Genomic DNA, 55193 nt, shown 5'->3' on the forward strand with positions numbered 1-55193 from the left:
CTCGGTCTACATCGCGCTCATCGCCCGCATCACCCGGGCGACCATGCTCGAGGTGCTGCAGCAGGACTATGTCCGCACCGCCAGCGCCAAGGGCGTCGAGCAGCGTAATGTGCTCTTCGTCCATGCGCTGAAAAACGCGGCGGTGCCGATCGTCACGGTCATCGGCATCGGTGTCGCGCTCCTGATCGGCGGCGCCGTCGTCACCGAGAGCGTCTTCGCCATCCCGGGGCTGGGACGGCTCACCCTCGATGCGATCCTTCGCCGCGACTACCCGGTGATCCAGGGCGTCGTGCTGATCTTTTCCTTCGTCTACGTGCTCGTGAACTTGGCTGTGGATCTCATCTACACGCTGGTCGATCCGAGGATCCGGTATTGACAGTCCAGTCCACCCCCTCCGCCGGCCCGCTGGCCGTCACCGAGCCTGCGGCTCCGCTGCGCAAGCGCTCCTATTTTCGCAAACATCCGGCTGTCGCCATCGGCGGCATCTTGATGATGCTGATGATCCTGGTCGCGCTGTTTGCGCCTTGGCTCGGCACGGTCGATCCCACCTCGATCTCGCCGGCCCGGCGCACCCTCATGCCGTCGGAGCTGTACTGGTTCGGCACCGACATGCTCGGTCGCGACATTTACTCGCGCGTTGTCTACGGCACACGGGTCTCGCTGATCGTCGGCTTCAGCGTAGCGGTTATCGCTTCGGGTCTCGGGCTCGCGATTGGGCTCTTCGCCGGCTTCGTGCGCTGGGCCGATGGCGTCATCATGCGCGTCATCGACGGCATGATGTCGATCCCGCCAATCCTGCTCGCTATCGCCCTGATGGCGCTGACGCGGGCCTCAGTCGGTAACGTTATTATCGCGATCACCATTGCCGAGATCCCACGTGTGGCACGTCTCGTGCGTGGCGTCGTGCTCTCGCTGCGCGAGCAGCCCTATGTCGAGGCGGCTGTGGCTTGTGGCGCGCGCGCACCGCGCATCATTGTCCGGCACATCCTGCCCAACACTATCGCGCCAATGACCGTGCAGGCGACCTATATCTGCGCGTCGGCCATGATCATCGAGGCGGTGCTGTCCTTCATCGGCGCAGGCGTGCCGCCGGCCATCCCATCCTGGGGCAACATCATGGCGGAGGGGCGGGCGCTCTGGCAGATCAGGCCGCACATCATCCTCTTCCCGGCGCTGTTCCTCTCGATCACCATTCTCGCAGTCAATCTCCTCGGCGACGGCATGCGCGACGCGCTGGATCCGAGATTCGCAAAGACACTTTGAGTTCGTCATTCATCTTGTTGGGTTAGAGTGCCTTCTATGATCGTTCCAATTCTCTCGGTCTCGGATCTGGTGACATCGTTCCGGGTCGAGGGGCAGTGGAGGCCTGTAGTTAAGGGCGTCTCCTTCAGCATCGCGCCGAAGGAAACGGTGGCCGTGGTCGGCGAGTCCGGGTCGGGCAAGAGCGTGACCGCGCTGTCGATCATGCGCCTGACGCCTTCGGGCAACAGCAAGGCCGAGGGCTCGGTCAAGCTGGCCGGCAAGGAACTCCTGACCTTGCCGGACTCCGATATGCGTCGCATCCGCGGCAACGACATGGCGATGATCTTCCAGGAGCCGATGACGTCGCTGAACCCGGTGCTGACGATCGGCTTCCAGATCTCGGAATCGCTGATCCTGCACCGCGGCATGTCGCGCTCGGAGGCCGAGGCCGAAACCGTGCGCCTGCTCGAGAAGGTGCGCATCCCGGCTGCGAAGTCGCGCTTCAACGAATATCCGCACCGCTTCTCGGGCGGCATGCGCCAGCGCGTGATGATCGCGATGGCGCTAGCCTGCAAGCCTAAGCTTCTGATCGCCGACGAGCCGACGACCGCTCTCGACGTGACGATCCAGGCCCAGATCCTGCAACTGATTAAGATGTTGCAGGAGGAGGAAGGCATGTCCGTCCTCTTTATCACCCATGACATGGGCGTCGTCGCCGAAATCGCCGACCGCACTGTCGTGATGTATAATGGCGAGGCGGTGGAGACCGGCGGCACCGAGGACATTTTCGCGCGCGCCAAACATCCCTATACGCGTTCGCTGTTGTCGGCCGTGCCGAAGCTCGGCTCGATGGAAGGCCATTCGCGCCCGATGCGCTTCCCCGTCGTCGACCGCCTGACCGGCGAATCCGACGCGCCGAGCGAGACCCCCGACACCGTCGAGGTCCGCGAGCAGCCGGTGCTCGAGGTCAGCAAGCTGACGACACGCTTCGACATCCGCTCCGGCATTCTGGGCCGCGTCAGCGGCCGCGTTCACGCGGTCGAGAACGTCTCCTTCAGCGTGCAGGCCGGCGAGACGTTGGCCCTGGTCGGTGAGTCCGGCTGCGGCAAGTCGACCACCGGACGTTCCGTGATGCGCCTGATCGAACCAAAAACCGGCTCGGTTCTGCTCGATGGCGTCGATGTGCTGCAGCTCAGCCAGGCTGACCTGCGCGAGCAGCGCAAGCGCATGCAGATGATCTTCCAGGATCCCTTCGCATCGCTGAACCCACGCATGAATGTCGGCGCCGCGATCGCCGAGCCGCTCCTGACCTACACCAAGCGCCTTCTCGCCGCCGTGCCGATCGCCGATCCGACCCGCCGTCACGAGAAGACCCCGCCCTCCAACGACGAGATCAAGAGCCCGGTGCGCGCCGCCGATTTCGTGCCGCCGGAGCGCATCTTCCGCGAGGTCTCGCCAGGCCACGCCGTGATGATCTGAGGTCCGGAATAGAGAAAGAGGTGATCGAGGCGGTCGCCGCCTGAGCCGACACTCCTGCGTGTTCGCTAGCGTAGCGAGCAACGTTGCAAGGCACCGCGTCGGCTGGATTGCTTCGCAATAACCGCGAGTTGGCTCAAACCGGCCCGGGCGACAGGTGCATTCAGGCCGCCATGCCCGGCCGCGCGATCCGAAACGCCCTCTGTCCCCGCAACCGCGTAGCCCGTCGGAAGCGAAACGTCTTCGAGCGGATGGTCCCAGAACTCAAAATCTGGAAACGCCTCGCCGCTGGCTACGACAGACCCGCCGTAAGCTTCAGCAATCGCTTTCGTCGCTCTTGCCGCGCGATCGCTCGGAGGAGCTTCCTGCCTGAGGTTGTCTCGGAGTTCGCACGATATGAACCATTTGGTTCTCTTGATTTTAGTCTGATCATATGGTTCATCAAGTTGATTAATGAGCTGAATGGAGGGGTTCAATGGCTGATCATCGTAACCGGACGTGGAGTCCTCCTTTTCGGGCGGATCGCCGTTCATTTGTCGCTGGAGCGCTCGCCTCGGCGCTACCTATGCCCGCGCTCGCTCAATCGGCGCGATCGCAGACGTTACGCTTTGTTCCCCAGGCGGCGTTAGCAGTTCTCGACCCGTCCTTCAGCACTGCCGCCGTGACCAGCCAGCACGGCTTTCACGTTTTCGATACGCTGTACGGCCTGGATGATCATATGCAGCCTCAGCCGCAGATGGCCGAAGGTCACAGCGTCTCAGACGATGGGCTGACCTGGGCGATACGCCTGCGGGAGGGCTTGCTGTTCCACGACGGGGAACCCGTCCTCGCCAGGGATTGTGTCGCCAGCATCAAGCGATGGATGGTGAAAGACCTGTTCGGCAAAGATTTGAGCAGATTTGTAAACTCTATCGAAACTGCAGATGATCGGACATTCCGTTTTCGTCTCAAGCGTCGCTTTCCGCTGTTGCCATTGGCGTTGGCTAAGATGTCGCCGTTCGTTCCGTTCATTTTCCCGGAACGTCTTGCCGCGATAGATCCTTCGAAGCCGATCACAGAGATGATCGGCTCTGGGCCTTATCGGTTCATTGCCAGAGAGCATGTACCCGGTAGTCGAGTCGTTTATCAAAAATTCGAGCAGTACAGGCCTCGGCAGGAGGCGCCACAAGGCACTTCCGGAGGTAAGGTCGTCCATCTGCCGCGTGTAGAATGGACCGTTCTTCCCGATGCGGCTACTGCGGCAGCCGCGCTTCAGGCGGGCGAAGTTGACTGGTGGGATCAGGTCCATCCTGACCTGTCGGAGCTCGTAAGGCGAGACAAGAATATCACGGTATCGCGCCTCGACCCTTTTGGTTCCATTCCCTTCATGCGGTTTAATTCGACAATTCCTCCGTTCAATAATCCCGCGCTGCGGCGCATCATATTGAAGGCCGTCAAACAGACTGATTACCTGATCGCCATCACTGGGGGAGATAAGAATAGGTATGGTGAATGTGAATCGTTTTTCCCGTGCGGAAAGGGATACGAATATCTGTCGGGCGGACCGCAGGCGCAAAATAGAATTGATACTCGTGCAGCCAAGGCCGAACTCGCGACAGAAGGGTACAATGGTGAAAAAATCGTCATCGTCAATCCGGCTGATTTTCCGACCATCGCGCCACTCGGTCACATTACGTACGAGTTGCTCAAGAGCATGGATATGAATGTCGAGTTGATCGACACCGATTGGGGAAGCACTCTAGCTAGGGTTCAGAACCGAGGGCCTGCCGACAAGGGCGGATGGAACGTCTACCATACGTGGTGGGGTGGCTTGTCTATAATGATTCCGCCGACGAACAATACGCTACGGGGTCTAGGAGCGAACGGTTGGACAGGGTGGTATGAAAGCAAAGACGTCGAAGACCTCAACGATAGATGGCTAACCAGCGACAGTGAGGATGAGAGAAAAAACATTGTTCAGAAGATGCAATCTATCGCCTTTCGCGATTCTCCATCCATACCTCTTGGGCAATTTTTCATTGACACCGCATATCGCAGAAACTTAACCGGGATTCTTAGGCCACGTCCCGTTTCTTGGAATATTCGGCGTGTTTGAGTGTCGTCATCGGGTTAGGACTTATTGAATACTCGGTGGAGAATTGCTTGGTTCGGGGCGATGGATTTCGCGATCCATCGCGTCGCTTGAGGGCGAGTCAGCGGCGGGTACCGTGCAAGGCCGCCGAAGTCCGTTCGTAGCGCCTGGTGGTCTAATGGCGCAGCGCCTGCCTCTTCGGAGGCTTGTCTAGCAGGCTGTTGAAGAAGGCTGCCGTTTGGCCTTGAGGATTGCCTTGTCGCCATTGTGATACGTGAAGGTGATCTCGATCGCGCCGTCGTCGAGCAGTTCGGCGGAGCCATCGCCGGTGATCTCGTCCATCTCGTCGAAGCCGGCCCATGTGAAGAAGACCATGGAGGGGCTGTAGGAGAGGTCGAGGTTGGCCTGCATCGCCCCGAATCTCGCCACGGTTGTCGGCGGCGATGACGACAGCGGCAGGCGCGACCAGGTCGAGATAGCCGCGATCCCACAGATCGGCGTCGACGATCCGCCAACGGCCGATCAACTGGCAGTGCGCTGGCACACTCATCTCGACGCGGCCATGAGCTTCGGCAATCGCACCAGATTGTAGGCGGCGGCGCTGAAGGTGAAGGCCCGTCCGACGCGGTCGCGGCCTCGGAATTTCGTCTTGTCCTGCCCGGCGGCTACCGCGACCAGTCTCGTAGGCGCTTCCCGACGGTCTTCGCGATTAAGGCAGAGGACCCTGAAATGAAGCATTTTCAAGCGCTTTTATGGCGCCGTCGCTATCCCTATCCACTGCCCTGCAAGCCATTCTTCCTTGGTGATGCGGCTGATGTGCTCGGTCCGATAGTCGTCCATAAACTGGTTGAACTTTTTTTCCTCAGTGTGGTGGTGCCTGAAGCCGCATTTGGCCTGAACCTTGAGTGATTTTTCATTGTCGGCAGAGTAACCACACCACAAGGCGTGGACGTTCAGGTTTTCAAAGGCATGCCGCATCACCTCCTTGACGGCTTCTGGGATCAATCCCTGCCCCCAGAAAGGCACGCCGATCCAGTAAGCAACCTCAGCCTCATCGTCGGCGATGTCGAAATTGCTGTTTTTGCCGATTAGCAGCCCGACCAAGCCTATGGCGATGTTGTCCTCTTTCAGCGCCACGGCATAGACCTCCGGGTGCGAGAAGACCTTATCGATGACCTCGAGACTATGCGCGACGCTGGTATGGGCGGGCCAGCCCGCAATGGGACCGACTCGTTCGTCGCTCGCATACTTATAAAGACTCGACGCGCCATTGGCTTGCCAAGGCCGTAACACGAGGCGTTCGGTGCTTAACATGCTTTCTCATTCCTCTGTCGATTACAATCAGGGCAGCTGTAGAAATCTTGAGAACGCTTGACAACGCATGAATCGTAGCACGGGTTGCCGGAGCCTTCCTTGCGCGTCAGTGTGGTGATCGGTCCCGCGGCATGCGGCGAGAGAGTTGCGTACCCTACGTCGTACTGTCTCCACTCTCCCGTCTTGGGAATATACTTGTACGACAGCATGCCGGCGTGTCGGGGATCGCGTGATGGAGCCGAATGGTCGATGAGATCGCTGAGGCTGACGTCCAGGAACGGCGTGGACAACCAGCTCATTGTCGCCATGAAATTCCCGTCGAGCGTTCTCATCTCAGGAATTTCGCAATAGATCTTGTTGTGCCCCAGCTCTTCTCGGCCCGAGACAATGGGATCGGCGAGGTTTTCCCACCGGGCAAGGACAAGAGTCCCGTAAATTGGTTCGCCTTTCCCCTCATAAACTGCTTCGAATCTCACATCGCACATGTTGTACCCGCGGCCGGCTAACCATCCGATATCAGTCATGTAACCAATCTCAATGGTGACGACGGGCTCGCTCCAAACTCTGAAACCCTTCGGAGGCAGCGCCTGCAGCTGCTTGGCGTTACTCAGGAAGCGAACGCCGGCCACCTTGCGCCTAGGCGTCTGCGAGAAATCGAATGTCCGCCCACTTAGGCCGCTGGCGGGGGCCTCGGAACGGACCAAAAAACACCGGCATGCGGTAAAATTGCCCGGGACGGAGATCAAACGCCATAAGATGTCGCCTTTCGCTTTCAACGCAGACAAGTTCGCCTAAATCGTGATCACATATCGCATAATAGAAAAGCGATCATTCTGACCGGCGACATGGTGATCAGCAAACTCGTGAGAGCCCAGATCGCCTTCTGCTTGTTCTTCGCTGGCCACCTCGCAGAGGTCATCCGCGGCGGGCTGCAGGCAATCCCCCGAGGGCAACTTGATGCGGCAAAGGCCCTCGGGCTCAGCCATCGGCAGGCCTTGGGCCTCGTCCTCCTGCCACGGGCGGTGACACTAACGATACCCTCGCAGGTCAATATTCTCATCAGTGCCTTCAAGGATACGTCGCTTGTTGCCGTGATTGGCATGGCTGCACGGCACAGCTCTCTCGGTCGAAGCTGGAAGGGTGTTGTCAATCTTTGAAATATGTGATCACATATCTAAATCGAATGAGGTATTAAGGGGATGGTATCATGAAGGGGTCAAAGCACGTCCTTCTGGCATTCGCATTGTCTGCCCTTGCGACGGGGCCGGCAAAAGCGGGAACGCCGAAGGACACGTTCGTCGTCGCTTGGAACAACGAGGGTTGGAAAACCTTCGACCCTGCGGAAACCATTGAAATCTATACGATGGATGCTCTCCGTAGCATCTGCGACACGCTCTACGCGCCGAAGCCGGGAAATCCCGGTCAGGTCGTGCCGGTGCTTGCCGAGGCCGCCACTCTGTCGGACGATAAAAAGGCCTTATCCATCCGCCTGCGAAGAGGGGTTTCCTTTACCAGCGGAAATCCCCTGACCGCCCGGGACGTCGAATGGTCACTGCGTCGACTGGTCAAGTCAAACGGCCCGTATGCGACGCTTTGGCGCCAGTGGGGCATCGACGCCGGCACCGTCGATGCCGCAGTCAAGGCCTCTGGTGATCACGAGATTGTGATCACATTTCCTCAACCGGGGGCACAGGCTTTGATGGAGGCTGTGCTCTCCCACGTCTCGGCGGGCATCCTCGACAGCGTGGAGCTCAGCAAGCGCGCCGTCAATGGCGACAACGGCAACGCTTGGCTACGCAACCAAACCGCTTGCTCGGGGCCATACAAGCTGCGGAGCTTCGCCCCCAAGGAGCAGATCGTTCTGGACCGCAATGACTCATATTGGGGCAGCAAGCCCGCTATGAAGCGGGTCATTCTCCGCAATGTGATAGAACCAGGCGCGCAGCGCCTGTTGGTCGAAAAGGGCGATGTCGATATGGCCCGCAATATTTCGGCGCCGGATTTGCGGGCGATGGGAGGGAACAAGTCCGTCCGCATCGTGTCGGCCGTGCAGAACCGTGTGCACTACTTCGTCCTCAATCAAAAAGATCCCGATCTCAGCAATCCGAAGGTCGTCGAGGCGTTCAAGTACCTGGTCGATTACAAGACCCTGGAGCAGACGGTGCTCAAGGGCATCGTGAAGACCAGCCAGAGCGTCGTACCGCCAGGCGCCTCCGACGCCTTGTCGGAAGCCGAACAGCCCTACGCTCTCGATCTCGATCGCGCCAGAACGCTTCTGGCGGAGGCAGGCAAGTCCAACCTCCGCAAGCAGATGCACGTCGCCAACTACTCTCCATTTATCGATGTCGCCCAGAGTGTTCAGGCGAATGCGGCCAAGATTGGCTTCCAGATCGAGCTCGTGCCGATGACGGATTCACGGTTGTTCGACCTGATGCAGTCGCGCGCATACGAGATCTCGACGGGGCGCTACCTGATGGGCGCACCGACCGCCGACAATAACCTGATGATGGCGATGAACCGGGACAACAGCGACGAAGCCAAGAATTTCGCGTCGTTACCCTGGCGCGCCGCCTGGCCGACTCCAAAGGCGTTTAACGATCTTGTGCTGGAGGCCAGAGTCGAGGCGGACGCGTCCAAACGATCGAACCTGTATGCTCAGGCGCAGAGGATCTACAGGGATGCCTCGCCGGTGGTGAATATGTTCGCCAGCATCGACAACGTGGTTGTCAGCGCAAGCGTGACGAGCGTGACGCTGGACGGCATGGCCCTCTATTTCGCTAGCGTGGGCAAGTAGGCCGATGGCGACAGGTAATCAGTTCTCGCCGGGTACGCCCTCCCGCAGATCAACCGCCATGCGAATCCTGCCGTTGCTCGGCCGCGAACTCGCCGCCGCGCTCGCGACGCTTCTCGGACTCGCCATCCTGGTGTTTTTCTTGGTGCGTCTGGTTCCGTCTGATCCGGCGCGCGCTATTGTGGGGGATCAGGCAGACCGAGCCACCTACGAGATGGTGCGCGCCAGGCTGGGCCTCGACAAGCCGCTGCCAGAACAGTTCGTGATTTACCTCGGCCAGGTCGCGCAAGGGGATTTCGGCAAGTCTGTCGTTACAGGCAATTCGGTCTCGAGCGATATCCTTCGGGTCTTCCCGGCGACCATTGAACTCGCGGTCTTCGCCATCGTCATCGCCATGGTCATCGGAGTAGGGCTGGGTGTCGTCGCTGCGGCCAATCGGGGAGGCTGGATCGACAACGTCGCGCGGGTCGTTGGCCTGTTGGGGTATTCGGTACCGACCTTCTGGCTCGGCTTGATGGCACTGATCCTGTTCTATGCGAAGCTCGGCTGGCTGCCGGGACCTGGGCGGCTCTCGATCGCTAATGTCGGATTGGTCGATCCCATAACGGGAGCGGTGGTCTTGGATGCACTCATCGCGGGGGAGTGGGACGTGGCGCGCGATGGCATGCTTCATCTGGTCATGCCTGCGAGCGTGCTGGGCTTGTCATCGGGAGCGTTCATCGCCCGGATGACCCGCAATTTCATGATCGAACAACTTAGTCAGGAATATATCGTCGCCGTCAGAGCCAAGGGGGCCTCGTTGCGCGTAGCGATCTGGCGTCATGCTTTTCGCAATACGCTCGTTCCATTGATCACGGTCGTGGCTCTGAGCTTCGGGTTTCTGCTGGAAGGGGCGGTCCTGACTGAAACCGTCTTCGCTCTATCTGGCTTCGGCCGCTACCTGACGACGGGGCTTCTGTCGGGGGACGTCAATGCGGTCGTCGCCTGCACGCTGCTGGCCGGCGCCGTATTCATCGGGATCAATCGCATGTCTGACTTCCTCTACCATATTATGGACCCCCGTCTCAGGAGCCGATCGTGAGCTTGCTGGCGTCGCCGACCGTTCCGGGGGCTCCTCGGTCCCTGGCTGTTGCTTACAGGGCGAGCGCGCTGCGGTTCTGCGGCAAGCTCTCCCGCAACGGCCTGGGCTTGATCGGGCTGTCCTTCATTCTCCTGCTTGGCACCATGGCCATCGCTGCCCCGCTGATCGCTCCTTACGACCCGCTTGCCCAAGATCTCACAAGGCGCCTCATGCCTCCGAGCTGGCCCCATCTCTGCGGTACCGACGAACTCGGACGCGACATTTTCAGCCGCATCGTCTGGGGCGCGCGAGTCACTTTCCGGATCATATTTCTGGTTTCCATCATCGCGCTTCCCGTCGGTTTATTCGTGGGAACCGTAGCCGGCTACCTCGGCGGCTTGGTCGACATCGTGCTGATGCGACTCTGCGACGTCTTCTTGGCCGTACCCGGTCTCGTGCTGGCCCTGACTCTGGTTTCGATGCTCGGTCCCAGCCTAGAAAATGCCGTGATTGCGATCGCCGCGACGCTCTGGCCGCAGATCGCTCGTCTGGCTCGTGCCGAAACGCTGATCGTTCGCCAAGCGGACTATGTGTCCGTCATTCGTATCCAGGGAGCGCGTTGGCACCGCATCGTGCTGCGCCACATCGTCCCAATGTGCGTTTCGTCCCTCATTGTCCGGGGAACGATGAACATGGCGACCATCATTCTTACAGCGGCTGGCCTCGGCTTCCTCGGCCTCGGCGTGCGGCCGCCGGATCCTGAATGGGGCAGCATGCTCGCGACGGGGCGTGAATACATGATGGACGATCCCTGGATAGCGGCCTTCCCGGGTCTCGCCATTTTGCTGACGAGCCTCGCCTTCAATCTGTTCGGCGACGCTTTGCGCGACGTCCTTGATCCGAGATCTTGATGATGACGCTTCCGTCCCCAAGGGAGGATGATGGCTCCCTTCTCCAGGTCCGCGACCTGCATATCGCCGTCGGGCCGCGCAGCGCACCCAACGACGTCGTCCATGGCGTCTCCTTCAACCTGGGGCGCGAAAGGCTCGCGATCGTCGGCGAATCCGGCTCCGGAAAGACGATGACGGCCAGGGCGATCATCGGCCTGCTCCCCCCAGCCGCCCATGCCCGTCACGGCGTGGTGCAACTGAAGGACAGCAGCCAAAACTTGCTCGCCCTCCCGGAAAAGGCGCTGCGCCGCATCCGCGGCGCCCGCATCTCTATGGTCCTTCAGGATCCGAAATACTGCTTGGATCCGATGATGACGGTCGGCAGGCAGATCGAGGAAGGGCTGCGGTCGGCATCGCCGAGCAAGCGGGACCGTGCGCTCGAACTGCTGGAGGCAGTGAAGATACGCGACCCGCAAAATGTCTACGACTTGTACCCGCACCAATTGTCCGGAGGTATGGGTCAACGCGTGATGATCGCCGCCATGCTGGCGCCGGAGCCGGAAATCCTCATCGCCGATGAACCGACATCGGCTCTGGACGTGACGGTGCGCTCTCAGATCCTGCGCATCCTTGATGATCTCGTCGAGCAGCGCGGGCTAGGGCTGCTCTTCATCTCTCACGACTTGGACTTGGTCTCGACCTTTTGCGACAGGGTGCTCGTGATGCTGAAGGGCCGCTTGGTCGAGGAGATCGAGGCGCGACGCCTTTCGGAGGCTCGACATCCTTATACCCGCGCGCTGCTGGCCGCACGACCTTCATTGTCGGATCGACGCAGCCGACTGACGACCTTCGATCGGAGCACGCTATTCACATGATGAACCGTCCTGCGATACTGGACGTATCGAAGCTGCGAATTGTCTTCTCCTCGGGACGAAAGGAAACGACGGCAGTGAATGATGTCTCCTTCATGTTGGAACGCGGGGAGGCGCTCGGGATCGTCGGAGAATCGGGGTCAGGAAAGTCGACGATCCTGAAGGCGATCGTCGGACTGGCTGATGTAACCGAGGGAGAGATCAGGCTCAGCGGCGAACCGCTGACGAGACCTCGTTCCAACGCCTTTTCCAAGACAGCGCAGATGGTTTTCCAGGACCCTTATGCCTCGCTGCACCCGAAGCATACGGTATTCACCGCGCTACGCGAGATTGCAACCATCCACGGGCTGGAGAGTGCGGACCGGACGATCTCCCGCCTGCTGGACCAGGTCCGGTTGCCAGCGGACATCCTCTATCGCTATCCTAATGAGTTGTCGGGAGGCCAGCGCCAGCGGGTCGCGATCGCAAGGGCACTTCTACCCAATCCTTCGCTCTTGCTTCTAGACGAGCCCACATCGGCTTTGGACGTTTCGGTGCAGGCGGAGATCCTGAATCTGCTGTCGGACCTGCGAGAAGAGCTGAGGTTGAGCTATCTCTTCGTGACCCATGATCTCGCGGTCGTTGGGCACATGTGCGACCGCATCCTAGTGATGCGCGCCGGCAGGCTGGAAGAGACCGTGTCGGTGGAAGCGCTCCGTAGCGGCGCCGTTGAAGCATTCTACACGCAACAATTGTTGGCATCGAGCGCGGGCTATGTACGAGGGCCCCATCAGCCGGTGGCCGGAGCGCCGGCGGCATCCAGCGCTCCCTTGATAAGGGTCCAATGATGGAGTCCAACGACCTTGTCCCGGATACGGCATCTGGCGCCGAGATAGCCGAGGGCAGCACCATAATCGAGCGTCTTGCAGCGCAAGTTCATAGCCCGCTGCCATGTTCGATCACACCGCACTTCATTGTTGCGCCTATTGCTGAAGCAGTGTCGAGGCGACAGGCGACGATGCGGCTTGCGGCGTTGGTGCAAGGTGGGGTGCGCTCTCCGCTGATCGAGGCGGCCCGCGAGATCGCGGCGGACAGTCTGTCGCCGGTCGCGCTGACGCGGGAGTATCTCGCTCGCATCGCAGCCGGGGATGAGGTGATCGGAGCGTTCGCGCATCTCGACCTGGATGGCGCCGTTGCGATGGCCGCCGAACGATCGGAGGAGCTCAAGCGGGGTTGCTACCGGGGCGTGCTGCACGGCATTCCCCTCGTCATCAAGGACGTGATTGACGTCGAGGGAATGCCGACCCGGGCGAATTCGCATGTCCGCGGAGCCGAGCCCGCCGCGGCGGATGCCGCGTGCGTGAGGAAATTGCGCGAGGCGGGCGCGGTGATCATAGGCAAGGTCGTGACGCACGAATTCGCTTATGCCGGTCCACCCGAGGACCTGCCCTTCGGGGCATCCCGAAATCCCTGGAACCTTGATTATGACACCGGCGGTTCGAGCAGCGGCTCGGCTGCAGCGATCATGGCCGGTTTCTGCGCCGGCGCGTTGGGTACGGACACGGGCGGCTCGATCCGTAACCCTGTATCCTATTGCGGCGGAGTCGGCCTAAAGCCGACATATGGTCGAGTAGGTCGCTCGGGTATCCTGCCGCTGTCCTGGAGTCTCGACCATTGCGGCCCGATGGCCCGGACTGTAGGGGACTGCGCCGCGATTTTCCAGGCGATCGCGGGGCATGATCCGGCCGATCCGCATTCGGTCACCAATCCTGTTGCCGATTTCACCGACCGGATCGGCAGGCCCCTGACGGGGTTGCGGGTCGGCCTGTTGCGGGGCTTTTTTGAATTCGAAGGCGGTGCCTCTGAAGATATCCGTCATGCGATTGACGCCGTGGCAGGGGATCTGCAGGGCCTAGGTTGCTGTCTCGTGGATGTTGCGCTGCCGCCGAACGAGATGTTCTCGGCATGCGGTCGCCTCATCTTGCTAAGCGAAGCTTATGCCTTTCACCGCCAGGATTTAGCTGAACGGCCCGAAGCATTCGGGCGATGGACTCGGGATCGATTGCGGACTGGCAGCGCCATCACCGCCAGTGACTACATTCAAGCACTCCGAATGAGGTCCGTACTCAGGATGGCCGTCGATGGCGCGTTCGAGAAGTGCGACATCATCCTGACGGTTTCGGCAAGGTCCGCTGCTCCAAAGCTCGAATGGGGCGGCCCTGACGGGTACTGGAACGCCCCGTCGCCTACGATCGCCTTCAATGTCACCGGGCACCCGGCGCTTGCCCTATGTGGAGGATTCAGCAGCGCGAGCCTACCCCTCGGCTTCCAGCTCGTCGGCCGTGCTTACGACGAGGCGACTCTGTTTCAGGTTGCGCATGCCTATGAAAACGCGACGCGGTGGATGGACACGCCCATTCCCCGGCAATTCTGAAAGCACCGTAACCGAATAAATGCACAAGCGCGGAAGCGCATCACATCGCAAAAACTGCGATCATACTGTGAGATAAGTCACAAACTCATTTGAGCCTGATCTTATGGAATGTCTCAGGCGTGTGGTGCGAGATGGCTGATTCTACTGCTGTGATGATGGCTTCACCGGCCGCCATGCCATGCGAGCCGCTGATGAAATGGAAGTCTTGGACCGCTAACGTGACAGGAATGCCCTCGAGTGTGCCGCGGGCCACTTTGACCGTGTCCTGCAGCCCGGTCATCGTTCTCGCCTCCTCGAGACGGTCTATATAGCGCATGTTGTCGCGGAAGCTCAGCGGATCAACCGACACTTCTGGTAAAGGCACATTCACCTAGGACTACACCACGGTTCAGCGCTACTGCTACGTTTGGCGCGACCGCGGCCTTCTGAAGACCATCAACCACCATCTCGTCACCGCGGCGCGAACTGGAAGGCCGGGAGGGCAGCCCGACCGCCGGCGTCATCGACAGCCAGAGCGTCAAGACCACCGAAAGCGGCGGCGCCCGCGGCTTTGACGCCGGCAAGAAGATCAAGGGCCGCAAGCGCCACATCCTGACCGACGCGCTTGGCCTTCTGGTCGGGCCCGTCGTCCACGGCGCCGATATCCAGGATTGGGACGGCGCCGTTGATGTGCTGAACTCCGTTCGCCATCGCGAGCCCTGGCTGCGTCATGTCTTCGCCGACGGCGGCTATGGCGGCAACAAGCTCAAGGGGCGCCTCCGCAAGATCGGACGATGGACCCTTCAGATCATCAAGCGCTCCGATCAGGCGCAGGGCTTCGAAGTCCTGCCGCGAAGATGGGTCGTCGAGCGAACCTTCGCCTGGCTCGGCCGCTGCCGCACGCTCGCAATGGATGTCGAGAGAACCATCGCCAGCGCTGAGGCCTGGGTCCTCTTCGCAAATCTCAGGCTCCTCACTCATCGCATCGCAAGGTATTGCTACCCTTCGTACAGTTTTGAGTCAGGCACTAAGACGTTGATTGACAGGCAGGAGATCTTGGAAATCAGAAAGCAACTCATCCAACAAAAGAACCTCTACAGCAAATTGAGAATGATATTCGCTTTGCGGCCGCATCCTATCTAAGCAAGTACTTCAACCGCCATACTGGCTCGGGACTGACTGAATACAGGAAAAGCAGATCCTAGGTGCAAGGATTGGCATCGATGAAGGGGCATTGGCATTGCTGTTTCCCGAGCCGTCGCCGGCTCCACGATGCCGCCACCCGACGCCTTCGAAGCTGCCCTTCGTCGACGACTGGCTGGACGTGTTCCTGTCACCGAAGTCGAGGTGGACATTTTCGAGCGCTCCTTCTGAAAGCGAAGCCGCTTCGGCGAAGATCGAAATGCGCTGTCGCCCCGCCGTGAGCATCGACAACGTTACGCTATGTAAAAGACCCTGCTCCCAACAACTGAAAGGCGCGATCGTCGGCTTCGTAGTCAAAAAGGGGCGTGGGGTATGTGGCAAGTTGCGGCAAGCGCGTTCGCCAATTGTCGTTTCCAACATGCTCGACGAGCCATCTGACCGCTGGGCCGGCGGATTGTGCGTAGGTTGCCTGCGCGGTCGCCGCGCCTGAGAAGATCATGGGCCGGGGAATCGACCACGGCGTTGCGCCCAGCGCCGGTGGGAATAACGGCGCGTCAGGTAAGCCAATTAGTTCCGCCCGCATACCCATAATATCCATAATCGCCCGACCGATCTCCGCTACAGTCGGACTATCTGCATCGGAAACGTTGGCCACTGCCGGCAAGTCTCCCCCCGCCGCACGAACTACTGCGTCGGCAATTGCCGCGACAGACGTAGTCTGGAAGCGGCTGCAGCCGCCATAGGCCAGTGGAATTTTCGACTGGCCGTCCAACAACCTCTTCACGAACCACCATTCTCGGGCATGTTTGCTCTCGGGTCCGTGGATTGCGCAGGGGCGCAGAATCGTCACTGGGCACGCCGCGCGACTCAGTAACGTGTTTTCCATCGCGACCTTTCGCGTCGAGTAGGTTTCTGGTCCGGGCGCAACTGTTAGACTCTGCTCGGTCAACGGCACAGAAAAAACAGGGAATCCGCACACAGATGCCTCATCCAGCGTCCGTCCTTCAGCATCGCAGTAAACGCTTGCGCTTGAGATTGCCACGATGCGCCCAACTGCACGTCCCGCTTGAACAAGACATTCCGCATCGGCCGTGTCAAAGGCTACACAGGACAGCAGGAGGTCGGTATCGAAGCTGACCGCGGCCGACAATGCCTCAACGTCGCGCCCGTCGACTCCGACGTGGCGACATCCGTCGGGCAGAGCTTTGACGTGGCGGCTCACGACGGTTACGTCCCAGCCTGCACCAATCATGCGTCGAGCCGTTGCGAGCCCGATCTGTCCGGTCCCTCCAACAATTACGGCCTTCGGCACCATCGGACTCCTTCCTGTCAGAGAAAATTGCGAACAAAGTTATGCTCGTGCCGAGAGTGCACTCACATTGCATAAGCCAAATCCGAAAGATGGATTTCAAGACACGCTAGCGAGGAAAGGGCACCTAGGTGAGTTACGCAGTCTAGTGGTAAAAATCTGACGCTTGGTACCCACTGGGAATGGCGGGAAACGACCGATTGCGTTGAAAAAGTCCGCGGCAATACTTGGTGCGGGTTCGGCCCTCCGAAGTGGAGATATTCCATCTTCGCGCGGGCGTAATCGGCTGCCAAAATAGGCGCTCTAGGAACTAGCGGGGAACAATATTCTCCGTTGAATGCTGGAGTGACTTCCATTTCGGTTGGGTCGGATTTTTTCAACACAATCGACCCATTTCTGCCGTTCGCGGTTGGACCGCAAAGTCCTGAAAGCGGTCGTTTATGGGCACTATGGCGCGGCGACCGCCAACCCTCCAGATGATCAGCGTTCAACCATCCAGCCACGTGGCGAGGCCGTCCAGCGTCTGCAGCCCATATTCCACCGCGCCGAAACCGACGACCACCTGTCGGCGTTCGCGGCTTGGGTGAAGCTGGCGCATGGTCAGCACGGTCTTGCCGTCGGTCTGCTCATCGAAGGTAACCGTCATGTAGAAGCGCTCTGGGTCGTTGGCGTCCGGGGTACCATAGTCCACCACGATCAGCTCGTTCGGCACGATCTTCAAGAAGCGCATGAGATTGGGGAAGCGCTGCTTTTGGCCCTCGAACACGCCCACCATGTCGAAGCGCCATTCCCCGCCTTCGCGGATATCGGCCTTGTGGTTCTCGATGTTGAGGCCAGCCGGGCCGTACCACTGCGCCAGCGCTTCCGGGTCCATCCAGGCGGCGAAGACCTTATTGCGCGGGTGCTTCAGCACCTTGACCAGCACGATCTCACGGTCGAGCGACCAGGTCTCAAACAGCTTTTCCATCGTCGTTCTCTTCCGCCTTGTCCAAATAAGTTTCCAGCCGGTCGAGCCGCTCGGCCCAGCGTCGGCGCTCCGCTTCCATCCAGTCTGCCGCCTCGGCGAAGCGCGCCCGCTCCAGCCGGCACCAGCGGCTGCGCCCGCGCTTCTCGCTGGCGATCAATCCGCAATCCTCCAACACCTTGAGATGCTGGGCGAAGGAGGGCAGCGCCATGTCGAAAGGCTCGGCCAGTGCGGTCACCGGCAGCTCGCCCTCGACCAGCCGCGACACCACCGCGCGGCGGGTCGGGTCGCTGAGGGCGTGAAAGGCGAGGTCGAGGGGGGTCGAGTGGTAGGGCATATAGCTCGGTAAAGCGGCCGGCCGTGCCGGTCAATAATAAAAAGGCACTTGCCTTAGTGTTTGGCTGCAAATATGAAGGTGACTACCTTAGTGTTTGGGAGCGCTCCAGTGGCAGTTCGTGTCGACCTTGTTATCTCGCTCGATGGCTTCGCAACAACGACGGACCAGACGCCAGACAATCCGTTCGGCCAGGACTGGTCGCGCCTGGTCGGCGCTTATGTCGCGACGAGGACGTTCCGAGAGCGTGTGTTCAAGGACACCAGCGGCAAAGGCACCACCGGCATGGACGATGCGTATGCAAAGGACTACTTCGACAACATCGGCGCGGAAATCATGGGCGCCGGCAAGTTCGGGCTGCACAGCTTTCCCGACGATCCGAATTGGAAGGGGTGGTGGGGCGATGAGCCGCCATTCGGCTGCCCGGTCTTCGTCCTGACGCACAAGCGACGGCCCTCCATCGAGATGGCTGGAGGCACCACGTTCCACTTCCTCGCGGCGGACCCGGTTGATGCGCTGCAGCAGGCCGTGACAGCCGCAAACGGCAAGGATGTGCGGATAGGTGGCGGACCAACCATGGTTCGCGACTATCTGAAGGCCGGGCTTGTCGACCGCCTGCATGTAGCCATTACCCCAATTCTGCTGGGGCGGGGCATACGCCTCTGGGACGAGTTACGCGGGTTGGAAGCCGGCTACACCATCAAGTCGGAAACGGCCGAGAGCGGCACTGTCCACCTCACGTTCCAGCGCTAGCCGCCAGGCCGTGACTTACGGCCATCATGGACTGCCCAAACTTGGTCGATGACTGCCTTCCCGTTTCGCCCTCGAACAATGTCCACTTTTCCTGGTTCCATAACCAAACCTTGCCAGTCCGCCTTCCACCCAGAGCGGCTGTCCTCGTCAGGTTCCAAGCGTCAGATTTTCACCACTAGGATAACGGGCTTTCCCAGGCGCGGGGTCAGGAAGAAAATTTCGGCATTCGGTAACAAAGACCAGCGGGCGCTTAGTAAGTGATTGAACCGGAAAGGTTCCAGGCTCCTCGCCGCCTCCGAAAGATTTGGTGAGGCATCGAGTGATGTGAAGCCCGGGATCGAGGGGCATGATCCCGCCCAGCGGCCGTTCGCTGTCCTTGCTTTCGAGAACATCCTGCGCAGCTCGATCTGCCGACTTGGAGAGCTGGATCGGAGCTTGTCCAGCGAGGCGGGGGTGCGACGGTCCCAGGGGCCGGCGCGACCGGCCAAACAGTCGGCCTTTACCATGCGCCATGAGGGCTAAGCTGGGTAGAGATGTTTGGAGCGAGTAGGACTAAGAAGCCGCAAGAATTTTCCAGTGTCTCAGTGGCTCTCTCGCTTGATCCAAAAATGTCGGAGAAAGCGAGGCACTGGTTCGCGGAAGCCCGGGCGCAAACTGAGCGGGACCAACAAGGACATCGACGCTTGGATTGATCTCAATACGGGCGGTTTCGATGAAGGCGGCGAGCGTTTGCCACGCTCCTGGCTTCTCAAGGGACTTGGCAGCTAGGTTTGCCAAACTGGATTCGGTCATGCGGAAACGGCAGGTTCCCGCCCAAGCTGGCGTCGGCGGCCGGGCGCGCGGAAGGTCACCGGAGCCTTGCCCATTAGCAGACGTTCCCAAGGTCGCAGGAGGGTGGATTGCTGACATCCACCAATCAGTCTCCCTGGCGACGATCACTTGTGCTCTGTCTTGCATAAGCGTGCGTATGCATGCATAGGTATTGCTGATGTAGAATCGCATGGACACCTCATGACCAAGGCAAGCCTGCCGGAGACGGCAAACCTCTTGAATATCTCGATGGATACCGTTCGCCGACGGGTGCGCTCGGGAGCACTTGTTGGCGAGCGCGACGAACGCGGACACTGGCGCGTCGAGTTGCCGGACGAAGTGCTTGGAAACGCCTCTGCCCCCACCGGAGCAGAGCAGCGACAGACTGTCGGCATGGCCACTCCCCTTCAATCTTCCGATGGCAGTCCGGAATTGGTTCAGGCGCTTCGCTCCCAGATCGAGGACCTGCGCGTGCGTCTGGACCAGTCCGAAGCCGAACGCCGAGAAGACAAGGACAAGGCGTCAGCAGAGCGGGCCAAGCTTTTTGAGCTTGTCGAGCGACTGGCTGGCGGGGGCGACCGTAAGTGAATTTTGTTCCCACCGTTGTAGAGCAGCGAAGCAATGGCGAACGCTCGTTCGACCTTTTTTCGCGGTTGTTGCGTGAGAGGATCGTGTTCCTGAACGGCCCCCTCGACGACGCCCTAGCCAGCCTGGTGTGCGCTCAGCTTTTGCTGCTCGAAGGGGAAAACCCGGAGAAGCCGATATCTCTGTATGTCAATTGTCCCGGCGGGTCGGTGACCAGTGCTCTCGCGGTCTACGACACGATGCAGCACGTGCAGTGCCCGGTATCAACCGTTTGCATTGGCACCGCTCGGGCAATGGGAGCTTTCATCCTGATGGGCGGCCAAGTCGGGGACCGCATCGCGCTGCCCAACGCTTGCGTCGTCCTCCAACAGCCGACCGGGTCGTTCGACGGCCAAGTCTCGGACATTCGGCGCCATGCTGAACATCTCTGGCAACTGAAGCTCCGTCTAAATGAGATCTACGCGAAACATTGCGGGCGCTCATTGCATGAGATCGAGCAGGCGCTCGACCGCAGTTGCTTTATGGACGCTGAGGCGGCGCGCTCATTTGGCGTCATCGACAGAATTTTCGCGCCTGATAGCTAAGGCCGTTACAGACCCTGGACCGCTGCTGAGACGGTAATGGACATTCTTGCCTTCGCGCCGCGACAGGACGAGGTTAGCTAGCCTCAATTGCTGCAGGGGCTGCGAGGTATTGGCGATCGTCATGCCGGATAGTTCGGCCAGACGCTCCACTGGCCGCTCACCCTGCGCGATATGTTGCAGCAGCATGAGGCGCTGCGCATTGCCAACGGCGCGAGCCAGTTCGGCCACTTCCTGAAAAAACTGAAACTGCCGCTGATCCTGGGTCATGACGGCCCCTTAGCGACATTCAATTGATAAAGCAGTCTATTGAATGTATGAGGCTGCCTACACTCTGGCTGCAAGGATCGAGGCAGCCACAATGCGACCAAGAGGTGGTAAAGTGGACCAAGGGGTAGAATTCGTCGCCAGAGCCGTCATGATCGGCGTCGGCGCAACCATCGTCATGGACCTCTGGGCCGTCTTTCTAAAGCGTGTCTTCTCGATCCCTTCGCTCGGTTATCAGGTGGTCGGGCGCTGGCTGGCCAGCATGCCCTCCGGCAAGTTTCGTCATGACAACATCCTGAAAGCCGCCCCCGTGCCGGGCGAAGGGGCCATTGGCTGGACGGCGCACTATGTCATCGGCGTCCTTTTCGCCGCGATCCTGCTTGCGATCGTCGGCCTCGGCTGGGCGAAGGCGCCAACCTTCCATCCTGCCCTGCTTATGGGAGTCGTCACCGTCGCGGCGCCGTTCCTGATTATGCAGCCCGGCTTCGGCTTCGGCGTAGCCGCCTCGAAAACGCCGGCACCGACCACGGCTCGCATCCGCAGCCTGATGACGCATACGGTGTTCGGTATCGGCCTCTATCTGGCGGCGATGCTTACCAAGGGCGTCATATGAGCGCGAGCGGTCGAGGGGCGGATGCGGGGTCTCGGAGGGAGGTCGAGCGCCCCCTATCAACAGTCGGCCATGGGTGCTGATGCTGCCCTCCCCATTATCGTCCGGGATATAACGCTCCGCGCTCGAACGGTTCAAGTAAACCCTGCATCTGAGATGGTTCTTCTCAGTGCTGGATTTGAACAGGTGGCCGAAGCGCACCCGGAGTTTGTTCCGTCTGACATGACCGAAATGAGCGTGAACTATCTCATCGAACTATTGGACAGTCGATAAATCCCTTCCAACATAGCCCCCCACGCTAACTTGATTGAAACGAATACACTATGGCAATTATTAAGATTAGATCTTCCCGGCCCGGCGAGGGTGAGCGCGCAGTTGAAATTTGGCGGAACGCGGTTAACGCTACGCATGACTTTCTGTCACCGCAGGATCGCCTTGCCATCGACGAGATGGTGTGTGGGTTTCTGCCCCAAGCACCGCTCTGGCTTGCCGTGGATGCCAATGATTATCCGCTTGCCTTCATGCTCATCGACAACGGACACATGGAGGCACTGTTCGTCGATCCAGCTTGTCGCCGAACCGGTATTGGCGCCACGCTCGTGCGCCACGGCCTTGCGCTTCATCCCGAAATGACAACCGACGTCAATGAACAGAACGGTCAAGCCGTCGGCTTCTATGAGAAAATGGGATTCAAGCGCACAGGCCGCTCACCGCTTGACGGGCAAGGCAGGCCCTACCCGCTCATCCACCTGGAACACATGGGCTAAGAACACCGCAGCGGGCCTCGACATCGCTCATCGTCACGAATGTCGCCACGACGCAGCCGGCGCTGCCAATCGCCTAAAAAAGAAGGCGAGAAGCCACGCACTGACAGGCGGCAGCGCGATGAGATGAGCGATATCCCGTCTGTCAGGATACCGCCACCCTGGGCCAAGAGGACGAGCGCCCGTTGGCCCTAGTTATCTTGCGAGCGCGTTCAGGCGACGGATGGGTTATCGGCGGCCTCGCGAGATCGAAGCAGCGCTAAACCCAGCATCACCACCGCCGCCATCGCCACGGCGTAACATACGATCGGCCAGGCGGTGTCGCCCCTCAGCATGGTGACCGCCAACGTCCCAAGGACGCTGACCATCAGGCTCTCAATGCAGAAGTATAGCGCGACCGCCGTGCCCGCGATGTCATCGAACTGTGCAAGAGCGCCGTTGGCGGTAACGGACACGGTGAAGACGATCCCGACCGCGATAACCCCCATCGGGAGGATAAAGCTGAGGAAGGACGGCGAGCCAAAGAGTTCGCCGATCGCCAGCGGGATCGCGCCAAACACGAGCATCGCCATCCCGCGTTTCACGCAACCCGCAATGCCCCATTTAGCGACAAAGGCCTTCGCGAACCGGGTTGTCACGATCATGGCGAGCGCAACGGTTGCAAAGGCCAGGCTGAAACCGATCTCGGAATAGCCGGCGCGTTCTATGAGCACACGGGGAGCTGTCGAGAAGAAGACAAAGAAGGCGCCCATCCCAGCCCCGAATGCGACCGTGTAAACCCAGAAATCCAAGCTTGTGAAGAGCGGCAATACGGACCGGCGAGCCTTGGCTCGATCCACGGCAAGGGTTTCATGCCACCTGAACCCAGCGTTCAGGAACGCAACCAAGGCCAGCGCGGCCAGCACGATGAATATCGCGCGCCATCCCAGATATTCCCCGATCAACGCACCGGCGATGGGACCGAGCGCCGGAACGAAGACCAGTATCGAACTAAACAGGCCGTAAATGACAGCGCCGTCGGGTCGACCGGCATAGACATCGCGGACGGTAGCGAATGTCGCCACCAGGGCGGCCGACGCGCCGAGCGCTTGAAGAATACGGAAGGTGACGAAGGCTGCACCCGTTGACGAGCCAGCCGCCCCCAGAGACGCGACGATGAAGACCGCTGCGCCCGCAAGCAGGACAGGTCGTCGTCCGACGCGATCCGAGATCGGCCCAAAGAACACCTGGCCCACGCCAAGCGTGACCATGTAGAGGCTCAGGGTAAGTTGGATCACGGACGGCGTCGTATTCAGGACGCCAGGCATCGCCGGAATGACAGGAAGATAAATGTCCATCGCCAGTGCGGCGAGGACGTCAAAAGGCGCCATTAGCAGCAGAGCTGCTGGCAAGGAAAAGGCCCACGCAGGGCGTATTTTAGTCATAGCAAATCAACCGCTCGAAATGAGAGAACGGCGGCGTCTGTTTGCTAGCAATCAGATTGGGATTGGCCTTACAGAACGCCGCAACAACAATGCATGTTGTTGCGGCTTACCTGGTTGCGGATTCTTCGCTCATCGCGCTCAGCGACTCCTTGATGCTTGAATCTTCTATATTCAATGATTTTGGACGTTGCAACGCCCATGCCCTGCCATGACAATGATTCGCCCAACGTGACCCTTCGAACGCCTGTAGGGGGCCTCAGACCGCTCTCGCGGCCGTACTTGTTCATCCAGGCGCCGAACTCGATCTCGCGCAGGTTGACGGTGACGCCAATCTCGCCGAGCTGCGAGGCGACGACCTGGCTGATGTGGAAGCCTGGAGATAGCGCCCGGTTGGGATTTCTAGCTCGATCGTTGGCGAGCAGCTTCTTCGCCTGTGCGGGGTCGTAGGGGACGGGCTTCAAATCCGGGTTATAGCAGAACTAGGCCGGCGAGAGCGGTTGGCAGCGGCTGATCTCGTTAAGCCTGTTCAGCGGGCCGTCATTGATCGCGACGCGGCCGACGGCAAGTTTGAGCGCGCGCCAGAGCTTGGGATTGTCCTTGAACGGTGCCCGCACCGCTTTGAGCTTGAGGAACATGCCGCGCGTTCCCGGCACGGCGCCGGATCGGCCCGGCCACTTCCCTTGATGCCGGCGAGCTCGGAGGTCGGGAAGGCGGTAATGTCATCGGCGATAAGCGCGGCGATGCGCGAGGAATCCTCAGGCATTATCCGGAAGACCACGCGGTCGAAGACCGGCCTTTCGACCCAGTAATCCTTCCGAGCCTTGAGCTCGGCCCGGTCGCCGCTGGCGAAACGCTCAAGCTCGTAAGGCCCGCTGCCAAGGGCGCTGACCGAGGGATTGTTCTCACCCGTCCATTTCGGCGGTATCAGCAGGAACATCGACGTCTGGTCGGGCAGGTCAGGATAAGCGGCCGTGGTGGCGAACTCGAGACCGTTGGCGATATGACCTTGACCTCGGAGATCGCGGCGCACCACGGCTTGTTGCGGGCGCCGGTCTTCGGATCGAGTACACGCTCGACATTCCATTTCACCGCTTCGGCGTCGAGCTTCTCGCCGTTGTCGGGGTCTAGCGTATTGACGTTGCTCGGCAGCGCGATCCGGAGCTCGCGGGCCTGTGCGCCGCAAATGGTGAAGCTGGATGCGAGGGTGGCAGCGAAGGCCACCGCGGATACGCGATGCACGCTCCAGGTCGGGGTCGGTACATAGAACGGACCCAGATATACGCTAAGCGCCGACAGTCCCGCTCAGGTGTCGTCCATCAGGGCGCAAATGGCCGTAATGGGTGGAAACCGGTCAGGCCGGTTTCGGGCCGATGTATGGCAATCCGGCGCCGGCGTTTGCGCGGTTGGAGAGCAGTCGGGCAGCTAACTCTGGGGCGTCGTGTCTTTTTCGAGCAGAACGGCACCGTCCCCGAACTGGCTCAAACGATCGCCTGGGTTTCTGAGGGGGCAATCGTCCATCGAGAGACACCCGCAGCCGATACACCCGTCGAGCTGATCGCGAAGCTGGGTCAGGCCGCGAATCCGATCGGTCAGCATATCCCTCCAGATCGTGGAGAGGCGCTCCCAATCCTTCGCCGACAGCACCCGTCCGGATGGAAGTTCGTCCAGCGCCGCCTTGATGGTTGCCAAAGGGATACCGGCGCGTTGAGCGATCTTGATGATGGCGACCCGGCGGAGAACATCGCGAGCATAGCGACGCTGATTGCGCTCGCTCCGCCACCCTTGGATCAACGCCTTTGCCTCGTAGAAATGGACGGTCGCGACCGTCACGCCGCATCGGCGGGCGACTTCTCCGACTGAAAGAGGCACGCGCAGATCGATAGGCAATTCCAAAACTCCTCTTGACCTCATCTATACATGAGGTTCTATCAGGTATGTCGGCTTGTTCTTGCAAGCTCTCATTCGCGATCGCGGGTGAGGCCTCGAAAATGGAGCTGACATGGGCAATCGCGATACTCCGCCCGCAAAGATTGGCTGGGCAGCGCTGCTGTCCGGCACGAATGGCGTGCGTTCACTCGCGCTCGCCGGGGGCGTCGTCCTCCACGCAATCAACGTCTATATCGCCACCACGATTCTGCCCTCTGTCGTCAAGGACATTGGCGGCATCGACTATTACGCCTGGAATACCACCCTATTCGTCGCAGCCTCGATCCTCGGTTCGGCACTGTCGGCGAGGTTGCTCATCAGCATGGGGCCGCGCGGCGCATATATTTTCGCCGCGCTGGTGTTTGCGGGCGGCACGCTCATCTGTGCGCTTGCCCCGTCAATGCCCGTCATGCTCGCTGGGCGTCTTATCCAGGGCCTCGGCGGTGGTTTCCTGTTCGCGCTCTCCTACGCCATGATCCGGCTGGTTTTCGATGAAGCCTTATGGCCACGCGCAATGGCGCTGGTTTCTGGCATGTGGGGGGTGGCGACGCTGATCGGTCCTGCGATCGGCGGTATCTTCGCTGAACTCGGCGTGTGGCGGGCGGCCTTCTGGTCGCTCATCCCGGTCGTAGCGCTGTTCGCCCTGCTGGCTGCGGCCGTCCTGCCGAAACGTAACATGGATGGGGGTGAACGCACGCCCCTTCCGCTCGCCCAACTCGCACTCCTGACGGCGGCCGTTCTCGCCGTTTCGGCCGGCAGCGTTTCGCCAGTCCTTGCCCGTAACATCGTGGGCCTCGCCGCCGCTGGAATCCTGACGGCCCTGCTGACCGGAGCGGAAAGCCGCGCCCGCCACAGGCTGCTTCCCAGAGGTGCTTTTCGGATCACAACAGCGCTCGGAGCACTTTATGCAACGATGTCGCTGCTCGCGGTCGCCGTGACCAGCGGCGAGATATTCGTGCCGCTGTTCCTGCAAGTCCTCCACCATCAATCCCCGCTCACCGCTGGCTACCTCGCGGCGCTCATGGCGGCTGGCTGGACGCTGGGGTCGATCGCCAGTTCGGGCGCGAGCGGCAAAGGCATCGGCCGTGCGATTGTCGCCGGCCCGATTCTCGGATTGGCTGGCATGGTTGCGCTAACCATTCTGATGCCAACCGAAAGCGGCGGGGGTTGGCTGGCGCTCGCGCCGATCTGCGTTGCGCTCGTCGCCATAGGATTGGGCGTGGGGCTGGCATGGCCGCATCTGTTAACCCGTGTGTTTCAGGTCGCCCCGCATGGCGAGCAGGACCTGGCTTCGGCTTCGATTACGACCGTGCAGTTGTTCGCCACCGCGCTCGGCGCGGCGCTGGCGGGAATGGTGGCGAATGTCGCCGGCCTCACTGATCCCGGCGGCATCGCCGGCACGGCAAACGCTTCGCGCTGGCTATTTGGGATATTCGCGTTCGCGCCGATCCTTGGTGTTTTTACTGCCCTGCGAGTGGTCAGGCTTCACTCGAAAGCTCGGGAGGGCAGTCAAGTTTCACACAATGCAGGGTTGTCGTAGATTCCAAGGTTTTTACGACAAGTCCACGGCAGACGACCACCCTTTTGGGCCGGTGATCGGGACCTGAAAGAATGACCGGTTTCGGGCAGCGCACTTTGCAGTTTGGGTGGCCGAGGGCTCGACCAAGGCTTGGAAGGCATTTTGCAGCGGGGAGGCGTCCTTATACCGGCGGTGGCGACGTTCCCGCAGCCATCAACTTCGCCATTTTCCTGAGGTTTTCGGGCGTGGCCGCGAGAACCTGCCGGGGTGCGCTCGATTATGGTTCGCGCGGCGGACCTCGGCTTGTCGCACAACCGTGGCCGCCCCGACGTCCATGATGACGGCATGTTTCAGGTCGACCAGATGGTTTCGTCGCATAGGCGAAGAAGGTTTGCCTGCTAGGTGTGCGGTCTCGGGATGAGATGGTGCGGATTGATTTTGAAGGGTGACGGGTCACTGATCCAGGCGTCGCAGATGGCCTGATAGGGCGTTCGCCATCGCAGCGCCTTGAGATGCTTGGCGAAGTTGTAGGCGGTAACGAAGACCAGGACGTGGGCCTTCAGGCTTTCCAGGCAATCGTAGTGGAAGATCTTGATCGTGGCGTCCTTGATTGTGCGGTTCATCCGTTCGGCCTGGCCGTTGGTCCATGGATGATAGGGTTTGGTCAGTCGGTGCTCGATGCCGAGCTCCCAGCAAGCGCGGTCGAAGGGATGGCCGCGCATCATGGCTGTCGGACCGGAACGGTTCTTGGGCAGATCAGCGAAAGCCATGCCGTTATCGGTAAGGACCGTGTGTATCTGGTAGGGGAATACCTCGGCCACAGCCCGCAGGAAGTCTGCGCCGATCTTGCTGCCGATGCGCGCGTGGAACTCAACGTAGGTGAACTTGGAGACCCGATCGAGAGCCAGGAACATGTGCAGCTTGCCTTCGGCGTGGCGCAGTTCGCAGCTGTCGATGTGGACGTAGCCGATGGCGTAGGTCTTGAACTGGCTGCGCTTGTCCGCCGTTTCATCCTTAGGCAGTCGGGAGATGCCGTGGCGTTGGAGGCAACGGTGCAGGGCGCTGCGGCTGAGGCCGGGGATGGTGTCCTTCAGGCAACCCAGCACGTCGTCCAGCGGCAGCAGTGTCTTCTGCCGGAAGGCCACGACGATGGCTTCCTCGGCCGGCGTCAGCACCGTACTTCGAGGGTCCTTCGGTCCCATGGGCGCATCGGATGTGGTGGTCCTTTTGCGCCACTTGAGCACAGTCTTCGGATTCAAGCCGTAGCGGACGGCAAGGGCCCGGCTGCTCTCTTTCGACCCTTGGAGCTCGGCTCGAACACGCGCCGTCGTGCGGGCGCTGCCATGAAGAACGCTTCCCATAATGCATCCTCCTCCTGACGACTCAGGATCGATGATGCACCATCAGATTTCGGGACTACACATCTAGAGGCGGCATCGCCCAGCGCGGTCAGGTACTCATGAACGGCATGGTGAGCGATCTTGGGAGGCAACCCGTCGCACGTTCAGGCTTGACACTCATTTTTGATTCGATCATTCAATAGATCAATTGAATGAATGGGAATTGATTATGGCTTTGATCGTCACCGTAGCGAGTCGGCGTATGCCGACCGCAACCCGCGCTGCTCTAGCAGAACTGCTGGAACCCTCGGAGAATCGGTTGGGTGATTTCGCCATCTACGAAGGACGAACTGCCCGTTTCGCATCCAAGGCGCATCTCCCGGATGGGGTACTGGATCACGGGAGCACCGCGCAAAGACCCACAGCGATCCTGGCCCAATTGGGAAGCGAACGAGAGTCATCTGCTTCACGCACACTTGCGGACACTGGGCCGTTTTCTCGTGAGCTTGCTGGTAGGCTTTGGACGATCGCCGAATCTGGGCGGCTCGGGCCTCTCTCGGATCCTCATTTTGCAAGGTTCAAACCGCTGGGTACTGCCCCATCGGAGTACGCCTTGTGCCTCATACTCGACAGCATGCGTTTCGGTCTTGAAGACGACGGCTCCATAGCAAGTCCGCTCAATATCCTGAACGCATTGGCAAAGGCTATTTGCAGGATCGAATCTGAAGGGGAGTTTGATTTCCTGCTGACCGACGGTGAGCAGGTTATCGCCTACAGCTCTACGGAGATTTACTTCACCCGGCAGAAGATTGACGGCACCGAGGTCCTCACAGTCGCCAGCAATTATCAGCGATCACAACATGGCTGGGCGTGCATTCTCCCAAAAACGCTAACCCTCCTGAATGTCCACGGGATACGCGGGCAATTCGAAGTTGATTGTCAGGAGCAGCAGCCTACTGAGCGGGCCATTCTTGGTGGTGACGACTTCGATTACAACTGCAGCTAACGGAATAAGGAAGAAGAACGCCGAAATGCGTACCGATAACTATTCGCGAATATTGATTGTTGGCGGCGGGCCGGCAGGCTACACGTCCGCAATCTATGCGGCACGCGCCATGTTGGAACCCCGACTTATTGCGGGCATCCAGCCTGGTGGCCAACTGACCATCACTACCGATGTCGAAAACTACCCAGGCTTTGCCAATCCGATTCAAGGGCCAGATCTGATGGATCGAATGGCCCGTCAAGCCGAGACGATGGGCGCGGTGATCGAGCAAGACGTCATTGTGGCGGCCGACTTGTCCCGACGGCCTTTCCGGCTAAAGGGCGACAGCGGCGTCGTTTATACCTGTGATGCGCTAATCATAGCGACCGGGGCGCAGGCCAAGTGGCTCGGACTTCCTTCCGAAGAGCACTACAAGGGCTATGGCGTCTCGGCTTGCGCAACCTGCGACGGACCGTTCTATCGTGGCAAGAATGTGGCCGTCGTGGGAGGGGGCAATACGGCTGTTGAAGAAGCGCTGTTTCTGACAAATTTTGCCGAACAGGTCATTCTCATTCACAGGCGCGATGCGCTGCGTGCAGAGCGTGTCATGCAGGATCGGCTGCTGGCGCACCCGAAGATCGATATCCGCTGGAATAGCGAGGTGGCGGAAGTCCTCGGCAAGGGGATTCCCGCCGGCATCGAGGGCGTGCTTATCCGCGACAGATTAACTGACAAGCTCAATCGGCTGGACGTCGACGGATTGTTTGTCGCGATCGGGCATTCCCCTGCAACAGAACTCTTTGTCGATCAGTTGAGGACCAGGGCCGGCGGCTACCTGATCACGGCGCCCGACAGCACGACCACTGACGTCCCTGGCGTCTTCGCAGCCGGGGACGTGACAGATGACATCTTCAGGCAAGCGGTAACGGCCGCCGGGATGGGCTGTATGGCGGCTCTCGAGGCCGAGCGCTTTCTCGCGTCAGATGATGCCCGATACGACTGACCGAGACGGTCTAAACCCAAAATCCACGGAGAAGCAGATGACGGATGTGCGCTCTATCACCGAGGCGAATTTTGAACAGGACGTGCAAAAGAAAGCGGGCGTGGTTGTGCTGCGCTTTTGGGCCACATGGTGTGGGCCGTGTATACGAATGAAGCCGCTCTACTACGAGATTGCGAAGGAAATGACGAAACAGGCCTCCTTTGGTGAGGTCGACATCGACCAGGCGCCTGACCTGGCTGTTGCATTTGGCATCCGCAGCGTACCTTCCTTCCTTGTCTTGAAGGATGGACAACCGATAGACGGCGTGGTCGGACTTGCGCCGAAGAGCCGGTATGTCGAGATGATCAACAAGCATCTGGCCACGGCCTGATCCGCGCCGACCCTGGATCGATTGATCCAGCCTGCTAATCACTCCAGGATCAGCTGGATGGGTGTGCGACGACACCAAGTTGCGCACCCACCGGGCTTCAGTTTGAAGTCAATCTTGGGGTCGCGAGCGCCTGAAGGCGTCACTGCGTCCCGCATGCCAGTCGCATAGGGACGACCTCAAACGGCAACTCTCAACATCTGCACCCACGAAATCAGTGGCTGGTTTCGACCGCCAGCCCTGCAGCTTTCCAGGAGGGGAAGCCATCTGGGAAAAAGCGGGCTTGGATGCCCTTTGCCCGTAGCATGGTGACGGCGTCTGGCGCCAATATGCATCGCGAGCCTCGGCAATAGGCGAAGACTTCGTTGTCGCGCGGCAACTCGGATAATCGCTCCTCCAACTCCTCGTAGGGAATGTTGATTGCCCCGGGCAAATGCCCCGATGCGAACTCGTCCTCCGGTCGGACATCGAGGATGGTGACACTGCTGTCCCGCAGACGCTCCAACAGTTCTTGGCGCAAGACCCCTTCCAGCTTGTCCCGCTGATGGAAACTGTCCTCCACGAGGGCCCGGATTTCGGTCCGATTGAATTCAGCGAGCTGCGTCAACACACCCAAGAGCTCAATTATGGGGCCGCTAGCGATCCGGTAGAGGACGTTCTTGCCCTCTCGCCGGGACTGGACGTAGTTGGCTCGCTTCAACTGCTGCAGATGTTGCGATGCATTAGCGATCGTCATCTGCGACAGCTCGGCGAGCCGCTCCACGGGCCTCTCGCCTTGCGCAATATGCTGCAGCAACATGAGGCGCTGAGCACTGCCCAAGGCACGTGCCAGCTCGGCCATCTCCGAAAGGAACTGAATTTGCCTGTGATCTTCGCCCATGTTAACTAGCTAGCACCACTCGATTGATCAATCAATCTATTGAATGTATAAGATTGAATTTGCGTTCAATGCTGCGCGGCAGACCTCGCCATAGAAGGTGAAGGCCGTGTCATACGCCGAAGACCATCCAGCGTCTCGCGGAAATAGGCGCGCACAGCCGGCATGCGGCTCAAGGCGATATGGGCGGGGCTGGCGCAGTTGAAGCTGGGCGAACCTCGGAGGCGACAATGGGCATCCTTGAGCTATTGATCGTTCTCGCCTGTGGAATTGGCGGCGCCGCTCGTTGGTGGAGCTGCCGCCATTGTCGGGATCGCGATCCTGTTCCTTCAACAGGTTGGCAATTAAGCGATGCCCTTGGCTGCCTCCCGGTAACCAGCCTCAAGCTGCCCTCAAGTTCTCGGCCGCAAAATCGACGAAGGCCCGGAGTTTGGGCGAGAGATGCCGACTCGTCGGCCACATCACGCTCATCTTCGTTCGGGTCTCCAAATAACTCTTGAGTATGCTGACGAGCGAACCGTGTTCCAACTGCCGCGTGACTGCGACATCGGGGACGCACGCTATGCCGAGGCCGCTTTCGGCAAGACAGATTTGCGGTTCGAGCGTGTTCATCACCACGCTGTTCCTCAATTCGACCTGAACGGGCTTGCCGTCCCGAGACAGAGGCCATCGGTCGAGCTTGCCCGTGGTGGCAAAGCGGTAGACGAGGCAAGGATGTCGGGCGAGATCATCCGGCGTCTCGGGGCGCCCAGCTTCACGAAAATAATCCGGCGAGCCCACGATCGCGCGGCGGTAGTGTCCGAGCGTTCGTGTCATCAGCCGGGAATCGGCATGTTCGCCGGTACGGATCACAACGTCGAACCCCTCGTCGATTACGTCCACCACGCGATCGGTGAAATCCAGCTCCAACTCGACCTGCGGGTAAAGTCGCTTGAACGCAGCGATCTTTGGCATGAACAACATGCCCATCGACGGCAGGCTTACGCGCAATTTGCCCTGAGGGGCCATCTGCGTCTGCGATAGCTCGGATTCGGCCGCCTCGAATTCGCAAAGGATGCGCCGGCAGCGTTCGAGGAACATTGCGCCTTCCTGAGTCAGTGTGATGCTGCGGGTCGAGCGGTGGAACAGCCGCACGCCAAGGCGGTCCTCCAGCCGCTGCACGGCCTTGCTGACAGCCGAAGCCGATACGCCAAGTTTACGGCCGGCCTCGGTAAAGCCGTCGGCGTCGGCCGCCTGAACAAACGCATGGAGTGATCCGAGACTGTCCATATCCATAACCTATGCACGACATAAATATCCAAAGTGTTGTGAACTATGTCCCATTTTTCGATCTACCCGAAGCATCTACCTGCAGCGTCGACTTGGTTGCCGTGTCGTCGCCTCCGCCTGGAAGGGGCAGTCCCTTGGCTGCCACACATCCGAACGGCTCAAGAAGGTGCTCCTCATGACATCAGCAACGAACACAGCATCAGCTGTCCCGGCCGACGCCACGCTGCCACTCGGCGGCCTGCTGGCGCTAACGCTGGCCGGCTTCATCACTCTCATGACGGAGGTGATGCCGGCCGGGTTGCTGCCGCAAATGAGCGGGAGCCTCGGCATTGCCGAGAGCATGGCCGGCCAGTTCGTCACCGCCTACGCCGCCGGGTCCCTTATCACCGCCATCCCACTGATGACGCTCACCCAGGCCATGCGGCGCCGGAAGCTGCTCCTAGTCGCGATCGTCGGCTTTGCGCTCGTCAATATGGTGACGGCCATCTCGGATCACTATTGGCTGACGCTGGCGGCGCGGGTCCTTGCAGGGATGTTCGGTGGAGTCGTCTGGGCGCTGCTGGTTGGCTATGCGGCCCGCATGGCGCCGCCACATCTTGCCGGCCGTGCAATTGCCATTACCGGCATCGGTGCGCCGCTCGCCTTCTCGCTCGGCGTTCCGGCGGGCACCTTTCTTGGCACGATCCTCGGCTGGCGTGTGTCATTCGGGCTGATGAGCGTGATGGCTTTCGTTCTGATAGGATGGGTTTTCGCAAAGCTGCCCGACTTTCCAGGACAACAGCCCGGCAAACATTTGTCCATCAGGCTGGTTTTGAGGCTGTCCGGATTGAGGCCGATTCTCTTCGTGATGTTTGTCTTCGTCGTCGCACACAACATCCTCTACACCTACATCGCACCGTTTCTCGTTCCGTCCGGCCTCGCGAACCGGGTCGATCTGGTGCTCTTGGTCTTCGGTATCGCGGGAATGCTGGGCCTCTGGATTGTCGGAGCACTAATCGACCGACGCCTTCGTCAAATGGTGCTTGCAAGCCTGTTCGCCTTCGGCGGAGTTGCCCTCGTGCTCGGGTTGGGGAGCGCTTCGCCGCCTGCCATCTTCGCGGCCACGGCGATGTGGGGCCTGGTGGTTGGTGGAGCGCCGACCCTGTTCCAGACGGCCGAGGCGAAGGTCGCGGGCGAGGCCACGGACGTCGCCCAGGCGATGTTCGTCACGGTCTGGAACACCGGCGTTGCCGGTGGCGGCCTCATCGGTGGCCTGCTGCTGGAGGGCTTCTGCGTGATGTCGTTCCCCTGGGTGGTTCTCGTGCTGCTCAGTCCGGCGCTGCTGGTGTCCTGGCTGGCGTCGCGCCACGGTTTTCCGTCCACCGAGCTCTGATGTTCGTCAAGACCGTAAGCGGCTCAACAATCACGCTTGCTCACGGCGCCGGCGTTATCTGGTTGATCGGCTGGGACGATCTACGCGACGAGCCTGTCATTGTGAGCAAGATCGGCCCCGGCCGTGAAATCCACCACCGTCTCATGACGCTGGGAACAAGCGCCCTGATGAGCGATGATCCGCTCATCAGCCTGCCAGCGTCGCCACCGCGGATCAGGACAAATCAGCGCGCGACATGGACACGAAGCTGGACGGGGCACGCTTCCTACCCGGTGACCTTGATGCATGCCACCGCATGATCATGCGCCACAGCGCGCAGCGTCGGCGTCACCTCGGCGCATGCCCTCTCGGCGAGCGGGCACCGCGTCCTGAAGGCGCAGCCGGATGGCGGATTGATCGGACTCGGCATTTCGCCGGACAGGATCTGGGGTTCGGTCCTTCGCTCGGGATCCGGCTCGGGCACGGACGCGAGCAGCGCCCGCGTATAGGGATGCAGCGGCGCCTCGAAGATCCGGCTCCGCTCGCCGATCTCGACGATCTTGCCCAGATACATGACCGCGACACGGTGGCTGATGTGCTCGACGACCGCCAGATCATGCGCGACGAAGAGAAAAGACACCCCGAGATCGTCCTGAAGGTCGACCAGCAGGTTGATCACCTGCGCCTGGACGGAGACATCCAGCGCGGAGACCGGCTCGTCGAGGATGATCAGCTGCGGCTCCAGCGCCAGCGCGCGGGCGATGCCGATCCGCTGGCGCTGGCCGCCGGAGAACTCGTGCGGATATTTCTCGAGCTGGTCCTTCCGCAGGCCGACGCGGGAAAACAGGTCCTCGACCCGCTCGCGCCGCTCGGCGCGCGCCCCGATGCCGTAGTTGTCCAAGGGCTCGCGCACGATGTCGGCGGCGCGCATCCTCGGGTTCAGCGATGCATAGGGGTCCTGGAAGACCATCTGGACGCGCCTGCGTAGGGCGTGGAGATTGCTGCCCGAGGCTTCGGCGATGTCGCTGCCGTCGATGAGGATGCGGCCGGCGGTGGGGTTGGTCAGGCGCATCAATACGCGGCTGACCGTGGACTTCCCGCAACCGGATTCTCCGACGAGGCCTAGGGTCTGGCCGTGTTCGATCCCGAAATCGACGCCATCGACAGCGCGCACGACGGGCTGCTGCCCGAACATGCCCGAGCTCAGGGCGAAATGCTTCTTGAGGTCCTGAACCTCCAGCAGAGGTGCGGAAGCATTCATGGCGTGACCTCGCTGCGAGCGCCTGGAAAGAAACACGCGACGGTGTGGCTGCCCTTGCGTTGCAGGACGGGATCCTGCTGACGGCAGATCGACCCGGCCCGCGGGCAGCGCGCCGCGAAACGACATCCCGGCGGGGGATCTTTCAGATGCGGCACCGTGCCTGGGATTTCGTTGAGGCGGACGCGCCCGCCGTCGCCATTGGATGCCAACCTCGGCATGGAGCCCATCAGGCCGCGCGTGTAAGGATGCTGAGGGTCGCGGAAGAGATCGCGCACATCGGCTTCCTCGACCTTGCGGCCCGCATACATCACGACGACGCGGTCGCAGGTTTGCGCGACGACGCCCAGGTCATGGGTGATGAGCACGACTGCCGTGCCGAGCCTGTCGCGAAGATCACGCAGCAGCGCGAGGATCTGCGCCTGCACGGTCACGTCGAGCGCCGTCGTGGGCTCGTCGGCGATCAGCAGCTTGGGATCACAGGCGAGCGCGACCGCGATCATCACGCGCTGGCGCATGCCGCCGGACAATTCGTGGGGATACTGCTCGGCGCGCCGCGCCGGGTCCGGGATTTGGACCAGACGCAGCATTTCGAGGGCGCGCTCCCAGGCCTTCTTCCAGCCGATCCTGCGGTGCAGGACCAGCGTTTCCGCGATCTGGTATCCGACCTTCAGAACCGGATTGAGCGCCGTCATCGGTTCCTGGAAGATCATCGCGATGTCGTTGCCGCGCACCTGGCGCATCTGCGCCTCGTCGAGCGAGACGAGATCGCGGCCGAGGAGCCTGATATGCCCGCCGACGATCTTTCCGGCGGGCTTCGGCACAAGGCCAATCACCGACAGGGCAGTGATGCTCTTGCCGCAGCCGGACTCCCCGACGACCCCGAGCATCTCCCCGGCGCGCACCGAGTAGGAGACGTCGTCGACGGCACGAACGACGCCGTCGCGATTGTGAAAATAGGTGCGGAGGTTCTCGATCTCGAGCATCGGCGGCGCGGCTGCGGAACAGGGTGACATAAGGCGGGGTTCCATGTCAGAGCGACCGCGCCAGGCGGGGATCGAGCATGTCGCGCAGCCCGTCGCCGATGAGATTGATGAACAGCACCGTCCCTCCGAGGAACAGGCTCGGATAGAGCACGACCCAGAATGCGAGCTGGACGACGTTACGCCCTTCGGAGATCACGCTGCCCCAGGTCGGCGTGGTCGGTGGGATACCGAGGCCGAGGAAGCTGAGATAGGCTTCCGACAGAATGGCGGAGGCGCAGACGAAGCTCGCCTGCACGATCAGGGGAGCGATCGTGTTCGGCAGGACATGCTTGATCAGCAGCTTCGGAAAGCGTGTGCCGATAGAACGGGCCGCGTCGATATAGGGCTGCTCACGCACCGTCAGCACGACGGAGCGGACGAGGCGCACCACGCGCGGCACCTCCGGGATCGCGATCGCGACAATGACCGTAGTCACACTCGGCCGGACGATGGCGACCAGCGCGATGGCAAGCAGGATGCCGGGGATCGCCATCACGCCGTCCATGATGCGCATCAGGATCGCGTCCGCGACGCGGTTGAACCCGGCGATGAGACCGATCGCCAGCCCCAGGAAGACGGCGAGCGCGGCCACGCCGAGGCCGACGGAAAGCGAAATCTGCCCACCCCAGACGACACGGCTGAAGACGTCGCGCCCGAACGGATCGGTGCCGAACAGGCCGGCCTCGCCGGAAGGACGCAACCGCGCGCCGGGGTTGATCGCGATCGGGTCATGCGTCGCTATGAAGGGAGCGAGCACGGATACAATCACGATGATCGCGAGGCCGGTACAACCGATCGCGAAAAGCGGATAGCGTCGCAACCAGTAGGTTACGTTGCGGAAGCGGGTGCCGGCTGTCGGACGGGAGGCCGGGATGGCGATGCTCATGGGCTCGTCCTCAGTACCGGATGCGCGGATCGAACAGCGAATAAGACAGGTCGATCAGAAGATTGATCAGCACGTAGAGCCCCGACAGGACGAGAATGACGCCCTGCAGGATCGGGAAATCGCGGCGGACGATCGCGTCGATCATCAGCCGCCCGATCCCGGGGATCGCGAAGACGGTCTCCGTCACGACGATGCCGCCGAGCAGCGAGCTCAGACCGATGCCGATCATCGTGACGATCGGCACCGCCGCGTTCTTGAGCGCGTGGATCGCGAGCAGCCGCGGCGTTGCCATGCCTTTGGCGCGCGCCGTGCGCATATAGTCCTGGTTGAGGACATCGAGCATGGTGGCGCGAGTCATCCGGGTCAGCAGGGCGATGTAGACGAAGCTGACCGTGAGGCTCGGCAGGACGATGTGGGGGAAGAAGCTCGCCGGCCCGTTCGCGATCGACTGGTAGCCCCTGACGGGAAACCATTTCAGATCGACGGAGAATTTGAAGATCAGGAGGTAGCCGATCAGGAAGATCGGCATCGAGAACGCTGCGACCGCGAGCGTCATGATCAGCTGGTCGATCCAGCTACCCGCCTTCCACGCCGCCACGACGCCGAGAGGAACTGCAACGATCACCGCGAAGAGCATGATCGTCAGCCCGATTATCAAAGTGGGCTCGATGCGCTGCGCGATGAGCTGCGAGACCGGTATCTGCGTGAACAGGGAGGTGCCGAGGTCGCCGTGCATGACCTGCCAGAGCCAGGCGACGAACTGCTCGACGATGGGACGCTCCAGGCCAAGCTGTTCGCGGATACGGCGCAGGTCGTCTGGCGTCGCAAGGTCTCCGCCGATCAACGCGGCCGGGTCGCCGGGCGTCAGATGCAGCAGCATGAAGACGATGACCGCGACCGTCAGCATGACAGGTATGGTCGCCAGAAGGCGTTTGAGCACATAGCCCAGCATCGAATTGTCCAATCTTGTCTAGCGAGGCCGAAAGCGATCCAGCGCTTGCGCCAACTGTTGGCCGAGCGATCTCGTCCCCGAGGAGGCGGCGCGCGCGAACGCGCGCCGCCTGGGATCACTTTTTGCGGACGTTCCAGAACACCGGGATCGGGGAGTCGATTAGTCCCTCGACATTGTTCCGGTGGGCCGTGAGCTGCTTGTATTGGCCGGTGAGCCCATAAAGCGAGGCCGCGTAGGCCGCCTTCTGCATGCTGTCGGCGATCGCGGGCTGCTCGGCTTCCGGCGCCTTCAGGAAGGCGGCGCGCAACGCCTCGATCTCATCGTTCTTAGGCCAGCCGATCGACGCCTTGCCGACGCCGCCCGCCCGCAAGGCGTTGTTGAGAAACGGCACGGAATAGTTCGTGCTGTCGGCATATTGCGGCCCGATGCTCCAGCCACCCTGCGTGATCGGCTCCTGCTTCAGCATCAGCGCGAAGATGGTGGCGCCGTCCGTTGCGCGCAGCTCGACATTCATGCCGATCGATTTGAGGTTGTCGAACAGCACGACGGTGATCGGGTGGAGGATCGCATCGTCGACGGCGTCGAGCAGGACGACCTTCTCGCCCTTGTAGCCCGATTCGGCGAGCGTCTTCTTGGCCTCATCCAGGTTCTTTTTGAAGAGAAGCTCGCCGGGAGCGAAGTCGCGGCCGAATTTTGTCCCGCAGAAGTAGAAGCTGCGGCACTGCTCCCAGCTACGCTTGTCGTCGCTCAAGACGCGTAGGTATTCGCCCTGATCGATGGTCTGAAGGACGGCGCGCCGCACCTTCTCGTTGTCGAAGGGCGGATGGATGTGGTTGAAGCGCAGCATGGTCTGCATCCCGTAGGGATCGACGGCGCGCACCACGATGTTCTTGTCCTTCTGCAGCGTGGGAAGAAGATCGGACGGCGGATGCTCCAGCCAGTCGACCTCGCCGGCCATCAGCGAGGCCGCAGCGGTCGCGCCGTTGGGGATGAAGAGCCATTCCATGCGCTCGACATTCGCCACCTTGCCGCCCGACATGAAGTCAGACGGCTCGGAGCGGGGCTTGTAACCCCTGAACTTCTTGTAGACCGCCTTGTCGCCCGGCACCCACTCGTCGCGGGCGAACATGAAGGGCCCGGAGCCGATCGTCTCCTTGATCTGCTCGAAGCCGCTCGTCTTGGCAATGCGTTCGGGCATCATGAAGGGCACTGGCGAGCCCGTCTTGGCCAGAGCGGAGATCACGTGGCCGAAGGGCTCCTTCAGCATGATTTCGAAAGTGTCCGCGCCCGTCGCCTTGATTTCGCTGGCCACAGTGATCAGCGCCTGGCCGATGGAATCGCGCTGGCCCCAGCGCTTAATCGAAGCGACGCAATCGGCGGCCGTAACGGGTGCGCCGTCATGCCAGGTCAGACCCGGACGGAGCTTGAACTTGTATTCAAGCTTGTCGTCTGAGACGGTCCAGCTATCGACCATCTGCGGCTTGATCTGAAACTTGGAATCGTAGCTAAACAGCGTGTCGTAGACGAGGTAACCGTGGTTGCGCGTATTATATTCTAGCGACCAGATCGGATCGATGACACGAATATCCGTCGCAGCCGCGAAGCGGAATGTGTCATTATCCTGCGCGACGGCAGGCTGCGACAGAGCCCCGAGCGCGAACATGCCTGCGGCGAACGCTATACGGCTTAGAAAAGTACGGGATGTCATGGTCAGCAAGCTCCTCACCTGAAAGTAACACTGGTCGCGCTCTACGGCGTTTCGGACCGGTGCCGGTGAGGAAGGCTCGATATAACGGGGATTGAACCCCCATTATCGCCAACCGCCTAATCAACCAAGCGTAAGGTTCGAGGCCGTGCGTTGTCAAGCGTTCCGGCGGCTTTGTTCCAGGCCGGAGCCGAGTCCGTTCGTCAGTTCGAGCATGCCCGACACGGCCTCGAGCCCGGTGAAGGGATCGTCGAGCAGATGGTCGAATTCGGCAAATTCGACGGGATAGTGGAAGGAGGGGAGGGCCACCGCCAGATGTAGGCACTGTGCCGCGACGAGCCGCGGCCCGTAGGCTGTTCCGACGCGGTAGGCACGGCCCGCCGCTTCGCAGATCTGCGCTGCGACGTAAGTGCGGCCCAGACCGCCAAGGACCGATGTTTTCAGGTTGAAGCTGTCGCAAGCTTGCTCTGCGATCAGCGTCACGATGTCGCGCAGCGAGCGTATCGCTTCGTCGGCTTCGATGGCGATCGGACTGCGTCGCGTTACAAAGCCGAGCCCGGCGACGTCTGCGGCGGGGACGGGCTGTTCGACGAGGTCGACGCCGTATCGGGCGATCCGCTCGATCACGTGCAGAGCGGTCTTCGGCGTGAAACTCTGATTGGCGTCTGCTGACAGTCTCACGCTATCGCCCACCGCATCTCGCACCGCCTTGACGCGCGCCACCGCGAGCTCTCCATCGCCATCTATCTTCACCTTGAGGCAGCGATATCCAAGCCCGGCTAGCCTGGCCGCATCGGCCGCCATGCCTTGCGGGTCCTTGAGCGGCAGGATGCGCTGGAGATCGACGCTGTGTCGTCGGGCCCCGCCGAAGAGGACATGGAGAGGAACCCCGAGCGACCTGGAGGCGAGCTCGTGGAGGGCGCTGTCGACACCCGCTTTCACTGCTTCATGCCCTGCCAATGCGTTGTCCAGCTTGTCGCGCAGTGCGGCGAATTGCAGTGGATCGCCGCCGAGCAGTACCGGGCGCAACACATCGACGGCCGCCAGCGAGCCGGCGAGATCGTCGGCATACAACGCCATCGCCTCGATATGGCCTTCCCCGACGATGCCCCGCTCGGTGCGCAGGGTCACGATCAGCCCGTCGAGCCGCGGGATGCCGCCGAGGGCGAAGCGCCAGGCCGGATCCTGCTGGGGCTGGACGCACTGGTCGACGTAGACGTCGACGATGGCGTCGCTCGCTGCGGGAGTGAGAGGCATTATGAGTACTCCTAATGTCCCGCCGATGTTAGGAAGGCGAGAATGTCGCGATTGTAGCGCTCGGGGGTCTCCCACCAGGGGGAGTGTCCGCTATCGGGCAGGATGGCGAGCTGCGAACCCGGGATATGGCTCGCTATCAGTCTCGCATTGGCGGGCGGCGCGTAAAGATCGGCGTCGCCTGTCAAAACGAAGACCGGGAATGTGAAGCTTTTGAGATCGGTCCAACGGACTCGATTGACGAAACGCAAAGGGACCGTGTCGATGCCGGAGCGGGCGAGCATCGCGTTCCAGATCGCCAGGTCGTCCGGCTTCTCCGCCCGATAGGACGGGCCGAGTTCGCGGAAGTCGTGGGGCATGTGATCGAATTCGGGCGGTAGCAGCCTATGCAGCCGCGCCTGATAATCGTCCTCGGCGATCCCTGCTATGCTGCTCGAGATGACGAGGCTGAGCAGCCGGTGCGGATGGGACACCGCGAAATCGGTGGCGACCATCCCGCCTGCCGCCGTGCCGATCAGATGGATGCGGTCGAGGCCGAGGGCGTCGATCAGGCGCAGCAGGTCGGTTGAGGCGGCCTGGCCGTCGCATTGTCCGCCGGTATCCGAACGAAAGTGGCCGCGGCGCGAATAGCCTATGACGCGATATCCGGCTCGAGCGAGCACCGGCTGCTGGAAGGACCAGCACTCGCCGCTGCCCGCCGAAGCATGGAGCAGGACCACGGGCGGGCCGTCGCCGCCCGTATCCCAATACCAGAGCCGAACGCCGTCGCCGACCTCGATCTGCCCCTCGAATTGCGGTGCCTGATCTGGCGGCGTCATGTCGCTTCCCGTCGCACTGGCTCGCGGCAGGTCGCGCAGCCGCCGTGCGGCTCGATGATCGGTGCGCGCGAACGGCCTTCGGACATTACGCGGGCCTGACGTTCCAGAAGAGCGCCGCCGCCGTGCCGACATCGGGCTGGGTACGCCATTCGATGCGCTCGAAATGCCCTTGCGTCGCGCCGGCCTGGAAGCTCGATGGACCTCGCGCCGGCACGTAGTTCTCGAAACCGGTTACAGACGGCGAGCGAGCCCGGCACCCGTTCCTTCGCGACGAAGCGGAAGGGGCCGCTGCCGACCATCTCCGTCAGTTGCGTCGCGGGCGGCGTCGCGGCCAAGCGCGCGGGCATCATGGCGCACCTAAAGGGACTACCCTTGGCGAACGCCTGGGCGACGGTCGACGCCTTCGGCCAAGCTCTCATGGCCACGACCGATGCGATGCAATCCTCCGCGAGAACCCGTGAACTATCATGAAAGGAAAGGCCGTCCCGACGCGTCAGCGTCCAAAGCTTGCCGTTGGCCTCGACGCTATGTCCCGCGACCATCTGCGGCTGGGGCGCGAAGCCCTCGTCCAGCCCGTAGAGCGTATCGAACGCGAGGAAGCCGTGCGTGCGCGTCACATAGGCAAGCGTCCAGATCGCGTCGATGACGGCCAGGTCGCTGGCAGGTACGAAGCGCAGCGGCTTGGCCGATTGCGCGCCCGCCAGACGCGGCGATGCGACGGACCCTGCGAAGGCGGTGGTCCCGAGCCCGCCGATGAAGCTTCTGCATCGCATGATAATGTGATCTCCCCTTCTTTTGCTTATGCGATACGCGGTCTTTCGGCGCCGCCGCAAAGCCGCGGGGCTCGGTCTGGTCCCGTCAGGCTCCGATCTGGCTGATGAATTTCGTGGACAGATAGGCCTCGAGCCCTTCCGTCCCGCCTTCGCTGCCGTAGCCGGAATCCTTCACACCACCGAATGGCGTCTCCGCGGCCGCGAGCCCGAAATGATTGATCGAGACCATGCCGCTCTCGAGCCCGTCGGCGAACTGTGCCGCGCGCTGGGTCGAACGGGTGAAGGCGAAGGCTGCCAGACCGAAGGGCAGGGCGTTCGAACGCTCGACCGCCTCCTCGACCGACCCGATCCGGACGAGGGCTGCGATCGGTCCGAACGGCTCGTCGCGCATGATGCGCGCGCTGTCCGGCACATCGGACAGCACCGTTGGCTCGAAAAAGAAGCCCTCGTTGCCGATCCGCCGCCCGCCGGTCTCCAGCTTGGCGCCGTTCTGCACGGCGTCCGCGACGAAGTCCTGCAGAGCGTCCAGCCGCCGGGCATTGGCGAGCGGGCCCATCTGAGTGCCCTCCGCCGCGCCGGGCCCCACCTTCACGGCCTTGGCCCCTTCGGTAAAAGCGGTGCAGAAGCGATCGTAGACCGCATCCTGGATATAGAAGCGGGTCGGCGAGGCGCAGATCTGCCCGGCGTTGCGGTATTTCAGACCGACGCCGAGCTTCACTACAGCGTCCAGGTCGACGTCGTCGCAGACGATGAAGGGCGCGTGACCGCCGAGCTCCATCGTCGCCCGCTTCGCCTGAGCGCCCGCTAAAGCGCCGAGATGCTTGCCGACCGGCACTGAGCCGGTGAAGGACACCTTGCGGATCACCGGCGAGGCGATCAGCCGCTCGGAGATCTCGGACGGGACGCCGAACAGGATCGAGAGCGCTCCTTCGGGCAAACCGGCATCCTGGAAGGCCTTCGCCAGCTCAATGCAGGCCGAGGGCGATTCTTCCGGGGGCTTGGCGATGATCGAGCAGCCGGCGGCCAGCGCGCCGGCGATCTTGCGGACGAGCTGCGCGATTGGGAAATTCCACGGGCTGAAGGCCGCGACGGGGCCGACCGGCTCCTTGACGACGATCTGGCGTGCGCCCGGAATGCGTGACGGGATCACGCGGCCATAGGCGCGCCGGCCTTCCTCCGCATACCACTCGATATGCTCCGGTGCTGTGTTTGCCTCGGCGCGGGCCTCGGCCAGCGGCTTGCCCTGTTCGCGGGTCATGTGCTGCGCGATGACTTCGGCGCGCTCGCGCACCAGCACGGCGGCCCGGTGCAGGATGCGCGAGCGTTCCAGGGCGGTCATGGCGCGCCAGGTCGCGAAGCCCTTTTGCGCGGCAGCGAGCGCGGCGTCGACATCGGCCGCCTCTGCGAAGCCCAGCTTGCCGATGATGCCGCCCGTGGCCGGGTCGATGACATCGCCGGTGCGCAAGCTGGAGGCGGCTCTCCAAGTGCCTGCGATGAGGAGGGGCTTATCCAACATGATCCAACCTTTTCGGAGTGAGTGCGGCGGCATCGCTGACCACCGCCGGAAGCTTTGCGAGTGCGGCCCGGTATTCCTCCGCCAGCCGCGCCACGACCTCGGCAGCGGGCCGAACGTCGTCGACGAGGCCGGCGCTCTGGCCCGCCTCGACCTTTCCGCATTCGACATCGCCGTCAAAGGCAGCCAGCTTCAGCGAGGAGCGCTGGAAGAGTTCGCGTCGTTCCTCCTCGGGGCGACCGGCGCGCTCGGCTGCCGCCATGTCGTCGGAGAAACGGTTGCGCAGAACCCGGATCACGCCGAAGCCGCGTCCGACGACCATGGTGTCGCTGACGGATGCCGAGACGACGCGGCGGCGGTAATCCTCGTGCAGGCGCGCTTCTGGCGTCGCCATAAAGCGCGTACCGAGCTGTGCGGCGTCGGCGCCCAGCGCCAGCGCCGCGGCGAGACCGTAGCCGTCTGCGATCCCGCCGCCCAGTACGATCGGAATGTCAGGCACGGCCTTCGTTACCGCCCGCCCGATCACCAGTGTCGAGACCAGTTCCGGCGGCGGATGGCCACCGGCCTCGCCGCCGACAACGACGAGACCGTCAACGCCCTTTGCCGAGGCTTTCGCGGCATGCGGCTCCGACGCGACCACGTGCAGACAGATCGTGCCGATGGCCTTGAAGCGCTCGAGATAGCGGTCGGGGCCGCCTTGCGAAGCGATGATGACGGGGACGCGCTCGGCGACGAGCAGCGCCAGGATCTCGTCGACCTCCTTGCGATAGAGCGGGATGTTGACTGCGAAGGGACGGTCCGTAGCCGCGCGCACATCGGCGATGGCCGCCTTGAGGTCGTCGCGCCGCATCGGCCCGGCGGCGATGACGCCGAGCCCCCCAGCGCCCGACACCGCTGCCGGCAACGCCGCGCAGGAAGAGGCCCAGCTCATGCCGGCCTGCACGATCGGCAGGTCGATGCCGACCAGCCGGGTGAAGCGGGTCTCGATCCGCACGCTCATGCCACCGCCTCCAAGCCGAAGACCCGGACCGCATGGGCGGCGAGCTTGTTCTTCTGGATCTTCGAGCTGGCCGTCATGCCGATCAGGTCGAAGCTATCGACGATCTGGACGTAGCGCGGGACCTTGAAGCCCGCGAGATGCTCCTTGCTCCAGGCGATGATCTCGTCGGGCGCGAGCGCGGTGCCCCCGGCGAGAATCACGAAGGCGGCGGGCACCTCCATCAGGCGTTTGTCCGGCACGCCGACGACCTGCGCCTGCTGGATGCCGGGATGGCGGTGTAGCACGTTCTCGATATCGGCCAGAGCCACGTTCTCGCCGCCGACCCGGATGATGTCTTTGGCGCGCCCGACAAAGGCCATGCGGCCGTCCGGCAGGAGGCGGCCGAGATCGCCGGTCCGCAGCCAGCCGTCCTCGCCGAGCGCGGCGCGCGTCTCCTCGGGCTTGGCGTAGTAGCCCTTCATCACGTTCCAGCCGCGGACATAGATCTCGCCGACCTCTCCCGGCCCGGGAGCCGGCTCGTCCTCGGTGGCGCGGATCTCAACCTCGACGCCCGGATGGATGCGCATGAGCCCGGCGATGCGATCCTCTAACGGATCCCACCAGGCTGAGGCGCAGACATTGGGCGAAGCCTCGGACTGGCCGTAGCAGACCACTGTCTCCGTCGCGCCGAGCTGTCTCGCGATGCGCTCCATCACGGACGGCGTGGCCGCGGCCCAGCCGCCGCGCAGCACGAGCTTGCGCTTGGGCAGGTCGGGATGGTCGAGCAGCATCAGGAAGATGGTGTCGTTGCCCGACATCAGCGTGCAGCGCTCTTCCTCCATCAAGCGCAGCGCGTCGCCCGGCTCGTAGCGCTCGCAGCTGACGAGGCAGGCAAGATGCTGCAGCGAGGCGACGATCGCCAGTGTGCTGCCGGCCACATGGAAGAAGGGGCGCGGGCTGAAATAGCGCTCGCCCGAGCGCAGGCCGAAGAAGCGGCCCGCCGAATAGGCGTCCCACAGCATGTTGCGATGGGTCAGCGTCGCGCCCTTGGGAAAGGAGGTCGTGCCGGAGGTGTACTGGATCAGCAGCGGATCGTCGGCATCGCACGCCGGTTCGGGGCCCGGCTTGCCGGCGGCGGGGGTGAGGAAATCGGCGAAGCCGATCGCGCCGGCCGGCACGGTCTCTCCGAGCACCACGACGCTGCTCAGCTGCGGCAGAGCGGCGTCCGGCAGCGTGACGTCGATCGCCGGACAGATCTGCCGAAGAATCTCGATGAAATCGACCTTGAGCAGCTTGTCGGCGACGAAGAGCAGCGACACGTCCGATTGCCGCAGCGTATAGGCGATCTCCTCCGCCTTGAGCCGCGTATTGACCGGGACGACGACCGCGCCGAGGCGCGCAATCGCATGAAATAGCACGATCCAGGGAATGCCGTTGCCGACGCAGATGCCGACGTGGTCACCCTTGCGCATGCCATGCGCCACCAGCGCTGCGGCGACGACGTCCACGCGCGCTGCCAGCGCGGCATAGGAGATGCGCTCGCCGTTGCAGACAACGGCTTCGTCGCTCGGCGCTAGGCGCAGCGCCCGTGACAACGCCTCCGGCAGGGTATCGGCGCAGCCGAAAAGGTCGGACGGCAACTGCTGGACGCTCATGACGTTTTTCCCTGTGCATCGCGTTCGGCAAAGGCTTCGAGGCCCTTTCGCCATTCCGAGTCTGCGAGCGCGCGCTCGATCGCGGCGAGTTCGATGCGGATGCCCGTCGCGAGATCGGTCTTCTCGCCGAGTTCGATCGACTGCTTGGCGAGCGTCAGCGCGAGCGCCGGAGCCTTGGCGATCTGCGCCAGCAACTCCGCGACGGTCGCCTCGAGCGCTTCCGGCACGACGACCCGATTGACGAGGCCTGCGGCATGAGCCTCCTCGACCGGCCAGCGTCGCGCCGTGAACAGAAGCTCCTTCGCCAGTCGCTTGCCGACGACGCGCTGCAGGCGCTGCGTCGCGCCGACCGTGCCCCAATGGGCCTCCGGAAAGGTGAAGTTCGTCCGCTCGGATGCGATGATGAAGTCGCTCGCCATCGCGATCTCGCCACCCGATCCGACGACGGGCCCGTCGACGACGCAGACCACGACCTTGCTCGACCTTTCGATCGCGTCATAGGCGGCGAAGGAGGCGAGTCGGCGCTGCCGCACCCAGATCTCGTCCTTCCCCTTGCGCTCCTTGAGATCGGCTCCGGCGCAGAAAACCGGGCCGGCCGCATCGATCCGCACGATGCGCAGCGACGGGGCCGCCTCTATGCCCTCGAAGACCGCGCGCAATTCGCGGCACATGGCGAGATCGAGAGCGTTGCGCGCATCGGGCCGGTTAAGCGTGACCCGCAGGATCGGGCCCTCGGTCGATATCGCCAGGCGCTCGAAGGTCATGTCGAGAAAAGCCGGCCCGCTCATGTGTCGAACTCCTTCAGATCGAACTCCGAGGCCAGGGCCGCACCGTCGGCGCCATGGAGCGGCGGCGTGCCGAAATATGGATCGTCATAGCCTGTGAAGCGAAGTGGATTGCGCAGGCCAGAGAAGGTGCCGACGCCGGGATGCTCGAACTTGGCGACCATGCCGCGCGCCTGGACATGCGGATCGGCCAAAGCCTGCGCGACGGTGTTGACTTCGCCGGCGGGAACGCCCCGCCCTCGCAGGGCTTCCGCCACCTCGGAGCGATCGCGACGCAATAGCGCGTCGCGCATCGCGGCCATGATGCGATCGCGCTGGGCGACGCGTTCCGAATTGCGGGCGAGGGCCGCGTCGGCCGCGAGCTCGTCGAGGCCCAGCACCGAGCAGATCGCCTGCCAGTGCTGGTCGGAGCCACTGATATGGAGCCATTCGTCGCCTGCGCAGGCGAAGGCAGCAGAGGGAACCCGGCCGGGATGCTCCGTTCCCGTGCGGCGCGGGTCCTCGCCGAACGCAAAGAGCCTCGCCGCAGCGATCGTCAGCAGGCTGATCTGCGTGTCGAGCATCGAGAGATCGATATGGCAGCCCTTGCCGCTGCTTCCGCGTCCGACGAGCCCCGTCAGGATCGCGACGGCGTTCCAGAGACCGGCCGTCAGATCGGCCATGGGCACGCCAACCTTGGCCGGCGGGCCATCGGGATGGCCAGTCAGCGCCATGACGCCGCTCAGCGCCTGGAAGATCGTGTCGTAGCCGACGCGATCGCGGTAAGGCCCGTTCTGGCCGAAGCCGGTATTGGAGACGTAGACGAGGGCCGGTTTTTCCCTGCTGAGCTCAGCGTAGCCCAGCCCCATCTTGTTCATCTGTCCAGGCAGGAAGTTCTCGAGAACGACGTCCGCCTGCAGGGCGAGCTTGCGTGCCGCGTCCCGTCCCGCCGGCGTCTTGAGATCGAGGGCGATCGATTCTTTGCCGCGGTTGAATGCAAAGAAATAGGCGCTCTCGCCGCCGACGCGCGGCTCCCATTGGCGCGACTCGTCGCCGGTGCCCGGCCGCTCGATCTTGATGACCCGGGCGCCCATCTCGGCGAGGATCATCGTCGCCATCGGCCCGGCGAGGACGCGCGAGAAGTCGACGATGGTGATGCCGTCAAGCGGTCTCATGCCTCGTCTCCGTCGCGGAAGCCGCGCATGATCGCGTTGACGTCGCGACCCGCCGACATCGCAGCCTCGAAGGGCAGCTCGGCGACGCGGTAGAACAGCCGCTTGGTCGCGCTCATCGCGATGGGCTTCACCTCGGCCCACACCTCGGCGATGGCGACGGCTTCCGCCAACACGTCCGTTGGCGCGACGATTTTGTTGACGAAGCCGTGTCGCAGCGCCTCCTCGGCGCCGATGAGCCTCCCCAAGCTTATTAGCTCGAAGGCGAGCTTCCGGCCGACTGCGCGTTGCAGACTCGTCATGACGATGGCCGGGACGAGGCTGTGCTTGAGCTCTGGATAGCCGAATTTCAGGTCGGTGCCGGCGACGACCATGTCGCAGCCGATCGCCGTGCCGGCACCACCGCCGACCGCGACGCCCTGGACCGCCGCGACGATCGGCTTGGACAGGCCGGGCAGTAGCATATGCAGGCGCGTCGTCAGATCGGCGCGCGCGACGACGGCCTTCTGGTTCGCAGGGGTGAGATCGGCGAATTCCTTGAGATCGGCTCCGGCACAGAAGCCGCGCCCTGCGCCGGCCAGGACGACCGCGTGGACAGCATCATCCTCTTGCGCCGCGACCAGCGCATCGAAGAGGGCCCGCGTCAGCGCCGTGTCGAGCGCGTTGAGCTTGTCGGGCCGGTTCATCGTCAGGATCCGGACGGCGCCGCGATCCTCAACAAGCAGCGGAAGCTGGGGGTGAGACATCTGTCCTCTTTCGTCAGGCTACGAGGCCGAGCCCGGAGCGGGCGACCATCGAGTGAAGCTGGCGCCCGAGAACCGCCTCGCAGCGATGGGCGGTCTCGATCAGGGCGGGCAGGTCGAGGCCGGTCGGCACGCCCATGGCCTCGAACATGTTGACGAGATCTTCGGTCGCGACGTTGCCGGTGAATCCGCCGCCATAGACGAGTTGCGCCGGATGCCCGCCGATGCCGCCGATGGCGCTGTCGAAGTTGCGAACCCCGGCTTCGTAGGCGGCGAAGCAATTGACGACGCCGGTTCCACGCGTGTTGTGGAAATGCGCGATCAGGGTGAGCTCGGGCACCGCGGCGGCGACTGCGCGAAAGAGAGAGGCAGTGTCGCGAGGCGTAGCGAGGCCCGTCGTGTCGCCCAGCGTGACGTGACGGACGCCGAGCGTCGCGAAGCGTTCCGCGTCGGCGATCACGGATTTCGGATCGACACGTCCTTCGAAGGGGCAGCCGAAGGCAACGGAGATCGTCCCGATCAGCCGGAAGCGCCCCTGCGCCGCGGCGGCCATCGCCGCGACATTGTCCCATTGGTCAGTGCGGGCGCTCCGGAGATTGCGCTGGCTATGCGCTTCCGTCGCGGAGACCAGGAGGCTGATCTCGGAGGGGCCGTGGCCCGCCACGAGATCGGCGAGGGCACGTTCGACCGCCCGCGGATTCGGGCAGGTCGCCTTGTAGAAGCTGCCCTTGCCACGCCCGATGCCGGCGAGAACCTCGCTGGCATCGGCGAAGGCCGGCACAACCTTGGGGTTGGAATACGACGTCGCCTCGATCCGCCCGAAACCGACCGCAGTGAAGGCGTCGATCAGGGCAATCTTCTGCTCGGTTGGCACGAATACCGGCTCATGCTGCAACCCGTCGCGGGCGAAGCATTCGCAAATCACAACCGCATTGCTCATGGCGAAAGTCCAAAAAAAAAGACCGGCACACGAAAGAGCGGATAATCCGCTCATACGTGTGCCGGTCCGATTTGCTCGTGGTCCCGCCGCCTTTGAGGGCGTCGAGGCACAAATCTCCTAGCTGCTTCTAGGTCTAGGCCTGTGCTAGTTGCGCCGTCAAGTGCATAAATTTGGTGCTCCGCTCCGATTTTGGTCGCCTATGCCGCTGCCCACGCAAGCGGCGACGCTATTTGACAAGCGTCCCATCGCCGGGCATTTTCGGCGCATGTCAGGCGATTAGCGATGGGCTGCCCCGGAGGCAGTCCAGACAAGCGGTCGGACCGGCGATCCCCGAAATCTAAGCGCGTGCGCAGGTGGTTTCCGGCCGCTCTGTAGCCGCATTGTCAGGTGCGCCATGACCGCCAATTCCAATCACGCCAGAGACATCGCTTATCAGATCCACCCGCAGACCAACTTCTCGCTGCACGAGAAGATCGGACCCACGATCATCTCGCGGGGCGATGGCTTCCATGTCTACGACGATGCCGGCAATCGCTATCTCGAGGCAATGTCCGGCCTGTGGTGCGCGGCACTGGGCTTCAGCGAGAACCGTCTCGCGGCCGCCGCGGCCAAGCAGTTCGCGGCATTGCCTTACTATCAGAACTTCGCTCACCGGACGTCCGAGCCTGCCATCGCGCTTGCCGAGCGGTTGATCCAGATCGCCCCTGTGCCGATGTCGAAGGTGCTGTTCCAGAGCTCCGGTTCGGAAGCGAACGACACGGCGATCAAGCTCGCCTGGTACTATTTCCATGCGATCGGCAAGCCCGAGAAAAAGAAGATCATCGCCCGCAAGCGGGCCTATCACGGCACCTCCATCGCGAGCGCGAGCCTGACCGGCCTGCCGCATATTCACCGCGACTTCAACCTGCCGCTCGACGGCTTCCTGCACGTGACCTGCCCGCATTTCTATCGCGAAGGGCAGCCGGGCGAGACGGAGGAAGCATTCGCCGGCCGCCTCGCCAAGGAACTGGAGGATCTGATCATCGCCGAAGGGCCGGAGACGGTCGCGGCCTTCTTCGCTGAACCGGTGATGGGCACCGGCGGCTGCGTCGTGGCGCCGAAGGGGTACTATGAAAAAGTCCAGGCGATCCTGAAGAAGTACGAAATCCTCTTCGTTGTCGACGAGGTCATCACGGGCTTCGGCCGCACGGGCAGCTGGTGGGGGAGCCAGACCTTCGCGCTCCAGCCGGACATGATCAGCAGCGCCAAGGCTCTCACCGCCGCCTATCAGCCGCTCTCGGCCCTGCTGCTCTCAGAGCCGCTCTATCAGGCGATGAAGGCGCAGGGCGACAAGATCGGCGTCTTCGGACACGGCTACACCTATGGCGGCCACCCGGTGGCGTGCGCCGTCGGTTTGGAAGCGCTCACCCTCTACGAGGAGCGGGGTCTCATCGCCGGCGCGCCCGCTCTCGGTGGCCGGCTCGAACAGCGTCTCAAGGCGCTGCTCGACCATCCGCTGGTCGGCGAGGTCCGTGGTGTCGGCCTGATGTGGGGCATCGAGCTCGTCCGCTCCAAGGCAACGCGCGAGGCGTTCGAGTCGTCGCTGAAGGTCGGGCTCGAAATCCAGCGGCTCGCCTTCGAGAACGGGCTCGTCGTCAGGGCGCTGGGCGATACGCTGATATTCACTCCGCCGCTGATCATCACGCCAGAAGGTATCGACGATGCGGTCGATCGTTTCGCCAAGGCGCTCGACCTCGGCCTCGACGAGCTGTCGACCAAGGGTGTGAAGCTGGCCGCCTGAGAGGGCGGCTTCGGCCCTCAGCCGCGACCTTCGCGGATCTGGAAATAGCGCTGCACCGCGGCGCGCGTGGCGACGATCAGCGCCTCGCGCGACGGCGTATGGACGGCCGCGGAGATTAGTTTCTCCAGCGGGGCCATGCCGTTGGACACGTCGAACCCGACGATCAAACGGGAATAGAAGGACCGCGCCAGCTGCGTGACGAAGGTCGCGTCGACCGCGACGATGATGTTCGTGGCCGGATCGATCTCGAGCACGACGCCTGCGTGCTTGAATTCCTCGAACATGCTCGTGCCCTTAGGTGCGGCAGAGTAACCGCTGACCAGGACCGTATTCAAATCCAACATGACGATTCCCCATTTCGAAATTGTTCGGGCAGAGGGCTCTCACAGTCCGGCGTCGGATGACAAGAGGCATGCGTCCGATTGACAGAGAAGAAAATTCAGCGCGTACTATTCATCGCTAGGTGACTTGTGCTGGATCGGCCCCTTTCGCAAAGGGCCTCCAGGAAAACAGTTCAGACCGGCGCTTTTTCTCCAGGCTCGTAAGGGCTGGGGCGAAGGCGCCGGTTTTTTCGTTTTGGCCGCTTTCCGCAGAATGGACCGAGGGGTTGAAGATGATCGACAAGGCAAAAGACTCAATGCGCCGGCGGCTAACCACGACCATCGGCGTGGGCTTTCTGGCGGCGATTCCGGGAGCCGCCATGGCGCAGGATTCCGTCACGGTCGCCGGCTATGGCGGAGCGATGCGGAAGGGGTTCGACGCGGCGCTCGTCAATCCGTCCGCGCAAAAAAACGGCGTCAAGATCCGCAGTGAAACGCATAGCGACCTACCGTCGATCCGCGTTCAGGTGCAGTCCGGTTCCCCGGCCTGGGATCTCGTGCATCTCGGCGGCGACGAATGCGCCCGCGGTGAGAGCGAGGGGCTCTTCGAGCCGCTCGACCTTTCGAAGATCGACAGCGCTGCGATTCCCGATGCGGCACGCGGCAAGAGCTGGGTCGCGACAAACTACTATTCGGTCGTGATGGCCTGGCGCACAGACAAGGTAAAGCAGGCGCCGAAATCCTGGGTCGATTTCTGGGACGCGAAGGCCTTTCCAGGCCGTCGGGCCATAGCCGGCCTCGCGCAGGAGACGCTCGAGGTCGCGCTGCTCGCGGACGGCGTTCCGAAGGACAAGCTCTATCCGCTAGACGTCGATCGGGCGATCGCGGCTATCAAGCGGCTCAAGCCGCAGATCGGCGTGTTCTGGACTACCGGCGCCCAGTCCATGCAGCTGATCAAGGACGGCGAGGTCGATCTGATCGAGATTTACGGCAGCCGCGTCTCGCCGGTGGTCGAGGATGGCAGCGGCGTGCAGTTCACCTATGATCAGGGCCTGCTCGGCTATGGCTGCATCGCCGTGCCCAAGGGCGCGAAGAACGCCGCAAAGGCGAAGGAACTGGCATTGACGATGGTCTCGCCGGAGATTCAGGCGAACATCATCGAAAAAATGGACAACTACGGGCCCGTCAACACGAAGGCCTATGAGGCCCGCCAGTTCACGCCCGAACAGCTCGCCAAGACGAACTCGTCGCCGCAGAACGCCGCAAAGCAGGTGCTCATCGAGGCCGCCTGGTGGGCGAAGAACGGCGACAAGGCCGAGGAGGCTTTCAAGTCGGCGATCCTGCAATGAAAGTCCCCGTCTCGATCCGAGCGCTTCGAAAGAATTTCGGTTCTTTCGAGGCGCTCAAGGACATCAATCTCGACATCGCGCCGGGTGAATTCGTTACCTTGCTCGGTCCTTCAGGCTCAGGAAAGACGACGCTCCTGCAGGTGCTCGCCGGCTTCGTCACGCCGACGAGCGGAAGCATCATGATCGGTGGCGAGGAACTCCTGACGAAGCCGCCTCACCAACGCGGGATCGGGCTCGTCTTCCAGAATTACGCGCTTTTCCCGCATATGAACGTGTTCGAGAACGTCGCCTATCCGCTGAAGATCCGTCGCCTTTCGCGAAGCGAGATCGAAAGCCGGGTGTGCGCGGCGCTCGATATGGTTCGCCTAAGTCAGTTCACCGACCGCGCGGTCGACCGGCTGTCCGGTGGGCAGCGCCAGCGCGTGGCCTTGGCGCGAGCCATTGTCTTCGAGCCGCGCATCCTGCTCATGGACGAATCCCTGTCGGCGCTCGACAAGAAGCTCCGCGAGCAGATGCAGATCGAGCTGCGCCATCTCCACGAGCGCCTGCACACCACGACGGTCTTCGTCACGCATGACCAGCGCGAGGCGCTGACGATGTCCGATCGTATCGCGGTCATCAACAATGGTGCGCTCATCCAGTTCGACACGCCGTGCACGATCTACGACCGGCCGAAGACGCGCTTCGTCGCCGATTTCGTCGGCGAGACGACCTTCCTGCCCGTGCAGATCGACAAGGGCGGTGAGGCGAGCGTCTTCGGGAATCGGCTGCGCCTAGCGGATCACGCGCAAAGGCCGGCGCCCGCCAAGGAGAGCTGGCTGGCGCTGAGGCCGGAAAAACTCGCGATCGGCCCGGCCAGCGGCCCGGAAGCGGAAGTCAATCGCTTCGCGGCCATCGCCCGCGAAACGATCTTCCAGGGCGACAGCCTGCTGGTCATCGCCGGCTTCCCGGACGGCCAGAGCATCGGCTTGCGCATAGTCCCGCAGGAGGCCAATCGCGGTCTGGTGCCGGTCCCGGG

59 protein-coding genes and 4 pseudogenes (2 of these 63 cut by a window edge) are annotated in these 55193 nt (G+C 62.2%); 27 read left to right on the forward strand and 36 right to left on the reverse strand.

The annotated features are described in order from the left end of the window. From AB4099_RS27490 to AB4099_RS27500, 3 genes and pseudogenes are all read left to right on the forward strand, one after another. Positions 1-376 carry the 3' end of an ABC transporter permease gene (locus tag AB4099_RS27490; protein ID WP_441480400.1) on the forward strand. Its footprint begins 566 nt before the window's first position, so 376 of the gene's 942 nt are visible here — the last part of the coding sequence; the start codon falls outside the window, past its left edge; it ends in the stop codon at positions 374-376. Then, positions 373-1263 (forward strand): ABC transporter permease, encoded by an 891-nt coding sequence (locus AB4099_RS27495; RefSeq protein ID WP_441480401.1) that lies wholly within the window; start codon positions 373-375, stop codon positions 1261-1263. The genes AB4099_RS27490 and AB4099_RS27495 overlap by 4 nt, the downstream gene beginning before the upstream one ends. 36 nt (positions 1264-1299) lie before the next feature. Further along, positions 1300-2550, forward strand: a pseudogene (locus AB4099_RS27500) (ATP-binding cassette domain-containing protein); the annotation flags it as partial. A 236-nt stretch (positions 2551-2786) separates the two neighbouring features. Here the strand turns inward: AB4099_RS27500 and AB4099_RS27505 are convergent. Beyond that, the gene (locus AB4099_RS27505) at positions 2787-3194 is read right to left on the reverse strand and encodes a hypothetical protein (protein ID WP_441480402.1); all 408 of its coding nucleotides are present in this window, start codon (positions 3192-3194) and stop codon (positions 2787-2789) included. Between AB4099_RS27505 and AB4099_RS27510 the strand changes: the two genes are divergently transcribed. Next, entirely contained in the window at positions 3194-4813 is a 1620-nt protein-coding gene (locus tag AB4099_RS27510) for an ABC transporter substrate-binding protein (protein WP_441480403.1), read from the forward strand. The genes AB4099_RS27505 and AB4099_RS27510 overlap by 1 nt on opposite strands. A gap of 186 nt (positions 4814-4999) precedes the next feature. Here the strand turns inward: AB4099_RS27510 and AB4099_RS27515 are convergent, their stop codons facing one another. Then, a complete protein-coding gene (locus AB4099_RS27515) occupies positions 5000-5200 on the reverse strand; it encodes a hypothetical protein (protein WP_441480404.1) in 201 nt (66 codons plus the stop codon). Here AB4099_RS27515 and AB4099_RS27520 point away from each other — a divergent pair. Continuing rightward, on the forward strand, positions 5190-5381 hold the full coding sequence (locus tag AB4099_RS27520) for a hypothetical protein (RefSeq protein WP_441480467.1): 192 nt from the start codon (positions 5190-5192) through the stop codon (positions 5379-5381). The genes AB4099_RS27515 and AB4099_RS27520 overlap by 11 nt on opposite strands. Here AB4099_RS27520 and AB4099_RS27525 read toward each other — a convergent pair. The 4 genes and pseudogenes from AB4099_RS27525 to AB4099_RS27540 all read right to left on the reverse strand — a co-directional run. Next, positions 5336-5452 (reverse strand): annotated as a pseudogene (locus tag AB4099_RS27525) (IS5/IS1182 family transposase); the annotation flags it as partial. The gene AB4099_RS27520 and the pseudogene AB4099_RS27525 sit on opposite strands and share 46 nt — an antisense overlap. Before the next feature lie 87 nt (positions 5453-5539). After that, positions 5540-6103 (reverse strand): GNAT family N-acetyltransferase, encoded by a 564-nt coding sequence (locus AB4099_RS27530; RefSeq protein WP_441480405.1) that lies wholly within the window; start codon positions 6101-6103, stop codon positions 5540-5542. Beyond that, positions 6097-6888 (reverse strand): acetoacetate decarboxylase family protein, encoded by a 792-nt coding sequence (locus AB4099_RS27535; protein ID WP_441480406.1) that lies wholly within the window; start codon positions 6886-6888, stop codon positions 6097-6099. The genes AB4099_RS27530 and AB4099_RS27535 overlap by 7 nt, the downstream gene beginning before the upstream one ends. A 6-nt stretch (positions 6889-6894) precedes the next feature. Next, positions 6895-7089, reverse strand: a complete 195-nt coding sequence (locus AB4099_RS27540) for a hypothetical protein (protein ID WP_441480468.1) — start codon at positions 7087-7089, stop codon at positions 6895-6897. Between AB4099_RS27540 and AB4099_RS27545 the strand changes: the two genes are divergently transcribed. The 7 genes from AB4099_RS27545 to AB4099_RS27575 are packed head-to-tail and all read left to right on the forward strand — an operon-like array spanning position 7033 to position 14129. Further along, entirely contained in the window at positions 7033-7260 is a 228-nt protein-coding gene (locus tag AB4099_RS27545) for an ABC transporter permease subunit (RefSeq protein WP_441480463.1), read from the forward strand. The genes AB4099_RS27540 and AB4099_RS27545 overlap by 57 nt on opposite strands. A gap of 50 nt (positions 7261-7310) precedes the next feature. After that, positions 7311-8897 (forward strand): ABC transporter substrate-binding protein, encoded by a 1587-nt coding sequence (locus AB4099_RS27550; RefSeq protein ID WP_441480407.1) that lies wholly within the window; start codon positions 7311-7313, stop codon positions 8895-8897. Positions 8898-8955: 58 nt separating this feature from the next. Then, on the forward strand, positions 8956-9975 hold the full coding sequence (locus tag AB4099_RS27555; protein WP_441480408.1) for an ABC transporter permease: 1020 nt from the start codon (positions 8956-8958) through the stop codon (positions 9973-9975). A gap of 41 nt (positions 9976-10016) precedes the next feature. After that, complete coding sequence (locus AB4099_RS27560; protein ID WP_441480464.1) at positions 10017-10865, forward strand: ABC transporter permease; 849 nt, start codon at positions 10017-10019, stop codon at positions 10863-10865. After that, on the forward strand, positions 10865-11719 hold the full coding sequence (locus tag AB4099_RS27565; protein ID WP_441480409.1) for an ABC transporter ATP-binding protein: 855 nt from the start codon (positions 10865-10867) through the stop codon (positions 11717-11719). Before AB4099_RS27560 ends, AB4099_RS27565 begins: the two co-directional genes overlap by 1 nt. Further along, a complete protein-coding gene (locus AB4099_RS27570) occupies positions 11716-12543 on the forward strand; it encodes an ABC transporter ATP-binding protein (RefSeq protein ID WP_441480410.1) in 828 nt (275 codons plus the stop codon). The genes AB4099_RS27565 and AB4099_RS27570 overlap by 4 nt, the downstream gene beginning before the upstream one ends. Continuing rightward, positions 12540-14129, forward strand: coding sequence for an amidase (locus AB4099_RS27575; RefSeq protein ID WP_441480411.1), 1590 nt, complete (start codon positions 12540-12542; stop codon positions 14127-14129). Before AB4099_RS27570 ends, AB4099_RS27575 begins: the two co-directional genes overlap by 4 nt. A gap of 85 nt (positions 14130-14214) precedes the next feature. Here AB4099_RS27575 and AB4099_RS27580 read toward each other — a convergent pair whose 3' ends face one another. Continuing rightward, positions 14215-14409, reverse strand: coding sequence for a hypothetical protein (locus tag AB4099_RS27580; protein ID WP_441480412.1), 195 nt, complete (start codon positions 14407-14409; stop codon positions 14215-14217). 97 nt (positions 14410-14506) lie between these two features. Between AB4099_RS27580 and AB4099_RS27585 the strand changes: the two are divergent. After that, positions 14507-15110 (forward strand): annotated as a pseudogene (locus tag AB4099_RS27585) (IS5 family transposase); the annotation flags it as partial. A gap of 439 nt (positions 15111-15549) precedes the next feature. Here the strand turns inward: AB4099_RS27585 and AB4099_RS27590 are convergent. The 3 genes from AB4099_RS27590 to AB4099_RS27600 form a co-directional block, all read right to left on the reverse strand. Further along, positions 15550-16566, reverse strand: a complete 1017-nt coding sequence (locus AB4099_RS27590) for an NAD-dependent epimerase/dehydratase family protein (protein WP_441480413.1) — start codon at positions 16564-16566, stop codon at positions 15550-15552. Between the two features lie 481 nt (positions 16567-17047). Next, entirely contained in the window at positions 17048-17527 is a 480-nt protein-coding gene (locus tag AB4099_RS27595; RefSeq protein WP_441480414.1) for an SRPBCC family protein, read from the reverse strand. Next, complete coding sequence (locus AB4099_RS27600) at positions 17511-17861, reverse strand: ArsR/SmtB family transcription factor (protein WP_441480415.1); 351 nt, start codon at positions 17859-17861, stop codon at positions 17511-17513. Before AB4099_RS27600 ends, AB4099_RS27595 begins: the two co-directional genes overlap by 17 nt. Before the next feature lie 108 nt (positions 17862-17969). On the opposite strand from AB4099_RS27600, the gene AB4099_RS27605 reads away from it, so the two are divergent. The 3 genes from AB4099_RS27605 to AB4099_RS27615 all read left to right on the forward strand — a co-directional run bounded on the left by AB4099_RS27605 (position 17970) and on the right by AB4099_RS27615 (position 20590). Continuing rightward, positions 17970-18611, forward strand: a complete 642-nt coding sequence (locus AB4099_RS27605; protein ID WP_441480416.1) for a dihydrofolate reductase family protein — start codon at positions 17970-17972, stop codon at positions 18609-18611. A gap of 1011 nt (positions 18612-19622) precedes the next feature. Next, a complete protein-coding gene (locus tag AB4099_RS27610) occupies positions 19623-20009 on the forward strand; it encodes a MerR family transcriptional regulator (protein ID WP_441480417.1) in 387 nt (128 codons plus the stop codon). Beyond that, positions 20006-20590: an ATP-dependent Clp protease proteolytic subunit gene (locus tag AB4099_RS27615; protein WP_441480418.1), complete on the forward strand. Its 585-nt coding sequence runs from the start codon at positions 20006-20008 to the stop codon at positions 20588-20590. Before AB4099_RS27610 ends, AB4099_RS27615 begins: the two co-directional genes overlap by 4 nt. On the opposite strand, the gene AB4099_RS27620 is transcribed toward AB4099_RS27615, so the two are convergent. Continuing rightward, positions 20549-20857, reverse strand: coding sequence for an ArsR/SmtB family transcription factor (locus AB4099_RS27620; RefSeq protein ID WP_441480419.1), 309 nt, complete (start codon positions 20855-20857; stop codon positions 20549-20551). The two genes, AB4099_RS27615 and AB4099_RS27620, sit on opposite strands and share 42 nt — an antisense overlap. Before the next feature lie 112 nt (positions 20858-20969). Here AB4099_RS27620 and AB4099_RS27625 point away from each other — a divergent pair, with 112 nt between their 5' ends. Together AB4099_RS27625 and AB4099_RS27630 are read left to right on the forward strand one after the other, a co-directional pair. Further along, positions 20970-21467 carry a DUF2938 domain-containing protein gene (locus tag AB4099_RS27625; protein ID WP_441480420.1) on the forward strand — a complete coding sequence of 166 codons (498 nt, stop codon included), beginning with the start codon at positions 20970-20972 and terminating at the stop codon, positions 21465-21467. Positions 21468-21793: 326 nt separating this feature from the next. Continuing rightward, positions 21794-22231 (forward strand): acetyltransferase, encoded by a 438-nt coding sequence (locus AB4099_RS27630; RefSeq protein ID WP_441480465.1) that lies wholly within the window; start codon positions 21794-21796, stop codon positions 22229-22231. Positions 22232-22440: 209 nt separating this feature from the next. Here the strand turns inward: AB4099_RS27630 and floR are convergent, their stop codons facing one another. From floR to soxR, 6 genes and pseudogenes are all read right to left on the reverse strand, one after another. Further along, positions 22441-23652 carry a chloramphenicol/florfenicol efflux MFS transporter FloR gene (floR, locus tag AB4099_RS27635; protein ID WP_441480421.1) on the reverse strand — a complete coding sequence of 404 codons (1212 nt, stop codon included), beginning with the start codon at positions 23650-23652 and terminating at the stop codon, positions 22441-22443. A 68-nt stretch (positions 23653-23720) separates the two neighbouring features. After that, complete coding sequence (locus AB4099_RS27640; RefSeq protein WP_441480422.1) at positions 23721-24113, reverse strand: hypothetical protein; 393 nt, start codon at positions 24111-24113, stop codon at positions 23721-23723. Positions 24114-24131: 18 nt separating this feature from the next. Continuing rightward, positions 24132-24287, reverse strand: coding sequence for a hypothetical protein (locus AB4099_RS27645; protein ID WP_441480469.1), 156 nt, complete (start codon positions 24285-24287; stop codon positions 24132-24134). A 134-nt stretch (positions 24288-24421) separates the two neighbouring features. Further along, positions 24422-24589 (reverse strand): annotated as a pseudogene (locus tag AB4099_RS27650) (ABC transporter substrate-binding protein); the annotation flags it as partial. Beyond that, positions 24577-24891: a hypothetical protein gene (locus tag AB4099_RS27655; RefSeq protein ID WP_441480470.1), complete on the reverse strand. Its 315-nt coding sequence runs from the start codon at positions 24889-24891 to the stop codon at positions 24577-24579. The gene AB4099_RS27655 and the pseudogene AB4099_RS27650, both read right to left, overlap by 13 nt. A gap of 183 nt (positions 24892-25074) precedes the next feature. Then, entirely contained in the window at positions 25075-25563 is a 489-nt protein-coding gene (gene soxR / locus AB4099_RS27660; protein ID WP_441480423.1) for a redox-sensitive transcriptional activator SoxR, read from the reverse strand. A gap of 88 nt (positions 25564-25651) precedes the next feature. Here soxR and AB4099_RS27665 point away from each other — a divergent pair, with 88 nt between their 5' ends. Further along, entirely contained in the window at positions 25652-27118 is a 1467-nt protein-coding gene (locus AB4099_RS27665) for an MFS transporter (protein ID WP_441480424.1), read from the forward strand. A gap of 377 nt (positions 27119-27495) precedes the next feature. Here AB4099_RS27665 and AB4099_RS27670 read toward each other — a convergent pair whose 3' ends face one another. Beyond that, entirely contained in the window at positions 27496-28458 is a 963-nt protein-coding gene (locus tag AB4099_RS27670) for an IS481 family transposase (RefSeq protein WP_441480425.1), read from the reverse strand. A 208-nt stretch (positions 28459-28666) separates the two neighbouring features. Between AB4099_RS27670 and AB4099_RS27675 the strand changes: the two genes are divergently transcribed. The 3 genes from AB4099_RS27675 to AB4099_RS27685 are packed head-to-tail and all read left to right on the forward strand — an operon-like array spanning position 28667 to position 30795. Continuing rightward, complete coding sequence (locus AB4099_RS27675; protein WP_441480426.1) at positions 28667-29443, forward strand: class II glutamine amidotransferase; 777 nt, start codon at positions 28667-28669, stop codon at positions 29441-29443. Positions 29444-29468: 25 nt separating this feature from the next. Continuing rightward, positions 29469-30425, forward strand: a complete 957-nt coding sequence (trxB, locus tag AB4099_RS27680) for a thioredoxin-disulfide reductase (protein WP_441480427.1) — start codon at positions 29469-29471, stop codon at positions 30423-30425. Positions 30426-30462: 37 nt separating this feature from the next. Continuing rightward, positions 30463-30795 (forward strand): thioredoxin family protein, encoded by a 333-nt coding sequence (locus AB4099_RS27685; protein ID WP_441480428.1) that lies wholly within the window; start codon positions 30463-30465, stop codon positions 30793-30795. Between the two features lie 211 nt (positions 30796-31006). On the opposite strand, the gene AB4099_RS27690 is transcribed toward AB4099_RS27685, so the two are convergent. Further along, positions 31007-31672: an ArsR/SmtB family transcription factor gene (locus AB4099_RS27690; protein WP_441480429.1), complete on the reverse strand. Its 666-nt coding sequence runs from the start codon at positions 31670-31672 to the stop codon at positions 31007-31009. Between the two features lie 378 nt (positions 31673-32050). Then, positions 32051-32938, reverse strand: coding sequence for a LysR family transcriptional regulator (locus AB4099_RS27695; RefSeq protein ID WP_441480430.1), 888 nt, complete (start codon positions 32936-32938; stop codon positions 32051-32053). Between the two features lie 175 nt (positions 32939-33113). On the opposite strand from AB4099_RS27695, the gene AB4099_RS27700 reads away from it, so the two are divergent. Together AB4099_RS27700 and AB4099_RS27705 are read left to right on the forward strand one after the other, a co-directional pair. Further along, positions 33114-34310: an MFS transporter gene (locus AB4099_RS27700; RefSeq protein ID WP_441480431.1), complete on the forward strand. Its 1197-nt coding sequence runs from the start codon at positions 33114-33116 to the stop codon at positions 34308-34310. Then, the gene (locus AB4099_RS27705; RefSeq protein WP_441480432.1) at positions 34310-34609 is read left to right on the forward strand and encodes a hypothetical protein; all 300 of its coding nucleotides are present in this window, start codon (positions 34310-34312) and stop codon (positions 34607-34609) included. Before AB4099_RS27700 ends, AB4099_RS27705 begins: the two co-directional genes overlap by 1 nt. On the opposite strand, the gene AB4099_RS27710 is transcribed toward AB4099_RS27705, so the two are convergent. The 15 genes from AB4099_RS27710 to AB4099_RS27780 all read right to left on the reverse strand — a co-directional run bounded on the left by AB4099_RS27710 (position 34576) and on the right by AB4099_RS27780 (position 50726). After that, positions 34576-35550 (reverse strand): ABC transporter ATP-binding protein, encoded by a 975-nt coding sequence (locus tag AB4099_RS27710; RefSeq protein ID WP_441480433.1) that lies wholly within the window; start codon positions 35548-35550, stop codon positions 34576-34578. The two genes, AB4099_RS27705 and AB4099_RS27710, sit on opposite strands and share 34 nt — an antisense overlap. After that, positions 35547-36563, reverse strand: a complete 1017-nt coding sequence (locus AB4099_RS27715) for an ABC transporter ATP-binding protein (protein WP_441480434.1) — start codon at positions 36561-36563, stop codon at positions 35547-35549. Before AB4099_RS27715 ends, AB4099_RS27710 begins: the two co-directional genes overlap by 4 nt. A 16-nt stretch (positions 36564-36579) precedes the next feature. Continuing rightward, positions 36580-37458: an ABC transporter permease gene (locus tag AB4099_RS27720; RefSeq protein ID WP_441480435.1), complete on the reverse strand. Its 879-nt coding sequence runs from the start codon at positions 37456-37458 to the stop codon at positions 36580-36582. Positions 37459-37468: 10 nt separating this feature from the next. After that, positions 37469-38410, reverse strand: coding sequence for an ABC transporter permease (locus tag AB4099_RS27725; protein WP_441480436.1), 942 nt, complete (start codon positions 38408-38410; stop codon positions 37469-37471). Positions 38411-38525: 115 nt separating this feature from the next. Beyond that, on the reverse strand, positions 38526-40118 hold the full coding sequence (locus tag AB4099_RS27730; RefSeq protein ID WP_441480437.1) for an ABC transporter substrate-binding protein: 1593 nt from the start codon (positions 40116-40118) through the stop codon (positions 38526-38528). A 153-nt stretch (positions 40119-40271) separates the two neighbouring features. Then, positions 40272-41372, reverse strand: a complete 1101-nt coding sequence (locus tag AB4099_RS27735) for a mandelate racemase/muconate lactonizing enzyme family protein (protein WP_441480438.1) — start codon at positions 41370-41372, stop codon at positions 40272-40274. An 11-nt stretch (positions 41373-41383) separates the two neighbouring features. After that, on the reverse strand, positions 41384-42187 hold the full coding sequence (locus tag AB4099_RS27740) for an alpha/beta fold hydrolase (protein ID WP_441480439.1): 804 nt from the start codon (positions 42185-42187) through the stop codon (positions 41384-41386). Further along, positions 42184-42960, reverse strand: a complete 777-nt coding sequence (locus AB4099_RS27745; RefSeq protein ID WP_441480440.1) for a periplasmic substrate-binding domain-containing protein — start codon at positions 42958-42960, stop codon at positions 42184-42186. The genes AB4099_RS27740 and AB4099_RS27745 overlap by 4 nt, the downstream gene beginning before the upstream one ends. Before the next feature lie 85 nt (positions 42961-43045). After that, on the reverse strand, positions 43046-44479 hold the full coding sequence (locus tag AB4099_RS27750) for an NAD-dependent succinate-semialdehyde dehydrogenase (protein WP_441480466.1): 1434 nt from the start codon (positions 44477-44479) through the stop codon (positions 43046-43048). After that, entirely contained in the window at positions 44466-45473 is a 1008-nt protein-coding gene (locus tag AB4099_RS27755) for an NAD(P)H-dependent flavin oxidoreductase (protein WP_441480441.1), read from the reverse strand. Before AB4099_RS27755 ends, AB4099_RS27750 begins: the two co-directional genes overlap by 14 nt. Further along, positions 45470-47107 carry an AMP-binding protein gene (locus tag AB4099_RS27760; RefSeq protein ID WP_441480442.1) on the reverse strand — a complete coding sequence of 546 codons (1638 nt, stop codon included), beginning with the start codon at positions 47105-47107 and terminating at the stop codon, positions 45470-45472. The genes AB4099_RS27755 and AB4099_RS27760 overlap by 4 nt, the downstream gene beginning before the upstream one ends. Beyond that, positions 47104-47895, reverse strand: a complete 792-nt coding sequence (locus AB4099_RS27765) for an enoyl-CoA hydratase/isomerase family protein (protein WP_441480443.1) — start codon at positions 47893-47895, stop codon at positions 47104-47106. The genes AB4099_RS27760 and AB4099_RS27765 overlap by 4 nt, the downstream gene beginning before the upstream one ends. After that, on the reverse strand, positions 47892-49046 hold the full coding sequence (locus AB4099_RS27770) for a CaiB/BaiF CoA transferase family protein (protein ID WP_441480444.1): 1155 nt from the start codon (positions 49044-49046) through the stop codon (positions 47892-47894). The genes AB4099_RS27765 and AB4099_RS27770 overlap by 4 nt, the downstream gene beginning before the upstream one ends. After that, positions 49043-49789 (reverse strand): enoyl-CoA hydratase/isomerase family protein, encoded by a 747-nt coding sequence (locus AB4099_RS27775; RefSeq protein WP_441480445.1) that lies wholly within the window; start codon positions 49787-49789, stop codon positions 49043-49045. Before AB4099_RS27775 ends, AB4099_RS27770 begins: the two co-directional genes overlap by 4 nt. A 13-nt stretch (positions 49790-49802) precedes the next feature. Beyond that, positions 49803-50726, reverse strand: a complete 924-nt coding sequence (locus tag AB4099_RS27780; protein WP_441480446.1) for a hydroxymethylglutaryl-CoA lyase — start codon at positions 50724-50726, stop codon at positions 49803-49805. Positions 50727-51120: 394 nt separating this feature from the next. Between AB4099_RS27780 and AB4099_RS27785 the strand changes: the two genes are divergently transcribed. Continuing rightward, complete coding sequence (locus AB4099_RS27785; protein ID WP_441480447.1) at positions 51121-52506, forward strand: aminotransferase; 1386 nt, start codon at positions 51121-51123, stop codon at positions 52504-52506. A gap of 17 nt (positions 52507-52523) precedes the next feature. On the opposite strand, the gene AB4099_RS27790 is transcribed toward AB4099_RS27785, so the two are convergent. After that, on the reverse strand, positions 52524-52850 hold the full coding sequence (locus tag AB4099_RS27790; protein WP_441480448.1) for a DUF3870 domain-containing protein: 327 nt from the start codon (positions 52848-52850) through the stop codon (positions 52524-52526). 269 nt (positions 52851-53119) lie between these two features. Here AB4099_RS27790 and AB4099_RS27795 point away from each other — a divergent pair, with 269 nt between their 5' ends. Together AB4099_RS27795 and AB4099_RS27800 are read left to right on the forward strand one after the other, a co-directional pair. Next, positions 53120-54175 carry an ABC transporter substrate-binding protein gene (locus AB4099_RS27795; RefSeq protein ID WP_441480449.1) on the forward strand — a complete coding sequence of 352 codons (1056 nt, stop codon included), beginning with the start codon at positions 53120-53122 and terminating at the stop codon, positions 54173-54175. Further along, positions 54172-55193, forward strand: the 5' portion of a protein-coding gene (locus AB4099_RS27800) for an ABC transporter ATP-binding protein (protein WP_441480450.1). It continues 61 nt past the right edge of the window; 1022 of the gene's 1083 nt are visible here — the first part of the coding sequence; it begins with the start codon at positions 54172-54174; its stop codon lies beyond the right edge, outside the window. Before AB4099_RS27795 ends, AB4099_RS27800 begins: the two co-directional genes overlap by 4 nt.

The sequence above is a fragment of the Allobosea sp. 2KB_26 genome (assembly GCF_052115715.1).
Classification (GTDB): Bacteria; Pseudomonadota; Alphaproteobacteria; order Rhizobiales; family Beijerinckiaceae; genus Allobosea.

Coding starts and splice junctions, on each gene's coding strand:
- AB4099_RS27510 (WP_441480403.1), top strand. CDS start 3,194: ATGGCTGATCATCGTAACCGGACGTGGAGTCCTCCTTTTCGGGCGGAT.
- AB4099_RS27515 (WP_441480404.1), bottom strand. CDS start 5,200: ATGCAGGCCAACCTCGACCTCTCCTACAGCCCCTCCATGGTCTTCTTC.
- AB4099_RS27530 (WP_441480405.1), bottom strand. CDS start 6,103: ATGTTAAGCACCGAACGCCTCGTGTTACGGCCTTGGCAAGCCAATGGC.
- AB4099_RS27540 (WP_441480468.1), bottom strand. CDS start 7,089: ATGGCTGAGCCCGAGGGCCTTTGCCGCATCAAGTTGCCCTCGGGGGAT.
- AB4099_RS27550 (WP_441480407.1), top strand. CDS start 7,311: ATGAAGGGGTCAAAGCACGTCCTTCTGGCATTCGCATTGTCTGCCCTT.
- AB4099_RS27555 (WP_441480408.1), top strand. CDS start 8,956: ATGCGAATCCTGCCGTTGCTCGGCCGCGAACTCGCCGCCGCGCTCGCG.
- AB4099_RS27565 (WP_441480409.1), top strand. CDS start 10,865: ATGATGACGCTTCCGTCCCCAAGGGAGGATGATGGCTCCCTTCTCCAG.
- AB4099_RS27570 (WP_441480410.1), top strand. CDS start 11,716: ATGATGAACCGTCCTGCGATACTGGACGTATCGAAGCTGCGAATTGTC.
- AB4099_RS27575 (WP_441480411.1), top strand. CDS start 12,540: ATGATGGAGTCCAACGACCTTGTCCCGGATACGGCATCTGGCGCCGAG.
- AB4099_RS27580 (WP_441480412.1), bottom strand. CDS start 14,409: ATGACCGGGCTGCAGGACACGGTCAAAGTGGCCCGCGGCACACTCGAG.
- AB4099_RS27590 (WP_441480413.1), bottom strand. CDS start 16,566: ATGGTGCCGAAGGCCGTAATTGTTGGAGGGACCGGACAGATCGGGCTC.
- AB4099_RS27595 (WP_441480414.1), bottom strand. CDS start 17,527: ATGGAAAAGCTGTTTGAGACCTGGTCGCTCGACCGTGAGATCGTGCTG.
- AB4099_RS27600 (WP_441480415.1), bottom strand. CDS start 17,861: ATGCCCTACCACTCGACCCCCCTCGACCTCGCCTTTCACGCCCTCAGC.
- AB4099_RS27610 (WP_441480417.1), top strand. CDS start 19,623: ATGACCAAGGCAAGCCTGCCGGAGACGGCAAACCTCTTGAATATCTCG.
- AB4099_RS27620 (WP_441480419.1), bottom strand. CDS start 20,857: ATGACCCAGGATCAGCGGCAGTTTCAGTTTTTTCAGGAAGTGGCCGAA.
- floR (WP_441480421.1), bottom strand. CDS start 23,652: ATGACTAAAATACGCCCTGCGTGGGCCTTTTCCTTGCCAGCAGCTCTG.
- AB4099_RS27645 (WP_441480469.1), bottom strand. CDS start 24,287: ATGTTCCTCAAGCTCAAAGCGGTGCGGGCACCGTTCAAGGACAATCCC.
- soxR (WP_441480423.1), bottom strand. CDS start 25,563: ATGAGGTCAAGAGGAGTTTTGGAATTGCCTATCGATCTGCGCGTGCCT.
- AB4099_RS27665 (WP_441480424.1), top strand. CDS start 25,652: ATGGGCAATCGCGATACTCCGCCCGCAAAGATTGGCTGGGCAGCGCTG.
- AB4099_RS27670 (WP_441480425.1), bottom strand. CDS start 28,458: ATGGGAAGCGTTCTTCATGGCAGCGCCCGCACGACGGCGCGTGTTCGA.
- AB4099_RS27675 (WP_441480426.1), top strand. CDS start 28,667: ATGGCTTTGATCGTCACCGTAGCGAGTCGGCGTATGCCGACCGCAACC.
- trxB (WP_441480427.1), top strand. CDS start 29,469: ATGCGTACCGATAACTATTCGCGAATATTGATTGTTGGCGGCGGGCCG.
- AB4099_RS27685 (WP_441480428.1), top strand. CDS start 30,463: ATGACGGATGTGCGCTCTATCACCGAGGCGAATTTTGAACAGGACGTG.
- AB4099_RS27690 (WP_441480429.1), bottom strand. CDS start 31,672: ATGGGCGAAGATCACAGGCAAATTCAGTTCCTTTCGGAGATGGCCGAG.
- AB4099_RS27695 (WP_441480430.1), bottom strand. CDS start 32,938: ATGGACAGTCTCGGATCACTCCATGCGTTTGTTCAGGCGGCCGACGCC.
- AB4099_RS27700 (WP_441480431.1), top strand. CDS start 33,114: ATGACATCAGCAACGAACACAGCATCAGCTGTCCCGGCCGACGCCACG.
- AB4099_RS27705 (WP_441480432.1), top strand. CDS start 34,310: ATGTTCGTCAAGACCGTAAGCGGCTCAACAATCACGCTTGCTCACGGC.
- AB4099_RS27710 (WP_441480433.1), bottom strand. CDS start 35,550: ATGAATGCTTCCGCACCTCTGCTGGAGGTTCAGGACCTCAAGAAGCAT.
- AB4099_RS27715 (WP_441480434.1), bottom strand. CDS start 36,563: ATGTCACCCTGTTCCGCAGCCGCGCCGCCGATGCTCGAGATCGAGAAC.
- AB4099_RS27720 (WP_441480435.1), bottom strand. CDS start 37,458: ATGAGCATCGCCATCCCGGCCTCCCGTCCGACAGCCGGCACCCGCTTC.
- AB4099_RS27725 (WP_441480436.1), bottom strand. CDS start 38,410: ATGCTGGGCTATGTGCTCAAACGCCTTCTGGCGACCATACCTGTCATG.
- AB4099_RS27730 (WP_441480437.1), bottom strand. CDS start 40,118: ATGACATCCCGTACTTTTCTAAGCCGTATAGCGTTCGCCGCAGGCATG.
- AB4099_RS27735 (WP_441480438.1), bottom strand. CDS start 41,372: ATGCCTCTCACTCCCGCAGCGAGCGACGCCATCGTCGACGTCTACGTC.
- AB4099_RS27740 (WP_441480439.1), bottom strand. CDS start 42,187: ATGACGCCGCCAGATCAGGCACCGCAATTCGAGGGGCAGATCGAGGTC.
- AB4099_RS27745 (WP_441480440.1), bottom strand. CDS start 42,960: ATGCGATGCAGAAGCTTCATCGGCGGGCTCGGGACCACCGCCTTCGCA.
- AB4099_RS27755 (WP_441480441.1), bottom strand. CDS start 45,473: ATGAGCGTGCGGATCGAGACCCGCTTCACCCGGCTGGTCGGCATCGAC.
- AB4099_RS27760 (WP_441480442.1), bottom strand. CDS start 47,107: ATGAGCGTCCAGCAGTTGCCGTCCGACCTTTTCGGCTGCGCCGATACC.
- AB4099_RS27765 (WP_441480443.1), bottom strand. CDS start 47,895: ATGAGCGGGCCGGCTTTTCTCGACATGACCTTCGAGCGCCTGGCGATA.
- AB4099_RS27770 (WP_441480444.1), bottom strand. CDS start 49,046: ATGAGACCGCTTGACGGCATCACCATCGTCGACTTCTCGCGCGTCCTC.
- AB4099_RS27775 (WP_441480445.1), bottom strand. CDS start 49,789: ATGTCTCACCCCCAGCTTCCGCTGCTTGTTGAGGATCGCGGCGCCGTC.
- AB4099_RS27780 (WP_441480446.1), bottom strand. CDS start 50,726: ATGAGCAATGCGGTTGTGATTTGCGAATGCTTCGCCCGCGACGGGTTG.
- AB4099_RS27785 (WP_441480447.1), top strand. CDS start 51,121: ATGACCGCCAATTCCAATCACGCCAGAGACATCGCTTATCAGATCCAC.
- AB4099_RS27790 (WP_441480448.1), bottom strand. CDS start 52,850: ATGTTGGATTTGAATACGGTCCTGGTCAGCGGTTACTCTGCCGCACCT.
- AB4099_RS27795 (WP_441480449.1), top strand. CDS start 53,120: ATGATCGACAAGGCAAAAGACTCAATGCGCCGGCGGCTAACCACGACC.